The 57,671-nt window shown below is 34.6% G+C and carries 52 protein-coding genes (1 of these 52 running past the window's edge); 32 read left to right on the plus strand and 20 right to left on the minus strand.

The annotated features are described in order from the left end of the window. A partial coding sequence (locus NQ782_RS15990) for an IS5 family transposase (protein WP_404215477.1) occupies window positions 1-520 on the plus strand: 520 nt, incomplete at its 5' end. 53 nt (window positions 521-573) lie between these two features. Then, complete coding sequence (locus NQ782_RS15995; protein ID WP_000993275.1) at window positions 574-873, plus strand: hypothetical protein; 300 nt, start codon at window positions 574-576, stop codon at window positions 871-873. Between the two features lie 93 nt (window positions 874-966). Here NQ782_RS15995 and NQ782_RS16000 read toward each other — a convergent pair whose 3' ends face one another. The 3 genes from NQ782_RS16000 to NQ782_RS16010 all read right to left on the minus strand — a co-directional run bounded on the left by NQ782_RS16000 (window position 967) and on the right by NQ782_RS16010 (window position 3,892). Continuing rightward, window positions 967-1,305, minus strand: a complete 339-nt coding sequence (locus tag NQ782_RS16000) for an H-NS family nucleoid-associated regulatory protein (RefSeq protein WP_000975113.1) — start codon at window positions 1,303-1,305, stop codon at window positions 967-969. A gap of 41 nt (window positions 1,306-1,346) precedes the next feature. Next, window positions 1,347-3,071, minus strand: a complete 1,725-nt coding sequence (locus NQ782_RS16005; RefSeq protein ID WP_001102765.1) for a hypothetical protein — start codon at window positions 3,069-3,071, stop codon at window positions 1,347-1,349. A 155-nt stretch (window positions 3,072-3,226) separates the two neighbouring features. Next, complete coding sequence (locus tag NQ782_RS16010; RefSeq protein WP_000182800.1) at window positions 3,227-3,892, minus strand: hypothetical protein; 666 nt, start codon at window positions 3,890-3,892, stop codon at window positions 3,227-3,229. Window positions 3,893-4,670: 778 nt separating this feature from the next. Between NQ782_RS16010 and NQ782_RS16015 the strand changes: the two genes are divergently transcribed. From NQ782_RS16015 to NQ782_RS16080, 14 genes are all read left to right on the plus strand, one after another. Beyond that, window positions 4,671-6,047 (plus strand): hypothetical protein, encoded by a 1,377-nt coding sequence (locus tag NQ782_RS16015; RefSeq protein WP_000594605.1) that lies wholly within the window; start codon window positions 4,671-4,673, stop codon window positions 6,045-6,047. A gap of 14 nt (window positions 6,048-6,061) precedes the next feature. After that, on the plus strand, window positions 6,062-12,022 hold the full coding sequence (locus NQ782_RS16020; RefSeq protein WP_049594896.1) for a strawberry notch C-terminal domain-containing protein: 5,961 nt from the start codon (window positions 6,062-6,064) through the stop codon (window positions 12,020-12,022). 13 nt (window positions 12,023-12,035) lie between these two features. Further along, window positions 12,036-14,087, plus strand: a complete 2,052-nt coding sequence (locus NQ782_RS16025) for a hypothetical protein (protein ID WP_002025326.1) — start codon at window positions 12,036-12,038, stop codon at window positions 14,085-14,087. 30 nt (window positions 14,088-14,117) lie between these two features. Further along, window positions 14,118-14,507 carry a hypothetical protein gene (locus NQ782_RS16030; protein WP_046882706.1) on the plus strand — a complete coding sequence of 130 codons (390 nt, stop codon included), beginning with the start codon at window positions 14,118-14,120 and terminating at the stop codon, window positions 14,505-14,507. Between the two features lie 74 nt (window positions 14,508-14,581). Continuing rightward, a complete protein-coding gene (locus tag NQ782_RS16035; RefSeq protein ID WP_000445287.1) occupies window positions 14,582-15,154 on the plus strand; it encodes a hypothetical protein in 573 nt (190 codons plus the stop codon). A gap of 17 nt (window positions 15,155-15,171) precedes the next feature. Beyond that, window positions 15,172-16,218 (plus strand): hypothetical protein, encoded by a 1,047-nt coding sequence (locus NQ782_RS16040; protein WP_267581268.1) that lies wholly within the window; start codon window positions 15,172-15,174, stop codon window positions 16,216-16,218. Next, complete coding sequence (locus tag NQ782_RS16045) at window positions 16,196-16,987, plus strand: hypothetical protein (protein ID WP_001211405.1); 792 nt, start codon at window positions 16,196-16,198, stop codon at window positions 16,985-16,987. The genes NQ782_RS16040 and NQ782_RS16045 overlap by 23 nt, the downstream gene beginning before the upstream one ends. Beyond that, complete coding sequence (locus tag NQ782_RS16050; protein ID WP_000875973.1) at window positions 16,988-18,115, plus strand: hypothetical protein; 1,128 nt, start codon at window positions 16,988-16,990, stop codon at window positions 18,113-18,115. A gap of 2 nt (window positions 18,116-18,117) precedes the next feature. Further along, the gene (locus NQ782_RS16055) at window positions 18,118-19,251 is read left to right on the plus strand and encodes a hypothetical protein (RefSeq protein ID WP_000730797.1); all 1,134 of its coding nucleotides are present in this window, start codon (window positions 18,118-18,120) and stop codon (window positions 19,249-19,251) included. A 123-nt stretch (window positions 19,252-19,374) separates the two neighbouring features. After that, complete coding sequence (locus tag NQ782_RS16060; protein ID WP_000871696.1) at window positions 19,375-23,109, plus strand: LPD1 domain-containing protein; 3,735 nt, start codon at window positions 19,375-19,377, stop codon at window positions 23,107-23,109. Window positions 23,110-23,563: 454 nt separating this feature from the next. Then, the gene (locus NQ782_RS16065; RefSeq protein ID WP_000994247.1) at window positions 23,564-24,217 is read left to right on the plus strand and encodes a hypothetical protein; all 654 of its coding nucleotides are present in this window, start codon (window positions 23,564-23,566) and stop codon (window positions 24,215-24,217) included. Next, window positions 24,211-24,753: a hypothetical protein gene (locus NQ782_RS16070; protein ID WP_000236940.1), complete on the plus strand. Its 543-nt coding sequence runs from the start codon at window positions 24,211-24,213 to the stop codon at window positions 24,751-24,753. Before NQ782_RS16065 ends, NQ782_RS16070 begins: the two co-directional genes overlap by 7 nt. 106 nt (window positions 24,754-24,859) lie before the next feature. After that, window positions 24,860-25,351 carry a hypothetical protein gene (locus NQ782_RS16075; protein ID WP_000749453.1) on the plus strand — a complete coding sequence of 164 codons (492 nt, stop codon included), beginning with the start codon at window positions 24,860-24,862 and terminating at the stop codon, window positions 25,349-25,351. 30 nt (window positions 25,352-25,381) lie between these two features. Then, window positions 25,382-26,875: a hypothetical protein gene (locus NQ782_RS16080; protein WP_001217962.1), complete on the plus strand. Its 1,494-nt coding sequence runs from the start codon at window positions 25,382-25,384 to the stop codon at window positions 26,873-26,875. 3 nt (window positions 26,876-26,878) lie between these two features. Here the strand turns inward: NQ782_RS16080 and NQ782_RS16085 are convergent, their stop codons facing one another. Both NQ782_RS16085 and NQ782_RS16090 read right to left on the minus strand, forming a co-directional pair. Beyond that, complete coding sequence (locus NQ782_RS16085; RefSeq protein ID WP_000123889.1) at window positions 26,879-27,415, minus strand: hypothetical protein; 537 nt, start codon at window positions 27,413-27,415, stop codon at window positions 26,879-26,881. A 2-nt stretch (window positions 27,416-27,417) separates the two neighbouring features. After that, entirely contained in the window at window positions 27,418-27,987 is a 570-nt protein-coding gene (locus tag NQ782_RS16090) for a hypothetical protein (RefSeq protein WP_000287492.1), read from the minus strand. Window positions 27,988-28,320: 333 nt separating this feature from the next. Between NQ782_RS16090 and NQ782_RS16095 the strand changes: the two genes are divergently transcribed. Then, a complete protein-coding gene (locus NQ782_RS16095) occupies window positions 28,321-30,975 on the plus strand; it encodes a DotA/TraY family protein (protein ID WP_000021505.1) in 2,655 nt (884 codons plus the stop codon). 51 nt (window positions 30,976-31,026) lie between these two features. Here the strand turns inward: NQ782_RS16095 and NQ782_RS16100 are convergent, their stop codons facing one another. Continuing rightward, window positions 31,027-31,386 (minus strand): hypothetical protein, encoded by a 360-nt coding sequence (locus NQ782_RS16100; RefSeq protein ID WP_000069169.1) that lies wholly within the window; start codon window positions 31,384-31,386, stop codon window positions 31,027-31,029. Between the two features lie 272 nt (window positions 31,387-31,658). Here NQ782_RS16100 and NQ782_RS16105 point away from each other — a divergent pair, with 272 nt between their 5' ends. The 8 genes from NQ782_RS16105 to NQ782_RS16140 all read left to right on the plus strand — a co-directional run bounded on the left by NQ782_RS16105 (window position 31,659) and on the right by NQ782_RS16140 (window position 39,492). Next, a complete protein-coding gene (locus tag NQ782_RS16105; RefSeq protein WP_267581267.1) occupies window positions 31,659-33,494 on the plus strand; it encodes a M23 family metallopeptidase in 1,836 nt (611 codons plus the stop codon). Between the two features lie 14 nt (window positions 33,495-33,508). Continuing rightward, window positions 33,509-33,850 (plus strand): hypothetical protein, encoded by a 342-nt coding sequence (locus NQ782_RS16110; RefSeq protein WP_000956387.1) that lies wholly within the window; start codon window positions 33,509-33,511, stop codon window positions 33,848-33,850. A 13-nt stretch (window positions 33,851-33,863) separates the two neighbouring features. Next, a complete protein-coding gene (locus tag NQ782_RS16115; RefSeq protein ID WP_000734955.1) occupies window positions 33,864-34,259 on the plus strand; it encodes a hypothetical protein in 396 nt (131 codons plus the stop codon). 10 nt (window positions 34,260-34,269) lie between these two features. After that, entirely contained in the window at window positions 34,270-34,530 is a 261-nt protein-coding gene (locus NQ782_RS16120; protein ID WP_046882707.1) for a hypothetical protein, read from the plus strand. Between the two features lie 23 nt (window positions 34,531-34,553). Continuing rightward, window positions 34,554-36,212 carry an LPD1 domain-containing protein gene (locus tag NQ782_RS16125; RefSeq protein WP_031967041.1) on the plus strand — a complete coding sequence of 553 codons (1,659 nt, stop codon included), beginning with the start codon at window positions 34,554-34,556 and terminating at the stop codon, window positions 36,210-36,212. A 281-nt stretch (window positions 36,213-36,493) separates the two neighbouring features. Continuing rightward, window positions 36,494-36,997, plus strand: coding sequence for a LexA family transcriptional regulator (locus NQ782_RS16130; protein ID WP_001082459.1), 504 nt, complete (start codon window positions 36,494-36,496; stop codon window positions 36,995-36,997). Then, window positions 36,994-38,289 carry a Y-family DNA polymerase gene (locus NQ782_RS16135; protein ID WP_001076471.1) on the plus strand — a complete coding sequence of 432 codons (1,296 nt, stop codon included), beginning with the start codon at window positions 36,994-36,996 and terminating at the stop codon, window positions 38,287-38,289. The genes NQ782_RS16130 and NQ782_RS16135 overlap by 4 nt, the downstream gene beginning before the upstream one ends. 207 nt (window positions 38,290-38,496) lie before the next feature. Further along, window positions 38,497-39,492, plus strand: a complete 996-nt coding sequence (locus NQ782_RS16140) for an Abi family protein (RefSeq protein WP_001279078.1) — start codon at window positions 38,497-38,499, stop codon at window positions 39,490-39,492. A 55-nt stretch (window positions 39,493-39,547) separates the two neighbouring features. Here NQ782_RS16140 and NQ782_RS16145 read toward each other — a convergent pair whose 3' ends face one another. From NQ782_RS16145 to NQ782_RS16210, 14 genes are all read right to left on the minus strand, one after another. Beyond that, window positions 39,548-40,429, minus strand: a complete 882-nt coding sequence (locus NQ782_RS16145; protein ID WP_000096589.1) for a ParB/RepB/Spo0J family partition protein — start codon at window positions 40,427-40,429, stop codon at window positions 39,548-39,550. A gap of 3 nt (window positions 40,430-40,432) precedes the next feature. Beyond that, window positions 40,433-41,317 (minus strand): ParA family protein, encoded by an 885-nt coding sequence (locus tag NQ782_RS16150; RefSeq protein ID WP_000998563.1) that lies wholly within the window; start codon window positions 41,315-41,317, stop codon window positions 40,433-40,435. A 133-nt stretch (window positions 41,318-41,450) separates the two neighbouring features. Beyond that, window positions 41,451-42,098, minus strand: coding sequence for a hypothetical protein (locus tag NQ782_RS16155; RefSeq protein WP_001177225.1), 648 nt, complete (start codon window positions 42,096-42,098; stop codon window positions 41,451-41,453). A 16-nt stretch (window positions 42,099-42,114) separates the two neighbouring features. Further along, window positions 42,115-42,723 carry a hypothetical protein gene (locus NQ782_RS16160; RefSeq protein WP_001085265.1) on the minus strand — a complete coding sequence of 203 codons (609 nt, stop codon included), beginning with the start codon at window positions 42,721-42,723 and terminating at the stop codon, window positions 42,115-42,117. Beyond that, on the minus strand, window positions 42,716-43,684 hold the full coding sequence (locus tag NQ782_RS16165) for a hypothetical protein (protein WP_000444265.1): 969 nt from the start codon (window positions 43,682-43,684) through the stop codon (window positions 42,716-42,718). The genes NQ782_RS16160 and NQ782_RS16165 overlap by 8 nt, the downstream gene beginning before the upstream one ends. 9 nt (window positions 43,685-43,693) lie before the next feature. Further along, window positions 43,694-44,551 carry a hypothetical protein gene (locus NQ782_RS16170; RefSeq protein WP_000765384.1) on the minus strand — a complete coding sequence of 286 codons (858 nt, stop codon included), beginning with the start codon at window positions 44,549-44,551 and terminating at the stop codon, window positions 43,694-43,696. A 21-nt stretch (window positions 44,552-44,572) separates the two neighbouring features. Then, window positions 44,573-45,517 (minus strand): hypothetical protein, encoded by a 945-nt coding sequence (locus tag NQ782_RS16175; protein WP_000851072.1) that lies wholly within the window; start codon window positions 45,515-45,517, stop codon window positions 44,573-44,575. 81 nt (window positions 45,518-45,598) lie between these two features. Next, a complete protein-coding gene (locus NQ782_RS16180; RefSeq protein WP_000069415.1) occupies window positions 45,599-46,969 on the minus strand; it encodes a hypothetical protein in 1,371 nt (456 codons plus the stop codon). Window positions 46,970-46,987: 18 nt separating this feature from the next. Then, window positions 46,988-47,737 carry a hypothetical protein gene (locus tag NQ782_RS16185; RefSeq protein ID WP_001135704.1) on the minus strand — a complete coding sequence of 250 codons (750 nt, stop codon included), beginning with the start codon at window positions 47,735-47,737 and terminating at the stop codon, window positions 46,988-46,990. A gap of 13 nt (window positions 47,738-47,750) precedes the next feature. Beyond that, window positions 47,751-48,809 (minus strand): ParM/StbA family protein, encoded by a 1,059-nt coding sequence (gene parM / locus NQ782_RS16190; RefSeq protein ID WP_000679487.1) that lies wholly within the window; start codon window positions 48,807-48,809, stop codon window positions 47,751-47,753. Between the two features lie 15 nt (window positions 48,810-48,824). Beyond that, the gene (locus NQ782_RS16195) at window positions 48,825-49,079 is read right to left on the minus strand and encodes a hypothetical protein (protein ID WP_000389972.1); all 255 of its coding nucleotides are present in this window, start codon (window positions 49,077-49,079) and stop codon (window positions 48,825-48,827) included. A 14-nt stretch (window positions 49,080-49,093) separates the two neighbouring features. Next, window positions 49,094-50,383 carry an ATPase, T2SS/T4P/T4SS family gene (locus tag NQ782_RS16200; protein ID WP_001103687.1) on the minus strand — a complete coding sequence of 430 codons (1,290 nt, stop codon included), beginning with the start codon at window positions 50,381-50,383 and terminating at the stop codon, window positions 49,094-49,096. Between the two features lie 12 nt (window positions 50,384-50,395). Continuing rightward, window positions 50,396-51,214: a type IV secretory system conjugative DNA transfer family protein gene (locus tag NQ782_RS16205; protein WP_000774465.1), complete on the minus strand. Its 819-nt coding sequence runs from the start codon at window positions 51,212-51,214 to the stop codon at window positions 50,396-50,398. A 41-nt stretch (window positions 51,215-51,255) separates the two neighbouring features. Further along, window positions 51,256-51,726 (minus strand): DotD/TraH family lipoprotein, encoded by a 471-nt coding sequence (locus NQ782_RS16210; protein WP_000706892.1) that lies wholly within the window; start codon window positions 51,724-51,726, stop codon window positions 51,256-51,258. A 937-nt stretch (window positions 51,727-52,663) separates the two neighbouring features. Between NQ782_RS16210 and NQ782_RS16215 the strand changes: the two genes are divergently transcribed. The 7 genes from NQ782_RS16215 to NQ782_RS16245 form a co-directional block, all read left to right on the plus strand. Further along, window positions 52,664-54,568, plus strand: a complete 1,905-nt coding sequence (locus NQ782_RS16215; protein WP_000643578.1) for a hypothetical protein — start codon at window positions 52,664-52,666, stop codon at window positions 54,566-54,568. Window positions 54,569-54,798: 230 nt separating this feature from the next. After that, a complete protein-coding gene (locus NQ782_RS16220) occupies window positions 54,799-55,059 on the plus strand; it encodes a hypothetical protein (RefSeq protein ID WP_000651695.1) in 261 nt (86 codons plus the stop codon). A 14-nt stretch (window positions 55,060-55,073) separates the two neighbouring features. Further along, window positions 55,074-55,400 carry a hypothetical protein gene (locus NQ782_RS16225; RefSeq protein WP_000732369.1) on the plus strand — a complete coding sequence of 109 codons (327 nt, stop codon included), beginning with the start codon at window positions 55,074-55,076 and terminating at the stop codon, window positions 55,398-55,400. Between the two features lie 123 nt (window positions 55,401-55,523). Further along, on the plus strand, window positions 55,524-55,826 hold the full coding sequence (locus tag NQ782_RS16230; RefSeq protein WP_000845226.1) for a hypothetical protein: 303 nt from the start codon (window positions 55,524-55,526) through the stop codon (window positions 55,824-55,826). Further along, entirely contained in the window at window positions 55,827-56,153 is a 327-nt protein-coding gene (locus NQ782_RS16235) for a hypothetical protein (RefSeq protein ID WP_001057326.1), read from the plus strand. A 663-nt stretch (window positions 56,154-56,816) separates the two neighbouring features. Further along, window positions 56,817-57,110 (plus strand): hypothetical protein, encoded by a 294-nt coding sequence (locus NQ782_RS16240; RefSeq protein WP_000665168.1) that lies wholly within the window; start codon window positions 56,817-56,819, stop codon window positions 57,108-57,110. A 17-nt stretch (window positions 57,111-57,127) separates the two neighbouring features. Beyond that, window positions 57,128-57,671, plus strand: the 5' portion of a protein-coding gene (locus tag NQ782_RS16245) for a DotI/IcmL family type IV secretion protein (protein WP_000003236.1). 173 nt of this gene lie beyond the right edge of the window; only the first 544 of its 717 coding nucleotides appear in the window; the start codon lies at window positions 57,128-57,130; its stop codon lies beyond the right edge, outside the window.

Raw genomic sequence — 57,671 nt, forward strand, 5'->3', positions numbered from 1 at the left:
TGGACCTGAATATCGTCGCCAATGGCGTAAACTTCATATTGGTATAGATGCTAAAACCCTACAAATACGAGCAGTTCAGCTTACAACCAATAATGTCAGTGATTCACAGGTGCTTGGTGATTTACTTGATCAGATTCCACAAGATGAGAGGATTGACTCTGTTTATACCGATGGAGCTTATGACACCAAGCAATGCCGTCAGGTCATTGCAGATCGGCAAGCGCATGCGGTGATTCCACCTAGAAAAAATGCGAAACCATGGAAAGATACAAAGAGTAGCTCGCTAGAGCGAAATGAATTACTTCGAACAGTTAAGCGTTTAGGCAGGACACTATGGAAAAAATGGTCAGGCTATCATCGGCGAAGTTTGGTTGAAACTAAGATGAACTGCATTAAATTATTAGGGGATAAACTCAGTGCAAGGAGTTTTGATAGCCAAGTGAATGAGATCCATGCACGTGTAGCAGTCCTTAACAGATTTACGGAATTAGGTCGACCACTTACCCAAGTTACGCCTTAAATTTGGCTCAATTAGGGGCGCTTTGCATTTCAAATCTTTGTGCAACAAAGCCAATGAACGCTAATCATTATATTCAACTTGCTAGAGAATTTCGCAAGTCTAATTCGGAACCAATTTTAGCTAGTCAGAAAATTGAGCATTTAGCACGATATATAAAATTGCATCCTAAGATTGGTGCATACGAAGATTATATTCGTAAGCTACCGCTTGGCAGCCGCTTACCACGTGGTAAGTATTTTAAAGGTCGTAAAGCTGGTGACAATATAAGAGTTATGGATGAATACTGGAGTATGTTCAATCAACTGAGGAACGAAAGTTTAATTCCAAACCAAAACGATGCATTGAGCAACTAATGAAAAATCATAATGAATATCATCTTTAATATGAATCCATTATTTTAGATAGAAAAAAGCCTAGTATATGAACTAGGCTTTTTTTATACATCATTATTTAATCAGGAATTCACTCAGCTTTAACTTGCTTTCTTCCATTTCACTTTTCAACCATCTTGGCATCTGTCCTCGTCCTGTCCAAGTGTTCTCCGGATCAGCCTTACTTCTATAACGTGGCTCAACAGTCTTTGTTTTTTTCTTTTTATTATGGGTTTTCCCAAATTCAATGAGCTGGTCTAAAGTCAGTCCAACACTTTTGGCAATTTCCTCTAATTGGCCAAAGGCTGCCACTTTCTCTTCAATTTCCCTTTTTCCTTTTTCAAGACTTGCAGCCTTGATCAAATTCTCTAGTTCTATTGATGAATAACCATCTAAATTAAATTCTTTCATCATTAATACTCTATATGTTTTAAAGTAAATATTTTAATGGAATGTTAAATTGATAATTGAGATTTAAAATATTTAATTAAATCTCCAACTACAATATTAACCGCAAGTTCGTTATTTGCTAAGTTTGTACTATAGGCTCCAGATCGGATAGGGTCACTAATAATCTGAGTATAGTTTTGCATCGCGAAATTTACACTAAATAAATAAGGATAGAGTACTTTACTCTGATTACTTTGATTCAGTAAAGAATTTAATGCATTTTCATTTCCAACAAAGAATATTCGCTTGACCATGTCAATAACATAATCATTTTTGAATGAATCAATATTTTCGGAAAAATAATTAAAGTACTTCAAATTATTATTGGTCAATTCGTCAAAATTCTCTTTAGATATATTTTCAAAGAACGTTGTTTTAGATCCTTTGATAGCTAAAGTAGAAATCAAAGTCGCAACAGATTTAGCAATTTTATTCACTGGATTATTGTAATCAGACTCTTGTGAAGTTTTGGGAATATCGCCTTTACCCACGGCACTTTCGTAGTTTGTTCTACTAGCCTTCACAACAACATCATCGACTTCTTCGCCTAAAATTAATGATGATTGCCCTTTACCATTTTTAGAATCAATCCAGCTCTTATCTTTAAATGCTGAACGGCATGCCCCGACAAAGTTAATTGTCTGGCCCTTTTTCTTCAATCCATTTATCCATTGTTTAAGACGCGATAGAATCGTATATATAGAATCATCTGTTAAACTATCGATATCATAATTTTCCGGCACTAACTGCTTAATACGGATTCGTAAATTTGTTGTATTCTCAGGTGGACTATCTAAGAGTGATTGCCATGCATGAGCAGCTTGTTCATTATCAACAAACTTATATTTTTTGAATAGTTTTATCGACTCTATTTTTTGACGCTTACCTCTTATAAAGTCTGTTTCAACTTCATATTCAAGCAATTCGTTTGCATTAAAATTTTTTAAAGCTGGTTTAAGAGTATCACGCAAGAAATAACGATTTTCTTCTACATCACCATAGCCTAGATACTGTTTGAATGTTTCGTATGCCAAAGTAATTGGCTCATCAGTTCCTTCCAGTAATTTATAAATTAATAATTCAATTTTTCCATTTCTTCCTGTTGATGTACTTAAAGATTGTATTTGTGTCCAACTAAATAAACGTTTTACTTTTTCAATCGAAATAGAATCAGTAATAATTGAACTAAAAAAAGGAGGTAATGAATATACAATTTCAAGACTTTGGTAGTCTGGTTTGTTATCAGCTTCCACCTCTTCTCGATTAAGCATCATATTTTTATTATAAATCGCAAAATCTTGAATAAAGCTGAATTGTGAGGAAGATGACTTTAATCCTTGTGCATTGAAGATATCGATTTGTATTTCAGCATCTCTTAAATTACTTAGTGATTTATTAATCTCCTTAAGTCTGTGTTGACTATTTGTTTTGAATCTTAATAGATCAAACGGTATTTTAAAATTAACAATAGGATGAGAACCATTATCTTGAAAATTTTCAAGAATTTCACAAGCATGATTCAAGAGACACAACCAAATCTTATGTTCAACTAATGAACATTCATGAGTCACATGAATTAATGAAACTGGCAGTTTAAACTCTGTCTCATACTTAAAAGAGGCTAAATTTGGGTGCCCTTGACTAAGACTATTAGCTTGACTATAGCCCAGATCAGCAGGAGACAAGCTCTCTGCGTCAGAACTAGTCAATTCTTGTGATTGTACGTTCATTTGATCTAATAATGACGTTTGTTAGTAATGACAAAGTTATATCATAAAGAATGTGTGAGTTAAATAGAAATACCTCACATTTAGAACACTCAATGTGTGAGAAAAGTAAAAAAACCTCACATAAAAAAAAGATCCCATATTTGGGATCTTCTTATTTACACAACTTGATCTAAATAAGGTTGTGATTGATTTTTCTTATGTAGGTTTTCTTTAAACATCGTTTCAAAGAAAGGTGCATAATTAAAGCTGTAGAAAATCTGCCCATCTTTATCAAAAGAAACGTATTCACTAACGAGTTTGGTTGAAAACATATGTACAAATCTAAAAGATTCGCGGCCGGTCTTTGTATGACGAAGTAAGCGGTGTTGATGAGCACTCAAAGAACAGCTTGCTAAGCTTTTCATTCTTTTTTCAAACTCATCTAATGAAATACCAACAACTTTGGAAATTTCACTTGCATTGATAGTATGAGTCAGTTTGCTATCAAATGAAGTAAGCAAAATATTTTTTTGCTTATAAGCCATTAAAACTTCATTAATTAAACACACAAAAGCTTGATCGGCTTTATCAATTTTAGTTTCAATAGTAAATCGATCTGATCCGACCATATATTCATATGACTTAGTATCAAAATCGAAATCTAAAAATGAAAACAATTTAGAAAATCTTTTTAATGGTAAAGCAGGTAAAGAACGTTCAACTACAGAAGGCTCTTGTACATCATCCAATAATGATAATTGAACAGATGACTGTTTTTTCCATTCTGCCGGCTCATTCAAATATAATGAGTGAGCATAGGGCATAGATGCTAAATTAGTCATATCCTCACTCCTTTTAAATTGAAAATAATTTGCCATATTAATTTGAATATAAATATATCCATACCAAATTTTAGCATAGGCACATAGCGAATACTATTATGTTTACAAAAAATGCAAAGTTAACTCTTTGAATAGTTTTACAAAAACATAGTTTTTTTTAACTTAATTGAAATAAAAAAGCCGAACCAAAAATGTTTTCCAGATATTGAGCACATTGGAAATGAAACCTCACATATATATAAGACTTATCCACAGGCTTTGAAATGAAACCTCACACATTGGAAATGAAACCTCACATATATTTTTTAATAATTATATTTCAATACTTTATTGTAGATGCCTAAATTGAAATGAAACCTCACACATCGGAAATGAAACCTCACATTTGTTGAAATGAAACCTCACACAAAATTTTATAATTTAATATTTTAAGACTTAAGTTATTGAAAATAAATTAAATAAATGAAACCTCACATTAGTTGAAATGAAACCTCACATATCGGAAATGAAACCTCACATTGCAAGATAAAAATTAATAAAATCAATGAAATACAATTACCCCCTATATAAATATAAATTTAAATTTATATTTATATAAATTTATATATATAGGAAGGACTTTCTTAGGTTTTTTGAATGTTTTAATCTTTAAAATACGGATATATCTTTTTTTTAAAATCATTTCCATTTTCCTTTTTTTGTTTTAAAATCATATTTCGCTATCCACTATTCTTTTTGACACCAGCTCATACAACAGAGCAATATAGTAGGTATTAACATGATTAAAAACAATGACTTGGATAATCTAAGAAATTTGAATAGAAATATTATTCAAAATAAACCTAATTCTGCTCCAGCTACTCCTCAAAGGCTTTTCGTTTATCTTGATGGTATCGCACAAAACAACGATGGCCATGATTATGCTTATGGAACAAACGTCCTAACCAATGAAAAAGTGAAAGTTAGACTAACAACAATTGATGAAAGAATTGATGACTTAGTTGACTCTGGTAGAGCAAAGAACAGACAACAAGTTGCCTCTCAAGTAACAAATCAGTATCAAAACTCTGCCAATCCTCGTCAATCTTTAAAAGCGCGACTGAACAGCAATGTAGTTGTACTTAGTTTTGATCAATCTTTTGAAATAAAGAGTGAAGATAATTACCGGTCATATCGTAGCCATTGGGCAGAATCAGTAACAAGCAATCCTAGTTCACAACTAATTACAGCTCCCGTTCATATCCAATTTGTAAATAATCAAAGACCTTTCGGACGTGTCGAAATTTTAGAAGAGAATTTCAAAATAGATATAGGATCCTCAAAGGAAAATATAAAAGATGCATTTTTAAAATCTCTTGTACATCAAGATGAGTTCAGCGCTGAAAGATCCGGATCTTTAAATTATATACTGCGTTATAAAGATACTAATGAACCAATCTATCAAGGTTCTTTGCAAACTTTTTTACAACAAGTATCTGTAGGTCCTGACCGATCTATCCGGATACCAGCGGATATTAATACTACTCTCAATAATTTAATGAGGAAGCCTTTAACCACGCAGGATTTCACACCTGACGATAGTATGATGTTTAATCATGATTTAAATCGAATATTGGTAAATAGATTTCTTGGTGTTGAATTTTCTCAAAAATTAGAAACTTCTAATCCACAATTACAAGATAACCTACGTCTTATTTCTGGAAAGTTGAAAAAGGGTGAAATTTATCTTGATGCTTATTCAACTCAAAATATCTTTTTTGGTAGAGATACACTTAAGACATATCAAGCAAAAGCAAATAGAAATAGCAGTCCATTAAAAATCTATACTGTTACTGATATGCACAATGAACAACCAGTTTATCAAAAAGGTTATATACATTCTTTAGTTGGCATTGATAGACATTCAGACACTTTAGCTCCTTTTGTCACATTTAGTTCTACTACTGATCCAATGGCAGTATCAAAGAAAATTCAAGATTTAAATATTAATGAGGAAAATTTAAAGCGAACCATTTATCTAAAAGAAGAATTCCAAAAGCATCCATTACCTAATAGTGCTGCTCCAGTTGTGGATAAAGAAAGAGCAAATATCAATAGAATTCGGGAAGAAATGCAAAATCAATCTAATAACTCAATAAATTTTAATAATATTTAAAAGGATTAGATGATATGAGCGTTTTAGATAAAAAAGGTTTTATTTGGGTTAATTTAGAATCTTTTGGATATTTAACTAGACCATCACGACGTAAAGAAAACAACCAAATCGGTATTGAAATAGTTGATCTCAATAATCAACTAGATATCGATAAATTAAGATCCTTTAATGTTCATGTTGAAAAAGTGAATAAATCAAGTGTTCTTGATGTTTACTGGTCAAGCATTTCAATTAAGGACTTTTCTAATTTTATTGGTGTTGATAACAACAATATTCCCTTTCAATCCATTACATTGACTCAGCTTAATGCTGAGTTCAATAACTCTGTTCGTTCTCTTGCCCAACAAAGAGTTGACTATGCCATTAGACATGCGACATTAATTGGTCAAAACCTGAATAAACAATATGTTTATGCTACACAATATTCACGATTTTATTTGGATCAGCCTTTAACTGAAATTGCTAAGAATGGAACAATCTCAATTGATCCCGCGCAATTTGAAGCACGATTACCTCAAGAAGATTATTGGAAAATACTTAAAGTTGGCAATCAGCCAAAGTTTAAGCGAGCTAATATGGCACATTGTGCAAAAAGCTTTGCTAGTAGCATAGTTGAAGGAACAACAAACATTCATGATTCAGATGTTGAGTTGTTTTTAAAAAAAATATTAAACGACAACCATGATAGATCTTATTTGAATGAAATAAAGCCTACAATTAAGCAATTTTTCTATGAACAGCTTGAATGTTGTTTTAATAGTTTAAGTAATCAATTTAACGTACATAATTTCAATTCTTTTGAAAAAATTATTGAAATCCATAACAAACAACCAGTTAAACCGATCATTGGTATTTCTGAGCTGCAACTGCAACAATTTTCAACTCCTATAACAATTTCAGCAATATGTCAGAAATTATTATTCAATCCTGAAACTCTAGATACTGGAAAAACTCTACTTGAACCTACTATTGGTAATGGATCCTTAGTTGCTCATTTCATAAAAAAACCGCAACTTAAAATCGTTGGTGTTGAAATTGATTCGAATCGGGTGAAAAATACCCAGCTCTTTCTCGATGCAAACATTGAACATTCAAATCTAAGAGTAATTGAGGGAGATTATTCAAAGATTAAATTGAAGCAATTAAACAATAATGAATTATTTGATTTTACTATCGCAAATCCACCTTTTGGCAAAATCGATAAAACTACACTTACTTTGAATCAAGCGGGATCATTAGAACGTTTAAATTTTTCTACTCAAAGGTTAGATCATAAAATTTTATTAGAGACACTTTCTTTGAGAAAAGACAAAGGAAGAAGTGTTTTTATTATTGGTTCAGACAGCTTTTATGAAGCTGGCGTAGTCAAGGGTGGAAGTAAAAATTTATTAAATTATCTCTATGATAATTACAATGTTGAAGCGGCCGTAGAGCTCGACGGGAGTTTATATAAGAAACAAGGGACTCGCGTCAATGTTCGTGTTCTTGTCATTGGTGATCTTCTGGAAAATAACCGTACTTATGAAGTTCCTCATGAGTTGCCCATCATAAATAATGTTCAAGATTTATGGAGATGGTCGGAAAATGTCCTACAGAAAAGATTACAACCTGAGTTAAGTTACGATGAGCCCTCCCCTTCTATTAATCAAAGTGAATCAGTCATATCCGAAGCTAATTTAGACCAGAATTTAGATGTGGTAGACGATGCTGATTTCTTAACAAGTGCATTGGATTCATATTTAAATGATCAAATAGTTCCGGATGAGTCCGGTAATGTTGGGGACTTGAATAAACCTGATGATGACGACTTCTTTGGTAATGAGGAAGAAGATACGGCTGTTAAACCTCTTTCTACTGGAGATGAACATCAGAACAATGAGATTCTTGATCTAGAAATAGTAGAGGATGAATCTCAAGCTCAGGAAATTATTTTTGAATCTAAATCATTGCAAGTTGCATATGTGCCAGTTTCACAACTAAGCTTGCCAGAAACAATGTTGCCAGCAGATCAAGCAATACTTATTAAACAAGCGCAAGATAATCAGATTAAGAAGATCCTGCTTTTAGCTGAAGTAAATCATGAATTGCAAAAATCTATCGATTTAGCCAATAACAATCCTTTCGACGGCTTTCTACTTTACAAGCTACAGTATTCAGATCTTTCATCTCTTTCTAAAGCTTTCAGTGCTGAACAGGTTGATGCTGTTACTTCCGCAATATTAAGCATTGAAAATGACCGCTCTTATATTCTTGGTGATCAAACAGGTATTGGTAAAGGTCGCTCTTTAGCTGGCATGTTGCGTTATTCTTTAATCAATGGGTTTAGACCAGTATTTTTCACAAGGAATGCACAATTATTTAATGATTTATGGCGGGATATCGTAGATACAGGAACAGATAAATTTATTTCTAATCCTTTTATCTTTAATAGTGATGGATTCATTACGCATAAAGACAAGGTTGTTTATTCTCCTATGAAAACCAGTGATATCTATAATCTAGATAGAATTGGTAATCAGTTTGATATTATCTTTAGTACATACAGTCAATTTTCTGGTAGAAGCGGTAAGAAAGAAAATCTTTTTCTATCAAGTATTGATAAGAATACCCTATTATTTTTAGATGAATCGCATGTGGCTGCAAGTGGCGAATCGAATATTAGCCGGTTCCTTTCAGTCGTTAAAGAGCGTACAGGTCCTACTTATCATTCTTCAGCAACAGATAGAAAGAAAGCAAACAATCTACTTTTCTATTCTGATATTTTCCCTGCATCTTTTAAAGGGCAATTGAAAAGCTTAATCGAAAATAAACCATCTAATGAATTACTAGAAGCTATCTCTATGGCTTTGGTCAAAGACGGTGTTTTCTTAAGACGTGAACATGATTTTTCTAAACTTGAATTCCGGACATATCACGCATCGACTCAGTATCAAACTGCTTCACGTGAGTTATCCGATCAATTAGCTCAGGTACTTTCAAAAATGGCATACCTTTCTGGTGATGTAGAAGAGAAAGTTGCCAAAATGAATAGTGAGATTAAACATAATCTTGAGCACATGAAGGAGGGAAGTTGGCAAGAGAATCGTATGCAAGTGAATTCGATGAACTTTGCTTCAAGAATGCACAATATAAGCCGTCAAATCCTTCTCTCAGTTACTACCCCTTTGATTATTGATCAAGCACTTGAGTCTCTCAAAGAAAATCGGAAGCCGGTTATTGGTTTGGAAAATACCGGTGAATCGTTGCTTAAAATGTTGCTTCTAAAAGATTCAAAAGCATTTGAGTTGCTGGACCAGATTAATGAACTCAAGGATTCTTCAGATTATGATCGAGCACTGAGTGACCTAAACTCAGGGAAAATGAATCAAAATGAATTTGATCAAGAGCCAATTATTGTAAAACTAAAAAAATTAGAACAGGATCTAGCTCAGTTCAAACAAGAAGATACTATTCTTGCAAAACCTCCGACGATAGCTGACTTACTTGAGAATATGGTTCATAAGTTAGATATTATTCAAGTTCGTGACCGATATGGCCAAGTACGAAGTGAAACCATTGATGACGAAATCTATTCTGATTTCAAACAAGACATCTTGGATAATATTCGGAAATTACCAGACATTCCTTTATGTCCTTTAGATCTGATAAAAGCTGAGCTGGAGTCTCGTGGGTATAAAGTCGGTGAGATTTCTGGTAGAGAGTATCAGCTCAAAAAAATTGATTCTAATCAAGGTTCGGTTTTTAAAGTTGAAGTACGTCAAGAAAATAATCCGACAGCAAAGACGAAAGCTTGTAATGAATTTCAGTCTGGCATTCTTGATGCAATGATTATTACGAGAGCTGGTAGTACTGGCCTTTCATTACATGCTATTCCCGTTAATGATGGTAGTCCTAGCCAATCAGATCATTTGAGGCAACGTGAGTTCCTTACAGGCCAGTCACCTCAAGCAATTGATGAATTCCTACAAATGATTGGACGTGTTGATAGAAAAGGCCAAGTTAGTGCGCCGATTATTTCCCAATTTGATACGGGGCTTCCAATTCAACGCAAATTTCTAATGATGCATAATGCTAAACTTGCCGAATTATCAGCGAATGTCACAAGTAACCGTGAAAATGTTAATAAGCAGGTAACTGACGTCGATTTACTTAATAGTTATGGTGATGATGTTGCTCTGGAATATCTAGTCCAGAATCGTTCTGTAGCTCAAATGCTTGTCATAAATTTACCTAAAGAAAATGATAAAAATGGCGCTGAAGGTATGGTTAAGAAAATCTTTAACCGTCTTAATTTTGTTTCCATTTACCAGCAAGAGAAGATTATCGATGATTTAACTTTTGCTTATAACGAAAAGATTCAGAAACTTAATGAAATGGGAATTAATCCATTCGTAGTTCAAGTATGTGATTGGAAAGCTCAAACTATCTCTAAACAAGAGTTACAAAGTGGCTTGGGCATTATGTCGCATGTTTCTGATAGTGCATTTTTCGAACCGGCTTATTTCCAAAAAGTTAGCTATAAATCTGAAACAAAACCTTTTCATGGCGATGATGTTATCTCTTTAATTGATAAGTCGAGACAGCTTACACGCCAGCAATTGTTCAAGCATTTATGTAATTTTGATGATAATTTTGCTTCTACTATGGAAGGAAAGGATCAGGAGCTATCTTTATCTAGTTTAATTAAGTTCTACAATGATGCTCAAAAACAGATTCTCGAAAGAGAATTAAGAGAGTCAATTAAATACTCAGCTTCGCAATCTTTTTTCAAATCTAAAATTGATAAATATGAATTTACCGAGATTGAAAACTTTATTCTGAATAAACCCAATCTTGATGAAATCAAAGAATTCTTGAAAATATCTGCTGAAAATAATAATTTTCTTCATATTTATCAAGGGTTAAATAAAGCTTTAACTGTGGTGGAATTTGTAGAAAAGCTTCAGATCTTAGAAGAACATCAGAGCTTTAATATAAATTTCGCAATAAGCATGAAGGAATCACTTTGGGATCAGCATTACCATCGTGAAACAAATGAAAATGCTTTGATACGAGTTATGTTCCCGAAATTAGGCGCTTCTAGTCTTTTAGCGAGTAATTATGAAATTCGTTACGTTTATCCAAGTTCAGATTTTGTACACAGTAGTAAGCTCAAATATTTAATAGAAGATGCTGCTTTAACTCCTACTCTATTACGGAATGTTGGTACTCATTTATTTATTGATGGAAATAAAAAGGAAGAAGAGTTTTCATTTATGAAAACTTTAAATGAAATAGAGTACTTAAAAACTAATAGTCCCCTTTTGCTTTCTTTCGATAAGTACGAACCAACCGCTATTGAGCGAACTGCAACCCTTTTAACTGGCAATATTATCAATGCCCTTAATGCTGCCTCAGTAGCTAAATTATCTTCTCAAATGATTAATTACACCGATGCTAGTGGAAATAGACAACGAGCAGTCATGCTATATGACGACTGTGAGTTGGAAGAAGTTTTAGACAAAGTTAAAGGTCTTTCAACAATACAAGAGGCGATTACTTATTTTGAACGTGTACATGATGCTATAGAGATGAATGAAAAACCTACTCTTCCGGATTTCTATATTGTTCGTTCAAATTCAAATGGGAACCCAACTATTGAACTCAATCTAAAACCTCTAAATGAAGAAACATATAACTTTGTTATTACTGGTAGCAGAAAACATATAAAACAAGTTGCTGAGATGGATTCAATATTTGTACAAGCTGGCTCAGGAAATAGATCAGATAGTTTGAATTTAGTCCTTAAGGGAGATCTTTCACAAGGAACTCGTTCTAGCCAGACAGTTCAGGTCCCTATTGAAAAAGTAACTAAACTGCTAACCAACCTTTCCACTGAATTTTCTACTGTGAAAATTAATAATCTTGATCCAGACGTCTTAGATCAACTTAAACCGAATACGTCGAATAAACTTACTCAGAATCTCATGTATTAGAGAGGAAAATATCATGGACAATAAAGAAGAAATGAAAGCAGCTCCACAAGCTTTAAACGAAATAGACTGGAAAGATGAAATCGTCTTTGATGAGCTACTATCTAAAGTAGGTCCCATAACACCACCAGACACCACTTTAAAATCGAGTGATTTGGAAGCTTACGGTTATCAAAGCCAAGTGATGCTACCAGTTAGCGAAGCAAGAGCCAAAGAGCTATATGAAAAAATTGAATTATATCGATTATATGAAGATGGAACAGAAGCGTTAGTAGAAGATCTTGCAGACCTTAATAGTCATGCACAAAAAGATGGACTATTTGGTGTTCAGGAAAACGATTGGAGAAATTATCAATTAAAAATAGAAAAAAGCAATGATTCCGAAAATAGTAATGATCTTGAAAACTTTCAGTATTTTTCGTATCCAGCTTTAGCTCAATCTATAATTAAGCGTGAAGGTGACCAATTTTTTGCAAATTATGAACTATCTCGAAGCTTGGGTTCTGATGAAGATATAACGATTTTGAATAAAGAGTTTTACAAAGAACACAAAGCAGACTTAGACATTTTGTTAAACGAATTAACTATATCTGAGCAATATGAACATCAAGGCTATGCTGTTTTATATGCAACCAAGAGTAATTTATCTGCCCTAAATAGTGATGAAGAAATAGAAGCAGAAGCAAATGAGATTAAATTATTTTTAGAAGGAAATAATGATGATCCAAAATATGCTTATGTATACGATACTCTTTATGAATTGAGCGCAGAAAACGTGTTCAATGAATTTAAGGCACTTGAAACTAGAATTGAAAGAGACATGGATTTAGAAGAAGGCAATTTTGATTTACCATTCCAGCATGCTGTAGAAGAGACTATGGAAACTTTTGATAATAACGCCCCTATTTCTAACCTTCCCTTTGATAGTTTAAAAGAGCCCGAAGGATTTATGGAAGATATAGAGCAGTACTCTTATGCAGAGGATCAAAATTTTGGTTCTTCATTACCTATCAATAACGAAGAAATGATCCAAAAATCTGAAGTAAAGGAAGAAAAAGAAAAAATTGATGTTAACGATGTGGGGGTGCCAGAACAACTCATAATCAATGGTAAAGAGTTCAACTTTGAACAAATAGATCCTAATGATATAGAAAAGCATGAGCAATTAAGAGCAGCTTTGTCGCAGTTATTGGGTAATACCAATGCTTCAACTTTTCAAAGTCCAAGCCAAATAAATCCAGTTACTTCCACTCCTTTGATTCCTCCATCAATGCCAGATTTTAACGAAAATTCGGCACAGCCTTCTACTGTTAAAAATTATTCGCTTTTTCCTAGTTTTGCGAATCTTAAAAAGGCGACTCCGGATAATGCATTATCGTTATTACAAGCTGAACAACTTCTACAAACATCACAAAATATACAAGCACCAGCTTCAGAAAATTCTGGTGCTCATATGAATACACAAAATGTTCAACATATGCTTTCAAGTCATTTAGCAAGCTCAAAATATAATGATTTGGTAAATTCACATAAAAATTATTCAGACTCAATAAATGAGTTCTGGAAATTTGACAAATTTGAGGATTTTCGTGGAACCCTAATTGAACGTGGACAAAAAGAAAATAAGGATTTGAAAACATTGATTAATGAAATGAATACAGATCCTAATTCACCATATCGCAAAGAGTTTCAAGATCTTATTGTTAATGTTGGTAGTACTGAGAAAGGCAAAGCTTTATTGAGTAAATTGAATAATTCACATCAAGACTTTTTGTCGCGCTCAGATTCAATGTTTGAAGTTATTCAAAAATCAGAGCTTTCACCTGATGACAAGACAAAATTTGAAAATAAGCTAAGTGAGGTTGTTGAAAACCAAGCTGAATTATCCTCTACCCTACCTAATTATATTAATGATGACGGTGTACGTATTAGTCTTGCGGATGAAATGAAGAAGTATGCAGAAAGTCTCAAGAAGGCTCTACAAGTTGTTGTGGACTTTGTTAAATCTAAAGTGGGTTTATCTGTAGATGGCCCTACAGAACAGCCTTCTAGCTCACCGTCACCTTAACAATGTATTGATATAGAGGTTTTTATGAACATGAGCACTCTCCCCTACCCTAACATATATGAAGATGGTTGTTTTGCTGGGGCAGCAGAAATGAACTGGCTAAAACCAATTTTTGAAAAACAGATATATGTTAAATTTAAAAAAAATTCCTTTTCTCCTTTTTTTCTTGATAAGGTTAAAAGTGATTATTACTGTGAAGCAGACATTTCTGAAATTGAGAAAGATGAAGTTTATATTGTCTATATAAATTATGGAGAAACAAAGCTTTATGAGAAGGAGAATCAATATAGCCTTATATTAAAAGTAAAAATCATTAATGGACAGTATAGGGAATATGTAGAAGGTTGCTCACTCAGGGGTGAACAGACGCCGCTTGAATCTATAAATTATAGCTTGAGGGCAATTTTCGACTTTAATTGAATATAGTCGAAAAACACTCTAAAATTAAGCCTACTGATAATGCAAATACCCCTGCGGGGATTTGGGATAATAAAATGGAAAGTTTAGTTGAAAGAAGTGCCAAACAAGATTTGGATACTTTCTTACGTTTTATATGCACATATGCCTTAAATGATACATATGTGTCTAAAGATCTTATAACGGAAAGTCTTAAAGACTTACCGCAATCCGTTGTGACGTTTGTATACTTACTTGAGTTTTCTCCAAACGATCAGATCAGTTCTATCACTTCTATCTCAGATAGTGTTTTAAAAACATTGTCAGAGCTTATTCATAATTTTAGAAATGAAAGAATTAATTCAAACGGCTACTCAATAATTTTTGATTTTTTTTCCGCAAATCCTTTCAGTTATTTCATTTATTTTTTACGTAATGTGATTACAGCAAATATTGATGAGTTACCACTTGTTGTTAATTTGAATATCACAGATTTCTTCCAGTTTTTACTAGATCGTAAAAGTTCAGTCTTTCACTCAAGAATTTTTTATTTTATACGGGCTTGGCAAACTGTTTCTGTATATAACGAAGCAAATATCAGCGAGCTAAAAGAAACAATGCTGTATGCCAGTCAAAATAAAGTCTTTCCAAACATTTCAGTTTCATCTTGATCAGGTGGTGGTGGGTTATGCATAAACGTACATCAGCTTTAAATAAAAATCCGCAGAAATTAAACTCTGTAGAAAAGAAACATTCGTTTAAACCAAAATTAGGTTTTACAACGGGTATTGTTCTTGGTGTGTCCTCAGCAATTGCATTGTCGACCACTGCAAGTGTCGGAGATGGTTTATCAACTATTCAATCCTCATTGAACCAAACTTCTATTACCTCTACAAACATTACGAATAGTTATACGAATACAACAACTTCTACTATTCCGACCTTATCAGCTTCTCCATTTGCTGCTAGTAGTAATGCTACTGCTGCCCAATCTGCAATTGAAGCTTCTAGCGTGGGTTGTGGTGATGCTTCACAACAAGGTTCAATTGCTTGGACTCAACAAGAAGTAATTAAAAATCGTCAGATTTTAAATACGGCACCAGTTGACATCGATGCATTGTTCAACGGATCTAAGGGTTCTTCTTCTGGAAGCTGTTTTTCAGATATCACGAAGATTATTGACTTGAGTGTAGCAATTCCCGATTGGGGTGGTATGCGAGCTGCTGCTATTGCTGCTTTACGTCAATATGCTCAACGTAAAGTATGTACTATGGTTAATGAAGCAACCAACAAAGCGTTGGAGCCACTCAATAATGCTATTGATATTATTAATAAGAATGGAACCATTGATTTGAATGGAGCTGTACAAGGGGCTATAACTGGTGGTTTGGGTAAGTTAGATCCAGATTTAGCAAATATATATCAAACACAAGCACCTCAAGGCGAAACTGTTAACATTTTTGATTCTAATCAGACTACTTTTAATACTGATGTTGCTAAAGTTCAAGATCAAGTTAATGGTGCTATTAATCAAATTGGCACAATCGGAACGAATACCGGTAGTACTGGTTCAACGAATCCTACTGGAACTTCGGGTACTACATGGTCTAATAATACATCTACGCAATCTATACCAAATTTGAGCGCAAACACTTCTAATCAAACACAACAGAAGGCTCAACCACAAGAAGCTTCTCGTTCTTCAATTTTTGATGCGCTTTTTGGCGGTAGTTGAGGTGGCAATGAGTAAGCTTGTTAAAGTTGCCTTGAGTACTGCGATAACAATGAGTTTAATTGGTTCTAGTTATGCTCAGATTGCTCATACAACGTACAACCAAAATACGAGAGATTTAACATCTGCCATAGGTGTTTTGACTAAGCAAGAAGGTCTGAGCGCCCAGCAACAGGCAGAATCCGCAATGATCTCTTCTAAAGCACTAGCTACTGCAATTGGTGCGATAAATATGTCTGATCGTGTATTACGCTTTATTGTTGACGATGCTGGAAGACTCGGTAGTACGCAAACCACTACTTGTACTGTTTTTGCTGAACAGCAAGCGGAAAAAATAAAGATTCTTCAGTCATCTATTAATGCGGCCAATATGGTTAGTAATTATATGAAAGTTATGATGTCTAATTCAGTTGAGTCTGAAAAGGACAAAATACTTCGTCATGAAAATTACTGTTCTATTGCCGAAGCAGCAATGGGTACATGCACACTTCTACCAAATGGTTTACAAGCGGCTGACTCAAATTATGCATTAGTTTTCTCAAAATCTAAGCTTCAAGATGACACTTTTAATGCGGCTACAGATTATATAGCGAATATTACTGATTCGCGTTTTTCTGCTCAAGATATCTGTTCAAACACTCAGTGTATGACTAAACAAATCGATTTTTTAAACAAGACTTCAGGTAATAGTCTTGCAGCGTTTGTATTGAGTAATCAAGTTAGTGATCGACTTTCTTATTCATTGAATGCTAATTCATCTGGAGCTAACTAAATGAAATATAAATATTTATGTGTGGTTGCTGCCCTCCCCTTCTTGGGTCTTAGTTTTAAGGCATGGGCTGCGGCAGATGTATTGTATGGAAGTGTTGCACCTACCTTCCATCAAAACGTTCAAACACTTAATAGTAAGATGGTTTCAGAATTCGCTTCTACTCAAGCAAATTTGTTGAATGCAATTCAAGAAAATACTCGTCAATTGCAGAGTGCACTTAGTGTTTCTATTGCTCAATCAAGTGCTGGAACAACACAAGTAATTGATGCACGTAAACGAGCTGGACAAGCTCTAGCAACGGCTTATCAAGCAATTGAAATGCAAGATAAAGTGATTGATACGGTATTGAACTATGGATCTACTGGACAAGGTTACAATACATGTAAAGTACTAGTTAGTAACGCAACACTGAGTAAAGGTAAAGAAGTTTCGAGACAAACTGCTGCCAAAATGGTGAATGAAACTAGTACTGGTACTGGTCGTGTAGTACATGATTTAAACCAAGTTCAAAAAGAAACGGTTCAAAAGCACCGTGAGTTATTTTGTACCCAAGCTGAGGCAAGTCTAGGATTATGTACGGTAAGTAAGCTGGCTGGTGGAGATACTAATGCGGCTTTACTTTTCCAACCTGCTAAGCCTAATTCATTAGAGGCTGAAGCGAGACGTACATTAAGAGGAAATATCTTAGGTTCACCAGATGTCGCTTTAAATGCTGTTAATGGTATGACACCTAGAGGTCAACAATATTTATTTGCTTTAAACCGTAAAACAGCTTTACAAGCCTTCCCTGCTTATTCATTGGCTGCTATTGACGCAGCAAACTTACAAACAATCAAGAATGAAGCTGGTGAACTGCGATCACCTAATCAGATGATTGATGAGACTATTGGCCGTTATTACGGTACTGACGAAGCCAAAAAGTTTCAGGCAACAATGATGAACCAGTCAGCTCGTGGATTGCTAGTTGAGTTGGCAAGACAGCGTGGTGCGGCTATTTGGTTACTTAATGAGGACTATGAACGTGGTTTACGTCTAGAAGGTAATTTAGCCTCACTTCTCTTAATTAGTGCTGAAGAATCAAAGTCGAAAATGCGTGATTCTTATCGCACAATGGCTGGCCGGAGCTAATTATGAAAAAGAAAACGACGTTTTTACTATTATCAGTTTTTAGTACTTCAGTAATTGCTGCTTACTGTCCTCCTTTTTCAAATCCATTGATACTCAGAGATTTTATAAGCGGTTTTCAGCAATTAAATGCGACATTCACGACTGGACTTAATACTTTGGATCAAAGTGTTAGTGCAGCTTTAACTACAGAACGCCAATTACTTTTAAATGCAATTGCTTTGAAGACAACACAAGAAGCAATGAATGCTTCCTCAATTGCTCATGCGGACCAAGAAATTGCAAAGGCGACTGCTAATGCTATTGGCGCTGTTAAACAATCAGAGCGTTTAAAAGAAACAGCTATTGATTTTGGAGCTGCTGGACAAGGCTATAACCCATGTAAGGTTCTAAATGAACGTAGAACAATTACTGAAACTCAAGAAAGGGATAAAGAAAATAGACCAGATTTAATTTTTAAGGAAATTTCAGCGGGAACGGGAAAATATGCAAATCCTGTAGTTGCTCAAGAACAAACACTTAAGCTTCATCACGATTATTTTTGTACATCAGAACAAGTATCAGCCGGCTTATGTATGAGCGTAGGTGAAATGTCTGGTGCAAATTTGCAAGCCTCTACTTTATTTGAGTATTCATCAGCGAATGATAAGTATGCTATTGCAAAAACTAGCTTCATTAACAATATGGTTGGTTTGCCGGATGCACCCTTATCTGCAAATGCAGCCAAAACGCCTCGTGGTAAAGAATACATGAGACAGAAAGTTGAAAATGATGCAGTTATTTCACCAGCTATTAATAGTTTAATGGCAATCAAATCTGAATTTACTGAAAACCCTAATGGTGGTGAGTTTGGTCAACCTGTTAAACCATTGCGACAACAATATCGGGAACAAGTAGACCGTTATCTTGGTCATGGTGAAGAATATAAGAATTGGAATAGAACATTAGTTGCTGCACCTGAGCGTGGGGTACTTGTAGAGATTCTTAAAGAAGGTGCATTAGAGCTTGCAATCATGGGAAATAAACATGCTCAAAACGAACGTATTGAAGCAAATTTAGCTTCTTTAGTTGCATTAGAAAATAAAAAGGCAAACTCGCTTAATAAATCTAATATAGCTGGTTCTGCTAAAGCTAAATAATACATAGTTTTCATAAATGAAAACTTTTAGTTTGAACTATTCTTGCTAGAAGTTTTCATAAATGAAAACTTTTTTATTGGGTAAGTTTTCATAAATGAAAACTAATCTAAAAGTGGTGATGATATGAAATGGTTGAATTTATCAGAATTCGGACTGCATCTAGGGTTTCGAAAAGCAACAAGCTTTAGAGATAAAGTTGCCGTACTGACTGTCAATGATTTAAATACTTTATCACGGTTCATTCATTTAAATGATTTTAGTGAAAAACTACAAGCGGTAGGATTTAACCGTGTCAATTCAGATGACGGGAATGCAAAATTTGTAAAAGCTGATAATTCAATCAATCCAAAACAATTGGCTTCAATATTGCCAATCACAAATAAACATTTACAAGATATGCCGGAGAATGATGCTAGAGCGAAATTTCATGTAGATAAGCAAGCATGGATAGATTTGACTGCAAAACTAGCTCAACAAGGTTCAGTTTGGAAACTAGATGAAAATTATTACAATGAAGCAGGTATACATTGGAAAAATAAAATTAGTGAAAACTACCTAGATCTATCTACAAAGCAAGATGATAGATACATAAATTTAGCTTTTGAAAGCCCTTTACCAGTAAATATGTTAGAAACTTATAAATATGATTCAAGAGCATTGGGTGTACTAACTACTAATAAGGAAATACTGATAAGAAAAGGCTTGCCAGAAGAGGCTTTTACAGAAGTACAATTAAACTTTATGCTGCCATTATTATCATTGGAAGATGAAGTACATATAGTTCTAAATGATATCCGTGAAGTACCAGAAATATTAGAGTTGCATCCAGATATATGGCGTCAATCGATCAATAGTTTTGAATCCTTTTTAACAAGATCAAAATTACTAGAAAAAATAAATAACCTTTTGATAAATGATGAACTCTTGGAAAAATCTAATGAAATTGTAAATGATATAAAAGTGTTTTACGAAACGTATAACAATTGCTTACTAAGTAAAGAAGAATTTTCAAATGATGATGATTTAACAAATCACCGTATTCAGTTGTTGAAAAACCAAATTATAAAGCTCGATAAATTTGGTGTGATTAATGAAAATTTATTACCAAAGCTTGATAACATCTATGACTCTTCAATTGAAGATACTGTACTAGAACCTGAAAAGGAAAATAAGTCCCTTAATGAAAGAATTGAGGACTATGGAGAATATGTTTTCGGAGCTAGAAAACATTTTTATCAGAAATCTAAAAATGCACTTTTCGAAGAATTGAATAATTCAAAAGACCTATCTTTAGATGTTCTCATAGATAAATTCCAAAAACGAAATTTATGGTCATTCAAAAATGAAACCATGAGCCAGATTGAAGACAACAATGTGATCTTTTTCTTAGCTCAATCAGTCTACAACATGATTCCTTCTAAAATCTCTTTCTCCAAAGATGAGAGAAAAGACTCTGAAGAATGCATTGATAAGTTAAAAAGCTATATGTATTCAGTTAACCATTTTAAAGAAATGGTCCATACGGCTATAGAATTAGACAAAAATGAAAGAATGCCTATAGCTAATTTTGTCAATCAAATGGTTAACTATAGAAACGTCTTAAGAGGTTATGCTCAGGATCCTCAGCAATTCTTATTTGATGAATTAGATGAGGACCGTTTATTAGCAGATAGGATATATAAGGTTGTAAAAGGTACGACTCTTAGAGGAAGTCCTTTATTTCAAATTATGAATAATTTGGATACTGTCAAAACACAGTATTGCAAAATGATGTTTAATGAAGTCTATCCAGAAACTAAAGAAGTCTCATATGATCAATTTCAAGACTATGTTGAGTCCGGCGGTCACATATATGATGGTAGCGCAATAAAACAATTTATAGACGCAGCTAATGGTAAGTTAGATTACACATATCTTTCGCGCCAATTTGAGCGTTTAGAAGATAGCTTGGGTCAGGAATTATTCCTAAACATGATTGTTACAGGAAATAAGCCATTTTCAGATGCTTTATTTAAAAATGTTGAAAAGATTTTAGAAAGCGATAAAAGCATTAAAACACCTTTAGATTTCGAAAAAGATGATTCTAAACTTAATTATCTACTTTCTTTATATCGTTTTAAATTCGATTCAAAGTATTCAATTCCTGATATCTATATCAAAGATGAAAACCAACATACTCAAGTTATCACTGACTTGAGTTCAACTGATAAATTTGATGGCTTAGTTAGAAAGATATTAAAAGACCAAGAGCCTAATCGACTTGATTTACGCTATCCATCAATTGTATCTGGTCTTGCACATGAGACATCAAAAAATTTTCGGCATGGTGAAAATGTAAATCCAGAACAATTTAGTAATGTATTTGGTTTTCGAGCAATACAGTTTGGAAACTGGGTGACACAACAAGAAAGACAGCATTTATTGAATATCACATTTGATGGTCTAAGTGAGCTAAGAGACGCTCTCGGATTTGATTCAAAGAATATTTCTTTAAATGGAACTTTAGCTATCGCTTTCGGTGCGCGGGGGCAAGCTGGACGAAATGCAGCATCAGCTCACTATGAATATGCTAGCAAAATTTTTAACCTAACCAAACAAAATGGAGCAGGTTGTTTAGCACATGAGTGGTTCCACGGGCTTGATGCATATATGGCACAACTAGTAAGAAAAGATGTAGAGAAATTGATTTATAAAAGTGGAAATTTTGAATCTGTAGAAAACAACTATTTTTTAACACATTTAATGTCAGACGTTGACTATAAAACATGTAAAACAGTTATAGATAACAATCCATTATTGAAAAGTGTTTATGAGCTTCAATTAAAACTGAATGGAAAGATGCATAGAGATGAAATTTTTAGTGAAAATGGAAAAGAGTTAATAGTAAATCGTATACATGAGCTAGTTGATAGCAATTTAATAAAAGTAAATGTATTAAAAGATGCAATTTCAAAGTCTTTGGAAAAGCAAGGTCTTAGTAGAATAGCATCATTGTTAGATGGAGTGACAACAAACCATGTTGACAATGTAAAAAAATTAAAAAATCACGAATTAACAAAGAATATTAAGAATTACTTGGTAGATAATGATCTGCATATAAAAAGAGACCAAATGTATAGTGCGGTGAAAACAATCTTTAAAGAATTGCAAAATAACAATGCGCCAGTTGGAAAATATACAATTGCGAATCCAATTACCCGTGAATTCAATTCATTGGTTCGTGGTTCACAAGTCAATGATGATCTTGCGAAATCAGAGAAGGAAATATTGAAACATCTAAGATCACATAAGATTATTAAAGAAATGGAAAAGTTACTGCATGAATCAGTATTCTATTTAGTACAAAGACAAACATTACCTTTGTTTATAGATCAAGTGAATTCTATAGGTGGAAATAAAATAAGCATTCTAAAAGGGGTTGCGCTAGATCACTACCAGTCTTATATGGAAAAATCATTTCAGACAGGGAAGGGGATAGCAAATAAACTTGATTTAGACCTTGTCTTTAATAATAACAATTTTGCAAGCCAGTCAAAATTACTGGATAAAGACAAGAAGCAATATTTTTCATTAGTTGCAGAAAGGTTCGCACGATGTGGAGAAGCGCTGGTAACAGATTTACTTGCTGAAAAAAGCGTACAAGTAGATTACTTAGTAACTTGCATGGAGGATCCACAAACAGTAGGGCAACGAGCTGGTATCACTCCATCTGGTAATGACCGAACTGAAATTTTAAAAGCTTTTAAATCAGTGATTGAAGCTTGCCGTAGTTATGCTTTTAATCTGGATAAAGATATCAAAGAGGAAAATGAAGTTAATCAAAAATTGTCTACTACACTGTCATTTGGAGCTAATTGATGAAACTTAACAATACCTTTGTACAATTAAAAATATGCTTATATTCATTTTGCAAAAAAAACGATTTGGATTTTAAGTATATGAACACGAGTCTAGATCACCAGACTGCTGCTGAGTATATCTATCCGTTAATTTGTCACTTGTGTGAGTCTGAGTTTATTTATTATTTCCATAGAGAAAAGCTGGAGGATTTAGAAGCCCTTTTTATGTATAGTAAGAATACTACAGGGTCAATTTTTCAACCTTATAAGGTAGAACCTACAAGTTTACTTTCAACCATTTCATTTAGCCTTATTTCTCCTTTTTTCTTCTTTTGGATGAAGAACTTAATTGAAAATTATGCGTCACAACTTGAGCTAATGTATATACATTTTCCAGACTCATTTATTTTTAAAAATTGACAGTTTAAAATTTTTAAAATACGATGAATTATAGCTTTTGCGAGAGTTGTACCATGAATGCATCACAAACTATCCAGACTGTACAATTTGGTTTGGATCAATACTCTAAATTAGTAAAAGATCTCAAAGTCTTATCCGGCATTGATGCATTCTATACAGCTAAATGCTTGATAGAATCATTTCCCAATGTAGTTAATGATGAATTTTATGGCTATGATTTTTATGCTGATGAAAAGATCTTAGATATTTCAAGCTACATACATATTGATGAAAATAAGTGGTTTAATTTAAATTGTCTAATTGATTTAGAAGAAAAGATTGTCTCAATAAATTTAGCTTCAGAAATGGAAAATGGTGAGATTTTTCTCTTTCGAACAGATAAAAATTATCAGGTGGCTGTAAATTATAATTATTCATTCGAAAATTTCTTCTCACTCCAAAGTAACTTCGAATATAGTCTATTTGATTTAGTTCTTTCATCGATGGGTTTATCTTTATTACCGAAAAAAATATTTAACAACTTTGAGCTGAAGGATATATTCTTATTCTCAATGTCGATAGTTACTGGCAGATATAAAAACTATATTCCAGATCAGCTATTTTTTAACTCAATACACAAAAATATTGTTCTAGATTTAAAAAGTGATGAATTAGAATTACCATCACGATTAATTAATTACAGAGATGAGATAGATCTTAAATGGTAATCAGTGATGAAAAAACTTTTTTAAATTATCTAAATTTAAATCAAAGTTCGGGTTTGTCATCAAATGAATATAAACAGCTTCTTGAAATTAAATCAGTAATTGATAAGAAAAATGATAAAATAAACTATGTTTATACTTCCATTTTGAAAGACAATTTCGTTAAAATTTTAACCCCTTTAAATGATAATATATTTCAGGATGTAAAAAAGCAGAAAAGTGTGAAAAAACATATTAGTCTCTTTTTTAATTCTGAGGTGATGAACACATTATTTATCAATAACCTTATAGATGAGTTGTTAAAATTTAAATTTGTAGATCTGTTATCAATGACTAATACATTTATGAGTAAAGTATTAGATTCTACAAATACGTCCGGAATAAGATTAAAGATCGAATTTAGTTATGAGGGGGAAGAGTATAATTTTTACCTTATAACAATATTACAAACACTTAATTACCTCATCGAAGACCAGAAAGATGTTTCTTCTCTTAAGAAAATGATTCTTCTACCTGAATTCAAGCTCATAACATATTAATATTTAGATTAATTACAAATTTTCTCTAATTTTTTTTTGCTCCTATATTATCTTCTATAGGCTATATTGTAGAATTAGCAGATAAGCTAAAGATTTGGAATTTATGATGAAAAAATCAATGAGTAAGGCTGATTTTGAAAGAATTAGAGCTCATGACTTTGTAGTTCTAAAGGGAGTCAACAATAAGCTTATTGTTGGTCAAGTTTCGGTTGATAAAAGTTGTATATTCTTATCTCTAACAAATAACGAACTTAGTCGTTTAGCTATGATTCCTGAATTAATTTTAGAGAATTTAGGTAGTATCGTTGAACTCATGAAGAAATACAAAGAAGTTTTTTCTCGGTTAAATGATGTTATTGAAAAGTCCAATTTGCCTGAATTAAATGAGTATAAGAATGATTCACTATTTAAAATTAAAGCTTTATATGCTTTGAGAGAATTATTGGATTCTGCTGAAGTGAACGAAGATGTAACAACTGATACATTAGAAATAGCGGTCAAAAAGGCATTAGAAGAATGTGTTTATATTCAAGATGTTCAGTTTACACTGTCTTACTATATTTTAAATCGACCTAAGCAAAATACACAAATGATGTAGTTTTCAATATAAGCGAGTAGGGTGGCAAGAATGCGTATATTCAAATATGAGCTCGAAGATGCTCTACAATCGCTTGATAATAGTGTTAGTTATGCAGGTTTTATTAATAAATTATTTCCAAAGTTTATATCTAAAGATGTTGATAACATCAATACCATTACCATAAACATTATTCTGAAGAAAATTCAAGATTTATTATCTTCTGGTTATTACTCCGTATTTATTAATTATAAAAACTATATGACCAATGGCGAGAGGGTATGGGGTTTACATCATTTTTGTATGTGTATTTACTTACATGAAAATTTTGAACCATTTGGTACTTATTCATGGGATGCATCTTCACATCCTCAAATGATATTAGATTTTTGGTCCTTAACATCTTCAAATAGATACGAATTACATGAGGTGGGTTTAACTTATAATCAAGTTAACAATTCAGATCATACAGAAAGGATGAACATCGATATTGAAATGGCTTGGGAAGAATTAGTTATATTAAATCCAACTTTTAATTTTCCTTTCTTTAGGAACTTTTTTTACTTAAGTTGTTTATCAATTTTTAATATTTCGGATTACCAAAAGTTTGGCAAGTTGCTTTCATTAAATTATAGCATTGATCATTTACTTGACCAGTTGAGACATAATTTATTTAATTTTTTAGACTTACTTGATGACTATATGCTTAATATAGATTTAAGTGAGTCAACATACTCTTTTGCTGATGGCACTAGTTTTACAATGTTTGCTGAAGTAAGTGAACAGGACTTACTCAATTATGACTTCTCATTTGTTTCTGACAGTTCAAGTTCTGAAGATTCTACAGCTCAACAGAGCCAAACGTTTTCCACATCCGATCAACATTCGGTTCCTTCACGTGTAGACAACTCTTATCTATCTTTTCTTTCAAAGCAGGATATCCACGAAGAAATCACTTCTAACTATGTTCGTGAACTTATAAAACAGTTCTTTTATAATTATTCTAAAGTCAGCTTTTCTATTCATAATACATCGATTCCGTGTGGATTCGTGGCTGATTTTCTTGATTACTTAAACCGATCACTAGAGCAAATATTTATTAAAGTTGAAAGTTTAAAAGTCAATTATTTGAAGCTACAATTTATTTACCAGACTTCTCATACTTTATCGAGTATGTATTTTTATAAATATATAGTTGATAACTATACTTCTATTTTTATCAATATTTCTGTACCGGAAAGCCTAAAAAAAGAAGTTTTAGTTAAGGTGAGATCTTTATCAATTTTTATTAAAAATAAGATTAATAAATTAAATGATGTTCTCGTTCATGATCCACTTTTCATAAATGTTTACTCTTTAATCTTTTTTTACCTAGATAGTTTTTCACAATCTTTAAACTATATTCGATGTTCTGGAGGGGAGCTAGACAAAGATAGATTAGATTTAATATATAATAATGAATTGGAGTATATCGATGCTTTGGATTTTAACTTTTTTCAATACTTGGCGCGAAGATTACCACGCCAAGTATATAGATTGCCTTAATATTTAAAAGAAATTATTTAAATCAATTTCATTCGTTTTGTTGTTACTTTCATTTTTCTGCTGGTTAAACTCCTGCATAGATTCTGCCGATCTTTGTTTGATTTCCTCAATGATCTGCTTTTGAATGTCACTCTGAGGTTGGGTAACTGTATTCATGGCCAGTGTAGAAGGGGAAGGTTGTTTTGGATCTGTAAATCCATACTCAGGCATAGACATCTTGCGAATAAGTTCTTCAGCTTTTTGAGGAAAACTGCTAGTAAAGAAGTTATTTGCTAGTTCACTAAGTACTTCTTTATTTAATTTCGGTTCACTGATAATTACTTGCTGAATATTATCTATTCCAAGTCTATTAAAAATATTGCTTAAAGCTCTTCGTTGGTTATTAATTTCAGGAATTTCAAGCTTTACACTTTTGTGTAATGTATTTAATAAAGGACTTTGATTTAATATTCCCGTTAAGGGAATGATCTTTGAACACTCAATTGAATTTTCACTTTTCATGGCGATCCTCATTTTTTTATCATGCTGTCCAGCAGTCATGATTATCTTGGATTGAAGCTGTTAGGAATCTTTGATTCTAATACTACTTTATTTGATTGAGTAGCTGTACGTTCAATTTCACGTTGCTTACTAATTATTACTCGTTCAATATCATTTCTTTGTTCTTCTGGAACAAACGTAAGTACACCTTCTTTCATGTTCCGGATTAGATCAATTTTTAGCGAACGTTCGCAATGCAGATTTTTGATTGTATTTAGAGAGCTCTTTAATTTTTCTTCATTCAATTCGATTTGATCCGGATTGCGCGAAAATTGTAATGCTGTATCAATGATGATGCTGTTAATGTCTTGGAGAGTGGCACGTTCTCTTTTAAGATTCATTAGAACTTTGTCATTAAAAATTTCGTGCTTCATTCCCATATTTTCAATATTGAACCCTTTAACACCATTAAGTATTTGGTCTTCTAGAAGACGATTCAGTTTGTGATCAGGACCATTCTTCATTGCATGGTTAATGATTTGATTCGCTTGTAATTCTTCAAGAGATTGGTGCTCTTGCATATGAACAATAGAAGCATACAAATTGCTAAACGATTTTGTGCTACTATACATACATACCTCGAAAACAGCGATATATCTATCAAAATCAAAGGAAAAAGTTAACGTTAACTTTTTACATTAAACACCATAATTAATGTGCTAACAATGCATTCTACCTTTATTTTTTTTGCGAATCTTAATTTATTGTTATATGTGTCCGAATGATAGTCAATTGCATTTTGTTTTTTAAAAATTGTCTATTTCCATTTTTTAAATTAAAATTAATTGTGCTTTGAAAACTAATATTTTGACAGCATTCCGAATAATTTAAGACAAGATAGTTGAGCTACTTGTTTAAAAACCTAACAGACCTGTGGTCCTTGTTAGAAATAAAGGATAAGAGTAATGAGCATATTTTGCCCTTCGCAGACTGACAGTACATGTCAAAACGATGCAGCAATAGACCTGCTGGGAAAAATTTTTGGTGATGGGTTTATTCAAGCATTCGTGCTGGGTAAGTCCGCTGCTGCAACTGCACCTGCTACGGGTGAATTAACGCCTGTACTCTTTGGTGCATTAGGTCATTTAGCCTTAGTGTTTGCCGCTTTTCTTTTTCTCTTTCTAGTTTTTACTTCCGTATTACACACTGCACGAGATGGTGAAGTCTTTGGTGCTGGAAAGAAAAAACATTGGGTAATACTTCGTATCTTGATGTCTGGTGTCATGATTCTACCCACCACATCATTATATTCAGTTTCCAGTGTGGTACTTATGATGGTTGTATTAGCCTCGAATGGTGAAACTAACAAGGCATACAGAGAATTTTTAAATACTGTTGTTATGAACCCATCGCCATCCTTTGCTTCAGTAGACGGTTTAGATCCGTATGGCTTTCGCGCATACGCAATCCAAAAGCTTCGGCAATACACATGTGTACGTGTTTTGAATCAGAATTTTGCGGCTGAAGGTGTTTCTGTCGGTGAAAAAAAATATTCGGATGGCCAAACTTATTATGTTTCTAATATTGGAGGAGAAAGACAATTTAACAGCTCTCTAGTTGACAGAAATAATGTCTTAGATCAGGGATATTTCGGAGCAATATGTGGTACATCCTCTTACATTGTAGCTAATGCTGACTCTGTTGATTCGAATTTTAAATATTTAACATCTGAAAATCCGGATTTAGAATCATATAAAGATTTCAAAAAACGTTTATTACTCAATATACAAAATCTTAAATTTCAGGGTATTGTTCGATTAAATGAAGCAGTACTTGCATATGTAAATAGATTGCCATCTGAAGCGATTAGTCCTGAAGAGTATGCACGTAATTTTAATCAAGCTTTTAATAATGAAGAATTTGATAAAATTATTACTGATGAAATTAGACGAACTGATGCGTCTATTAACTCCCACTTACAGTCAAATCAAAATAGTTATATTAATAAAACAATTCAATATTTTGCTGAACGTGGTTGGACACAAGTAGCTCTCACTAAGAAGAAACTTGGTGAATTCCAGCGTGATATTTATGAGGCTCGCGCAAAAACCATTTATGAAGGTACGAATCCAGACTTACAACGTCTTAACAGAGAAGGCGTTGCCAGTGAAAAAGAACGTATGATTTATAACGTTCTAGTCACACAGATGGACTCTACTGTAAACAATTACCTCAAGACACCTCAAGTAGTAACAACCCTATCAACTAACGATATTCAGAATTTAATTCCTGAAGATATAACTAATTCAGATGTTTCATTTAAGCAGATCTCTAAAGATGTTGAAGCTGCAAATACCACACTAGTTTCAAATACCATGAGAATCTTTATTGAGACTTTTACTGGCACTGGACAAGACGATGGCGTAGACGCTGTAACTCGTATGCAGAACACGGGTAACGTACTTCACATTGCTTTAACGGCTGTAGATACTACTCTAACTGGCGTGAGAACTGGTCTATCTGCTGCTGGTGCAACTGGTGCTGTTTTCTCAGATAATATCGGAACTGCTGCTGAAATTGTCATTGGTCTTGTTGACTATTATTCTGAAAAGCTAGGCAAAATTATGGTGATGGGTAAACTCGTTGCCTATTATCTTGCTGTAATTATCCCGACTTTACCGTTTGTATTCTTCTTCTTCGCTGTTATTGGCTGGATTATTCATATCCTGCAAACTATGGTTGGCTTAATCCTTTGGTCAGTAATGCATATGATCCCTGAACAAAGTTTTGTTGGTAGCCAGACACAAGGTTACTTAACTGTAGTTGCCTTATTCTTTAGGCCGATGCTATCGCTAGTCGGATTCTTCTTGGCGTTTATTATTTCCGATCCTTTATTAACATTTACTACTGATGGTTTCTTCGCAATCATGGGAGCTGTACAGTTCACTAATAATGGGTTTATTGCTGCTTTAGCTCAGTTCTTCTGGCTAATGGGGTGGGTAATTTTATATTGCTTAATCCTTTTACCAATTATTTATTTAATTTTTGGATTACCTAGTTCGCTTGCGGATAGTGTATTAGCTTGGTTGGGTACTAATTTATCTCGTTCACTTGGCGAGACAAATTTAGGTCAGAATGTTGGTCGTGCTGCAAATCCGGCTGCTGGTTACTATAATACCTCTGGTGGTGGACGTGGTGGCTCTGGCGGTGGTTCCGGTGGTAACGGTGGGGGTGGTAGTCCTGCTGGTGGCGGTGGAGCCGGTACACGTGGTGATGGATCAGTATTGATGAATAAAGGGCAGCCTAATGAACAATCATCGGGAGCTCAAACTCACTTACCTAATGCTACCCCAAGCTCAAGTAATTCTAATTGGCAGTCTGCGGCGGCTGCTGGAGCTAGAGAGGGTGGTATAGGTGGTGCTATTGCTTCGAGTGTTAGCTTCGCGGGTAGACGGGGTCTTCAGAATGAAGCTTCGGCCGGAACGAGCGTCCTTTCAGATGTAAATGCTGGAGCTAATCAAACGGGTTATATTCCAACTGAATATCGTATTGTCCCATCTTCTGCTTCTGGAGCCAACAGTGTTGCTCCTGATCCAGTGGATAAGAAGCCAAAAAACTGATAGTAAAAAGGCCGGTACATAACCGGCCTTCTTTTTTTGGTTTATTTAAAATTAGACATTTTCATATTTAGATAACCGTTTTTTCAAATCAGTTACCAAATCGTCTAGTCTGTCTATAGTCGCGTTTGCATTGTTGATGCTTTTGAATGCATTACCTAATCGAGTCTCATAATTAGAATTTGAGTTTTCTAATTGACTTATGTAATTCAAAAGACGATTTACATATTCTTGAGAATAAGCATTTTGATGAACAGGTGTATTAATATTTCTTGTGAAATTACGAATACGTGCAACGGCAGCCGGAGTATGATCTTTCATATATTGATCAAAATCACGGGCATTTCTGTCTAAAACATGTGGAGCAAATAAGCCATTATCAATGCCGTCATTTGAATAGCGCATATTTGACATACTCAAACTCCTTTAACATTCTTATATATATCTTGATTAAATTATAAATTAGCATTCACAAGGATCAAGCTATTTTATGTAAGGAATTTTTAAAAAACTGATATATTCAAAAAATAAAAATCAGAATCAACAAACTTGCATAATTTTAAGGATTAGAAGAAAATTAGAGGTAGAAAATTCAGATGGTTTACCACTGAAAAAAATAACCTACCTTTAGGGCAAACGGTAAAATGATAACACTTGGTTCAACAAAACTAAGGCTTCTTGTCTTGATGATGTCTGCTGCTGTTATTGCAGATTTACATGCTTCGGCCACCAACTTTGAATATGCCAAACCGTCTGGTCAAACTGGTAAACCATCAAATTTAGATGCTGGTGATTTTCCTTTAACTGGTAATCTTCTCGTTACATCACGTTTTGGTATTACTCGATTTCGATCGGATGGATCACCGCGGTCACATTCCGGTTTAGATATCATCAACTCAAATGGTAATCATAGTCTGTACGCAATTGCGGATGGTGTCGTTATTGCGAATGGATGGATGACCGGTGGTGGTAATTATATTCGCGTTAAAAGGAAAGAAAATAATGACGTATATCAGTATCTTCATTTAGCTACGCGCTCCCCTTTAAATATCGGTACTGAAGTAAAGAAGGGGCAATATTTAGGGACAATGGGTAATACCGGTATATCGTTCGGTACACATTTACATTTTGATTATGCAATTCCACAAAAAGAAGGATCCCGTGCCAGAAATGCATGGCTTGGTAGTCCAAAGGGAAGCGCTAATACGAATCCATATCAGAATATTCAGACAATAGGTCTAAGTAAGAATGGAATCGAAGGATACTACGTAACTGATCCGACACCATATTTAAAAGATGATATAAAAATAACGGATAGTACCTATAAAAACTATCTCGGTTCTACTATTAGACAACAGTTTAATATCCTCTATGGAGCTAATTTGCCAGTAGGAGCTGGTGCAACACAGCCAAAATTTGCTGGGGTTCAGTTTAAGTTACCTCAAGGATATGGAGCTACTGATGAGCAACTAGCAAAAGTAAATATTTCTGTCATTGAGGCTAGACAAAAAGCTCTTGAAAATGGTGAGATCACTGAAGCACAAGCTTACGATCCAAACATTACTTATCGAGAAGTAGAAGATATTTTTAAAGATTCAGGGCAGGTGGGGAGTTCTGAAGAAACTAAACTTGATATTGGTGATGATGGATCAGTAAAAGGCCACATTGAAAATTTAGCTTTCAAACGTTTCGCTTCTGCTGGCTGGGCTCAAGATCTGGTAAAAGCTTCAAATCGATCTTTATGGGTCGAATTTTTAAATATTGAAATTGCTAAAAACCATCTTAAAACACAACTTTTAAAGCAAAATGAACGCATTGAAGCACTTTTTGCAGCTTACGCAATTGCAAAGGCACGAGTCCTACAAGGTAAGATTGAAGAGTTAAGACAGGCTATTGAAAATGGCCGTAATATTGCTTTAATCAGTCGCTTAGAGCTTGAAGATCTTCCACCGATTGCTTCAGATACAGAAGTAATGAATGCAACAGTTACAAAACGTAATGGAAGTTATGGTTTAACTGCTGATAAGAAAGCTGCAATTATTGCAGTCGCTCAGGCAATTGGTGCAAACCCTAATGACTTAGCTGCTGTTATTAGTTTTGAAACGGCTGGTTCATTTAGTCCAAGCATACGCAATCCAAAAGGGTCTGCAACCGGTTTGATTCAATTTATGCAGTATACGGACGGAACTGGAAATGATAAGACGCCGCGAGATCAATGGGATTATTGGGGCATGACACGTTCACAATTTGGATCATTATCATTTACAGAACAAATGAAGTATGTTGAAAAGTACTTTAAAGATCGTGGATTACGTGAATCTAAACCAGTTAGTTTAGCGACACTTTATGGTTTAGTTATGGGCGTGCCGAAGGGAGGATATACGATTGCAAGACATTCGGCTGTCTTCAGAGATAACCCAGCATGGGATGTGAATGGAGACGGTGTTATCACGGCTGCTGAAGCTGTAAATGGATCGAAATTTAAAGCTCATATTCGAGTTTATTTCCCTGATTTCCCATAATAAGGAGTAAGAAAGTGTTAACAAAAAATATTTTATTAGCCATTACTTTGGCCGGTTCAATTGGTACAAGTTACGCAGCCGATTTGAATGATCAATTCTATCAAGTAATGGATGAAGCAGATGCAAATCCTATCACGTTAAACACTAAGGAAGACGATAAAAACTTTATTTCGCGTTATACAAAATTGAATCAAAAGCTGGCTTCAATTAACCAGCAAAAGAACGCAAAAGTTTATAGCCAATATAAGGCTAGAATTGAGCAAAATTGTTCAAAGCTTAAAACTAATGGGACTGAGTCATCGAGTTCAGCCTATTGTAAATATATTTTGAACTATTCGATTTTTAACATGCTGTGATTGGGAGCCAGAAATGAAAAAATTACTCTTGATATCTTTAATTCTAGGTGCTTCTGTAACTGCTAGTGCGAACTCCAAGTTTCAAAACCAGTTCAAGCAAGTCGAGCAAATGACAGATAGTTGCGGTGAAGCAAACTATGGGGATTCGCTTACTTGTTATAACGAAGTTATAGCTAAGCATGCCCAACTTGCTGAAACAATTAAGGGTCATTCACCGGAAAAATCCAAAATTCCTGCATGGAATAAAGCCGTTTCGGATCTATCATCGATTAACAATTTATGCAATCAGATTGGCCAAATTCAGACCGGTATGCAAGGTGCAGCAAGTTTAGGCACCGGTGATTACTGTAGAGCTAAAATAATGGGCTTAACTTCATATAAGGCAGCTCAAATTTTTGGCAGTAAATAAGGCGCATATATTGAATAACCTGAATCCAATAGAGCGAAGTGCGCTGACGTCTGTATCTGAAAGTTTAATCGCGATCAGGGTAATTATAAGAAGAGCTCAAGGCAATGGTGGGTTATCAGTTAAAGATATTCAAAATATTGAATCATTAGCTGATGCTTGCCATAACATACCTTCAGTTATTGCCAATAATGAGTCGGAACAGCTCAAGTTTTTGCTTGAGTCGGGTACAAGAGAGGCGAAGATGATTCTTGCTCAAGGAGCTGTATTTTAATCTGATCTGAATGGCGGGCTTAAATGGATGAATTAAGTAATACAAGAATTGAAGATGCTGGAGAAAAATTCGAAGGTGCGCGTAAAGATGCGGCTTCTCCGATCTTCAATCAACCATTTAAGCTAGAAAAAAATGACAGCAAAATAACAAAAAAAAAGATATGGCCTTCACCGAATTTTAGAGAAGACGTTCATAACGGAATTAAAACTAAAGAGCATGCATTACTTTTTATGCTTGTGTATGAAGGTTTATGCAATAAGCCTTTAAACGGGGGGTGGTTCAATATTAGTGGCCAATCATTTGAAAAAGCGTATGAAGATACATTGAATTTTTTGAAAGAAGCTTATGAAAAAAAATCTTATGAAAATAGAGATGTATTAGTTCAAGACTTCAACGATTTTATGAAAGCGAAATATTCTGGTAATGAGTTGTATGCTGCTGGTAGAAGAAAGGGGCGGGTTGTCCAGCATCCATTATATTTCAATTTACATTCTAGAATTCGTTTTAAAAATCTACTTAATATTGGCTGGCCACATAAGTTAATTCTGGATTCAGATTGTTTTGGAGCTTATGAGTTTTCGGATAATGATTCAAAAAACCTATTTTGGTATGCAATAGAAGGCATCAAGGAGCGGAGGATCCGGAGCTTAGATAATTGGGCCAAGCATGATCATTATGAGGCTGCATTACAAGTGGCCAAATCTGCATTCAGAAGTATTATTCAAAAAAGGAAAGAAGAGCAGCCAGAAAATAACTCAAAAGTGCGTTCTAAGCCTCCAAAACGCCCTACATTTAATCGACCATTTGTACGGGTAGGGGAAACATATCGTCAATCAAATATTTCAACTGAGGAGTTTTTGAGTACCTTTAAATTTAGAGGGATTGAATGGGGAAATTATGTAACTCAATCTGAAAGACAAGGTTTCCTAGACGCTACTTATGATTCCTTTATAGATCTTACAAGGCTTTGTGGTTTACCACCTTCTTTTGCCTCACTAGGTGGTAAATTGGGTATTGCTTTTGGCAGCAGAGGGCGAGGGTATGATGGGGCAGCAGCACATTTTGAGCTTGATCAATGGCTAATTCATTTGACAAAGACAAAAGGTGTGGGAGCACTTGCTCATGAATTTGGCCATGCGTTAGATGCTTATTTAGCTTTAAAGAGTAAAACAAAAAGAGATTTTCTAACTGAATCTTTTATTACTAAATACAATAATCACTCGCTTAGCCTTAATACAAATAGTTTAAAGGTGAGTGAATCCGAAAGCCTGAGATGTTTTAAAGTTCTTCTTGAAAATATGATTTTTACTTCAGATAAGAACATAATTGATGAAGATCAAGTAAGGATTAATTCTACATTTGCAAAGAATGCGTGTTTATTAGATCAAGGGAGAAAAGAAGCATATTGGACTGATCCAACTGAGCTTTTTGCTAGAGTCTTTGAAGTGTGGGTTAGTGATAAGCTAAAAGCTTCAGGATATATCAATGAGTTTCTTGTTTATGGTCCAGATGAACCACCTTCAAGCTGGCACACCAAAGTTAATACATACCCTGAAGATCAGGAAAGAATAAGAATAGTCCATTATCTAGATCGATGGTTATCTGAACTTGTAACTACATGGAAGTTTGAAAAAAAGAGAAAACTCACTATATCTAGAATTATGTCTAAAAACTCCCAATGATAGCTACAACCACGTTTTAATTTTTGTCAGCAAAAAATGACTTTTACAAACAATGTTTGTTTGAAGACATCGAGTACGGTCTTTACTGAATGAAGCTATAAGTAAAATTGTTTAAAAACTGTTCTATAAGCGGTAGAGGCCCGCATAAAAAAATTAAATATTCCTTTATCCGTTGATCATTTTTTCTAGATCAATTTGTTTATCCACAACTTTTAAATTTGAAATTAAGCTGTGCTCTACTTTATTATTTTGATTACGTTACGTTTTCAAGAGGTTTTAATATGAATAGAGTAATTAATTCAGAATTGGAGCATGCCAAGTTGTTGCTCGGTCTCGGTCAGGTTTGTACGGATGTCCTTTCCATGCATGAGGTAGTTGGATCTTCAATAAAAGAAATACCTTTCGTAAGTGAAAGGATATCAGCAGGATTTCCATCACCGGCACAAGATTATGTTGATAAATTGATGGATATGAATGAGCATTTAATCCGGAACGAAGCTGCGACATTTATTGTGAAAGTGTGCTCATTATCAATGATAAATGCTGGAATCGATATCAACGATGAATTGGTTGTTGATCGAAGTTTAGAAGCGAAGAATAACGATATTGTTGTAGCGCTTATAGAGAATGAATTCACTGTTAAACGTTTAAAGATTGAAGGTTCGAAGATTTGGTTAAAGGCTGAAAATCCAGATTACCAAGATATATATTTTAATGAAGGTCAAAAACTAATCGTATGGGGAGTCGTCACGTTCATACTAAAAAATGTTAGAAAAAGATCATGAATCAAAGCAAGAAAATTTTTTTCCTTGTTGATGTAAACAACATGTATACCTCGGTAGAAACAGCTTTCGATCCCTCTCTAACGGGCCGCAGTGTTATCGTTTTATCCTCGAATGATGGCAATGTCGTAGCCCGTAGTCCTGCTGCAAAAAAACTTGGTATTAAGATGGGGGAGCCCTTATTTCAAATCCTAGATTTAGTGATGAGGAATGATGTAATTGTACTTTCAAGTAACTATATTATTTATGGAGAAATGAGCCGACGTTTTCATAAAATACTAGCGGAATACGTATCTCCAGAAAACCATGAAATATACTCTGTTGATGAAGCATTTTTGGAGCTTACTTCATACAGAGGTATATATAATCTGAATCAATGCGCTCAAGACATTAAAGAAAAATTATTGAAACTTTTGTCTTTGCCTGTCTGTGTTGGTATAGGTCGTTCCAAGACTGAAGCTAAGATAATGAATTATATAGCAAAAACCTATCCGCACTTGAATGGTATTTGTAATGTATTTGATTTAGCTGAAGTAAAAGATTCTATTTTTCGTAACACTGATGTAGGAGAAGTTTGGGGGGTAGGCAGTCAACAAAAGAAGAAGCTTCGACTCATGAATATTAATACTGTCTACGACCTAATGACGGCCTCACCTTCTCATATACAAAGTGTTTTTTCAGTTGTACTAAAACGAACTGTCTTAGAGTTAAATGGCATATCATGTATTGATATCGAACATACGCCTCCGACAAAAAAGCAAATTGTATCGTCACGAACTTTTGGTCAGAGAATAACAGATATTCATGACTTGAAAGAAGCAGTAATTAAAAGAACACAAGAGGCGTTTACAAGAGCGAGAAATGAACAAGTTCTTGTGGGGTGCATTATTGTGTTTGCTTATTCAAATCCTTTTGATAAAACTAAACCATTTTATAAAAAGGAACAAAGTTCATCTTTTGCAGTACCGACTGATGATTTAAGGTTACTGGTTCAAACAGCAACAAGATTAATGGATCAAGTTTATAAGTCCGGAATCGAATTTAAAAAAGCCGGAGTGATTTTGACTTGTCTCGAACCAAAACATACGTACACCTATGATCTGTTAACTGACCATCAAGATCTGGAGAAAACAGAGCAACTTATGAAGGCTATTGAGGAAGTGCAACAGATCTTTGGCAAAAACAAAATTGGATTTGGGGGAAGTATGTTTAAAAACCGGATTTGGAACCTTACAGCAAATTATCAAACTAGAAATTATTTTAGTTTTGATGGAATGATAAAAATTAAGAATTAAAAAAATGATAAGAAACAAAACTATAGATAGAGAAAAACCACCTTTCGGTGGTTTTTCCAAATTGCGTACATTATGTTTATAGAATTGGGTTTTTGCAATTCTAGGGAACGCATAACGTGTCTATGGTTGTTATAATACACTCATTTTTCGGGTAGTACAACTAACCCATACTTTAGATCTTAAAAACAAGGATTACTTCTTCAAAAAATGAGCGATTTTATTTCTACCCCCAGACTAAGCACATATCAAAATATTTTGAAGCTAACAGATCCGAATCAGATACTAAGGGCATATTATTGGAACATTGCTTTAGCTGGAGCAATTTATCCGTTAATGCAGACTTTGGAAATTACTTTAAGAAATGCTATAGATGTCTCAGTAAAAAACAATCATCAACCTAAAAGTGCAAATGGATCTAACTTTGTTTCTTATAAAAATAATGATCTATGGTTTGAACAACTGGTTACAGCAGTACAAGATAGAAAGATAACTAAAATGCGACCGCACCAAGCTTTGAAATGGGTGAGAGGTGGAAAACGTATAAAATTCAGTACCACGGAAAGTCATGTGAAAAAAGCACGTGATGATGCATCAACTGTAAAAAGCTGGGTTAAAGGGGAGGATATACTAAGCCGGTTACCTTTTGGATTCTGGACAACTTTGCTTAGCAAGGATTATGAAGATGTTACGAACAAACATTTACTATGGCCAAATCTTTTGCATCACGTTTTTCCAAACGCACCTTCACATATTAAGAGGAAAGACATTGAAGACCATTTTAACTTAATTAGAGAATTCAGGAACCGATTATCCCACCATGAACCTATCTGGAAGTTCTATTATAGAAATCCTGCGAATAATGCATTAGATTATACAACACCAATATTCGGCTTGAACGCTTCTTTAAATCTATTAAATAATCAATATGATGATATGTTGATGCTTCTTCAGTGGATGTCAGCAAGTGCTTACGATAATTTTAATTATTCACGTATAGGCAATGAGTTCAAGAAATTATGTTCTATTGATGGCTTCTACGCTTATGTGGATAGGGAAAAAGTTGCCAATTGTTATCCAGCTTCAAGAGCCAAGAGAGAGTTCTTTAAACTCGCAGAAACATTACAGAATGTGAATGTTGTTTATATGAAAACTAACGGAAAACGTGGGTATATTCTAGGATTAAATGAACCATCTTTACCCTAACAAATCTAATAAAAAAGAGATCTATAAAGATCTCTTTTTTATTACTGATGAACGCTTATTTATATTGCTTCAGAATTAAAGTTAGATCCTTAATCAGTTCACCTAAAGAATTTACAACTTCTTCACGTTCTTCCGGATCTTTGATTTCGCCCTTATGTAGTTTCGATACTAAAGGCAAGCTTTCTTTAGCTTTCGATAGAATATCCTCAATTACAGTTTCATTGAGTGAAACTTCTTTTGATTTAGGTTTATCTTTTTCTAGATCTGTTTCAAATGTTTTTTTGAATTTCTGTACTTCCGCAATACCAATTTTTTTAGCTGTGGCAGATTGTTTCTCAACCCAAGCACGTACATCTACTTTATGATCACGATATAAAACTGCAATCTCATACATTGCTGAGAAGTCATTTAATAGATTGCGATTACACATATCTTCCAGAGTTTCGAGAATTTCCTCATCCAACCCATCGGTGATAGCTACAATCTTTGAAACTTTTGCATCACCGTAAGCCAGCGTTTTACCGATTTGACGTTGGCTGTATCCTTTAGCCTTTAAGCGAACAATAGCACGACTAATATCATAAATAGTCATGTCTTCATTCATGGTATTAGCTGTTAATTGGTCAAGTTCTGAAAAACTCTCGACCACTACAGCAGGGATCTTTTGAAGGCCAGCTCGCAGACTGTTCTTAACCCGTCTATTGCCGTCTTTGACAATAAACCGGTTATCATCATGAGGATGCTTAATTAGGATTACTGGAATGCGGACACCGCTTTCACGAATACTTTCTTCTAAATCCTTTTCTTTAGCTTCAATGAATGTTTTACGTGGGTTTTCTGGATCAAGATCAATAAGATGTAGTTCGATTTCTGTTTGTTTAGCACTATTAGCTTTTGATTCATCACCGTCAAGAACTAAATCTAATAAACTGCTCATGGATTATTCTCCTTTGCTCGATGAATTGAATGCAGCTAATTTAAGTTGTACACCCACTTGTTTGAAGATATTGAAAAAGGTACGTTTTACATCACGCGAAGAAGTTTTATTAATATGCCAGCATGCACATCCGTAATTAACGGCCTCTTCAATGACGTTCTTATCTGTAATATAAGCAATGTTGTTTTTGTCTTTATAGAAAATGCTGTTACTTTCACCTTCAGCTAAAAGCTTCGCTAACTCTTCCTTTTGAATTGAAGATTTCATATTCACACGATTTGGAACAATACCACCAAGAAGTAATTTAGTATTTAATGCTTTCTTAATATTGTTAGTAAAAGAAATGTAGTCACGTATACCGTCTAAAGCATATTGGCTAAGCATTGTTGGGATAATAACTACATTTGATACTGATAAAGGTAAAAGCATCAAATTACTTAGAGTAGGGGGAGTGTCAAAAATAATAACTGTTTTATATTTCAATAACTTATTAATATTTTCTTGGAATATAGCAACCAATTCTTTGTCACTACTTGTATTAATGCTTGCAAGTGCTTTAGTTGGGCGAAATACGCCTATTGAACCATTTTGTAAATCACACTTAAGGTTTTGATTATCCTTGTGAAAAAGTGAAACGGCATCACCTAGATTGTGAACAGGAGTAGAAGGACGGGTTACATATTCAGGCAATACGGTATTTGAATTAAGTTTTAATAAATGTCCGGAGCTATTACCTTGATTATCAAGGTCAACTACGATCACTTTGTAGCCGTGTTGAGAAAAGAAATATGCAGAATGTACGGTAAATGTACTTTTACCAATACCACCTTTTCCATTACCAATAGTTAAGATACCGGCATCTTTAATTTGTGAAGTCTTGTCGTTCATGTGCTTATCCTATTTATAAAAATCAGGGCGAACTCTTGTAGAAATCACTACCCGTCCACCGCATGATTAATAGAATAGCAGAATATTAAATTTATGAAAGTATTTTTCCAAAAAAATTTTCATTTATGAAAACTTAATTAGACATTTGATCCGAACTAACAAACATATCCATAATATCTAGATCAATGTTTTTTATATTTATTGAATACATTTTTAATGTTTCTATCGCATCAGGAAAAAAATCCAATGGGTTACTTAACTGATCTTCAATAGAAGAGAGGGCAATATTTGGCATTGCTCTTGAGGTTAAGTTGTTGATATAAAACACATTACACCAAGATGGGAAAATAAATTCTTGCTTGAGGTGAAGCTCAAAAATATTTAGTAAAACACCTTTTAGTTTTAAGGCAGACTCAGGACCAAAAACATTTGGTGCATTTAGCGTACCTAAGCAGTAGGAGAACTTTACAGTAAGAGAGTTTTCAGGAATTAAGTGGAAAACGTATACATAAAATTTATTTGGATCGTCATCAGATCTTAAAGTGAAGATTTGATCCTTACTCTCATATTCCTTTTTTTCTTTAAAAATATGTGATTGCTTTTGACCATTCGACATTAAATCATGTATCAGCAAGTTAGCTTTCTGCAACATTTCTGAGGCTGCCACAACATCTAAAACATGTTTCGGATTAGGTGATTGCTTGAGTCTACTCATAAATTTATTAGGATCATTCTGATTTGAACGGAATACTCGTTCAAGTAATTCTAGAGAAAGCTGCATTCGGCACCTTTTTATCTTAAAGGAATGAAGTTTTGTTGGATAAAGCGTGTTGACGATTAATTGGAGTCAATTGTGGTCGAACAGGTATAGGAAGATTACTGAACTCAGAAATATTCCATTTATTAATACCAGCCGGAGAAGGTCCAATCTTACCGATATATGCATTTTTGAATGCTGGAATATATTGCTGAAGATGATCATAGTACATGTCGCTTAACGGAATACTAATAGTTAAGCTAGGAATCCGGATCTTATTCTCACTGGATAAATTTAAATTGACATAATTTAGAGGTAAAAACTTGATAATCAAGAATTTTTCAATAAACGTAAAATACTCAATACCAATTTCACTTAACCACCAAAAGTCATTTTCTTGAGCGAATAACAAGAAATTTTCAGGATTCTTGTCATCTATTCCAAATGCAAACAAACTTGCTTGGTGATGTGTAAATTGAATACTAGAGTAAGGGTTTTTAGTTTCATAGTTTGTTTGAAAAGAACTTAAGAATCGGATGAAATACAACCATGCTCTTAATCGAAGTGCATTTAAAGATGCACTTTCAATTTCATTCTCTTCTAACGCTTCAAGAGCGTCAACGATATGTGGGGGTAGCTTTTTAGCCATTTACTTCACCAGTGTTTTCAATCTCATCTTCATCTGAAGAATCTAGATTCGATTTCAAAGTGAACTTTTTATGTTCTTTAATAATCTTCTTAAGAGCTTGGTGTTCACTGATCCCGTGCGTCTGTGATTGCTCTAAAACCCAACTATATGATGGAGTATCAAGGATCTTCTCAATATCAGTTTTAAGTGCACGACTTCTTGCTGAACGATTATCTGTATTCAATAGCCCTTCAATATTAGACATCTTTCGGATGCGCTTTACATCACATTTACGGATATCAAGAGTTTTACCGATCGAAAAATCACTATTGCCGTCTTGAACCATGTTCGCATACGGCTTTACTTTGCTGTAAAGCTGAAGACTATTAATAATGTGGTCATGGCCAGTTACAACCATTCGTTCAATATATGGCGCAGTATCCAAGTCATCGATACGCTTATTACATTGAGCAACGATATCCTGAAGAACTTTTGGATCATTGATATCGCAAATCAACCGTGAAAGTTGGCGCGTTTTATCAATAAGATGAGAAGTACCATCAATATGGAACTGACTTTGAATTTTAGAGAATTCGAGATTGTTTAGGATTGATAAAGCAATCACAAATTCAGCTTTTAGGTCAACAATAAGGTCAAAGTTCTGTGAAATCGCTCGACAATAACTCTGTACTGGTAAACGACGTTCAACAGTCCAAATAGCAGTATCAAAGAAATTAATGAGATCGGCTAATTGATTGTCATTGAAAAGGGGATATTGCTTATTTGAAGATGAAAGAGGGTTATGCAAGTTCGACTTTTCACCACGAGTTATTTTTAAACTCAGTTCTTTGTCATCAGTAAAAAAACCGTTTTCTAAGATGGAAAAGTCCGAAGCCTCTTTTTTAGGTTTAGAGGCGATCAGATGTGTAATAGCCGAATAGTACTCATCTAGTGAGAAATTTAAACGTTGTTTACTTTCCATAATAACCTTTTAATTTAAACTATCTTGTAAGCAACCTAGATCATTGCTTTTGGCGGTAGCTGGAACCCCTAGCTTGCCCTGAACACGCGAAACCACATCTTCTGCAATTTGAACTTGTTGATCAATTGAAGATGAAGAATACGGGTTTTGTGAAGAATTTGCATAGCCATTTTTTGAATTAACATAATGGCCCCATAAAGATAGTGAGATAAATGCAAGTAGAAGTAAAACAATAGCGGCTAGGAAGAGCTGTAAAAGTGAAAACTCATAGCCAAATATTGAAAAGGTTCTTGGCTGTCTTACAGTTGATACAGATGCATGACCTGAAGGTGTGATAGGGGTATATCCACCACCGTTATTCTGGTTGCCAAAAGTTCTATTATTTAAGTTATAAGTTGAGATGATACTATTAAATGCATCCTCCCACTGGCCATTTAAATACTCTTTAATTTCATCAGGGGTGTTAAAGAAATATTTATCTGCTTTAGAATCATAATCGTTTGGATAGACTTTGAAGTCGATATCAGCAATTTCATATGTCTTAGTTTCATCAGTTTCATTCTTAAAGGAAGGTGATATTTCTAGAACTGCTTTGAATTTGACAATTTTATAAGGTACTTCCTCTGAAGTATGCACCGGATCTGCATTCAATGTACTTTGGTCAAAGTCTAAAGCGTAATTAAATGATGGTAGTTCTGGAAGTTGAATTGATACTAATTTGGGAGCACGATTGTGAATTGTGCAATTATCATCAGTATGTACCTGAATTGTCAGAAAACTTTTATCTTCCTTTTCGTGAACATTGCTAGTCACTGAAGGTAAATGAGTCGTATCAGGTAATGACACTTTTTTATTAAACAGTTTCATAGGTTATGCCTTCGCCAATTCTTAGATTTTTCCGAAAATCATTTCTAAAATGCTTTCATCTGATAAGCCAGTAGTCATTTTTGGCTCACCTGTTTTTTTGTTTAAGTAAAATGCTGTAGGAACAGCAATTGTTTGACTACCTGTACTTTGTACGGTTGCTTCAGTAAGGAATTGCACGTTTTCTTCAAGGGCCTTCTTCTCTTCAGGAGTAGGATTGACCACTATATTTGGATCTTTTGAGAACGCTCTTTCGAGTTGCTTTGGATCACGAAGAACAGCAGCCGCCAATTTAGCGCCTTCTTCATGTTTACCAAGTAGCGTGGTTGGAATCCATTTGATCGAAAAGCCTTTTTCTACATATTTACGTGTTGCGCGGTAGGCATCATGACAATTTGAACAACGAGGATCAAAAACGATATACAGTGTATCAACTGCTGAAGCATTACCTTCTTTTGCACCTTTTAATTTATCTAGTAAAGAGATAGAAGGAGGAACTTCTTTATCCCATTTCCCTACGATTTCGGCAAAATCAACAGCTACGTTACCGCCAGTCGGTGCAGCAACTCCGGTTGAATTTGCTGGAGCACCACCTTGTTGTGCTTTTTGCAAAATAGGAAGGCTTACACTATCCATTGTTGCTGTATCAAAAGCATTTCCAGTAATGACCACTTTTTCATCTTTAGTTGTAAAAACAACTTGTGGCTGGCCATTAATTAGCATGGTCCAAGCAAGTAGTTCGCCAGCCATAGGTTGAACGTTAGAAACTTGGCCCAGCTTACTCATTTGAGCAAAAAGATTTTCACTATAAAGGTTTGTGCTGTTTGAAGTTACCCCTGTAGGAACATTATGTGATTCGTAATAAAACCATCCTCCAGCCGCACCAAAGCCAAGTAGAGCTGCCAAAGCAACATGGGGAAATTTAAAGCTTGATTTTTTATTGCTGTTACCAAGTGATTTGGTTTTCATAAAATTCACCTTGAAGGAATTATTTTATAGAATAATACCTGATTTTAAAAAAAACATATATGCAAAAAATAAATATTTTTGCTAGTTGACGGTGATCTCATTAGCTTTCGGAGGCGCTGGTAAATAAACATGAGGATCGGCGTAGCGATATTGTTTAAGGCTTTCTAAAAGCCCATTCCATCCATAGCTGAAATCTGGAGAAATCTTTCTCCGGTGGTAATAAGCTTCTGAGGTGTAGTGTGAAAATGCCGCTAGTTGTTCTACATAAACACTAGGTCTACCAACATTCTGAACAAGAGCCCAAAGCGTGCGGTCATAATTTCTCAACCAGCGAAGCTCACATGGAGCAAGTACCCCTAACGTTCTGGTTTTATAGATCAGTGCAATAAGGGCAGTACGTACATATGCATGCTTTGAAAAGACTTCTTTAGCTACAGGGTGATTCCAGTATCTCTCGACAATTTTCTGTAATCTTTTTCTTTCAAAATACTTAAATTCACGTGGCTCATAATTTTTAGGATTAATAAAAGCTTTTTCTGAAGTTAAGTGCTCAATGGCTTTGTCCCAAAAGTAGTGAAGTAACATATCTTTTTGAGCTTTAATTTTTTTGAACTCTTTATCAGACATGCGTTCATCTGTAGCACAAGCCATTGGTAAAAAAAGTGCATAAAGAATAATTTCGCCATCGCTTAGATTGGATGGTTTATCTAGCATTTGACCAAGTTGATGCATCATCAATTTTTCAAATTTGCTTTGGTCTAGCAGTGGATAAGCATCATCTTTTGGAGAATTTGAGCCTTTGAAATCATCAAAATCTTCGGCATTTTCAATTTCGTATTTTCTGAATCCATAAACAAGATTATGTATTTTGATAAATTCTCTTGGCGATAAAAGAAGTCTATAAAACCCTTTGTCGGTCGCATAGTTGGATTGAATAAAACGTTGTATATAGCGTAAATGTGGCTGATAAGATCCCAGCTCTCCAATTAATGATTCAAGATCATGTTCTTGAACATAGCGTGTGTCCGGTAAGTATTTCAAATTAATTGCATGTTTATACCAGATCCAGCCGACTAAGAGAGCTCCAATAAGAATCGTTGGAAAAATGCAGTTTTCAGAATAAAAGGAAAAAGGAACTACTTTTAAATTCGCTGTACAATGCATTAACGGATTCATTGCGTGATTTGGATCCGGATAACATAGCTTTGTAATAGCATTAGTTGTGAAATCCAGATAACCAGCGTTAGAACCAGTTATCTTTTGAATAAATAATTGAAGGTAATAAAATGGAAGTTCAATTAACCCGTACACGTTTCGAGTAATTGTGATAATTGCCACTTTACCAATTTTCCATCCCCCAAAAACTAATAGAGGGATGCCTACACATAAAACACCAATCAAAATGAGTGTGTCATCAGTAGATCCATGACTTGCATTATGATTATTTGACATATACGGCCTATATTAAGCTTATCCGACCTGAATCTGACTCCAGTCTTCAATAGTTGAACTTGATTGTTCATCGAAGGACTCTTGATCAACGGGATTTTGGATTTGATCAATCGTTTCTTGTTTTGGTGAAGCTAAAGTGTATTCAGGGGTGGGTGAAAGAGCATTGGTAGTTAGATCGTCTAAGATAGGTTTCTGTAGAGGATCTGGATGACTAGTTGCTGTAATCATAGTTTCGCTATGAACATAACTTTCTAAAAGTGCAAAGGCTCTGGTGCTTTCAGTATTGAAGCTGGATGCCATGATTTGAATATTCTGGAAAAACTTCGTTTCATTCGTAAGCTCAATAAAATCATCAAGGAATGCAGAGATTCCCAATTCAAAAAATTGATTCTCAAGAGCTGCCAGTTCGTTGAAATTCCTATTAGTAACATACGTGTAATACATAAAAAGTTTGTATGCCAACATATTGGACATTTCATATAAAGCGGTTAGGCAATAAAGCTCTCTTTGATATTGAGTTTTACCAGTAAGTGTTTTAACAAGCGCCTCATGATGAAAGTTAAGGGCAATTTTGCTCTCATTTTTTCCAACGGCTCCAATTAACTGAAGTGATTTAGTAGGATGAAAAAAGAAATATGAAATGAGATGTGCATAGAAGCTATGCACATCAATCTCTTTTATATTCTTAAACTTGTCCAAAAAATCACGTTGGCGCTTAGGTAGCTTGGCTAAACTAACAGAGATTCTTAACCGGTGTTTTTGAGGCATAAGTCACCTCAAATCAAAGCTTCGAAATATACTTTGCACATTTATACATGCCACGTGCATTCGCAAATTCAGGCTGTTTTACAAGGTGCCAGTTATCATAGTTGAATCGTTTAAGTAGCTCGTCACCAAGCGTGATTGAACCTCCACCAACGAGCAACACTGCTCCTAGATCTTGACCGTCTTGCACATTCACTTTGATAGAGTTTTCAATCTGATCAGTGATTTCAACCTTTGCAGCATTTAAGATTTTTGAAATATCGTGATCTTTCCCGCCATGATTATAAATGCCGGTCTTCAAGGCTTTAGAGAGTCGCCAATCTGTAATATTTGAAGAAAGCCCGAAAAACTCCTTAAGATTTTGACTTACCTTATTTTTTAAAGTAATTATCCCTACATCTAGAGTGTCGCAGCGAGAAGCTTGCATGGTGCCGCCACGGGGATTGATCATTGCAATATCGGTAGTGCGACCACCAATATCGATAATTGCACAACCACCTTCCCATAAATCTTCATACATACTTGAGCGTTTGCCATTATCATCCATGAGAGCATCAAAATAAGCACATTGACCTTCAGAAAGAACGATATGGTTTAAAATTTGCAAAGGATCATTTTTTTTGTCGTGCTCATAAAGATTGTAAACAGTAGGGTTGTTAAAATCCTTATTAATCAATAGATTTTGAGTTTTGTCAGCAATCAACTTCTCATTTTTAGCTTTGTCTTTACCACCGTAGTACCGATTTAATGGTAAGCCAGTTGCAATTTTAAATTTACGGTATTGGCCATCAAAAGCTTGGTGAAGAGCATGGTGCACAAGTGCGACATTCGCATCACTTAGCGGATAATCTTCAGTACGTGTATCAATATGCTCTTTTGTAAATTCATCGACAGTAAAATACTTGCCATTAACGTGAATGATTTGTTTGTTTACTTCATCGGTATCACCAATAATGGTGCGTCCATTGGCTACTCGACTTGGTAGACGAAATGATTTACCCACTTCACCACAATAAATCTTGATTCCGTCATGGCCATCATCGACGCCAACTGTCAAAGTTTTATAACCTTTCATATCTATTTCCTTTAATTATTTGGGAGATTTAATTTTTCCGAAGAAAAAGCCGATAATGAGCTGGAAAAAATACTTGTATGGCATTTTTAAATAGTTCTCGATTAGCCAGCATATCGGGACAGCAAAGATACCGACGATTATCGGAATTTTTGAAATATTCCAAAACAAACATCCGAAAGCGATAAGAAATAGGGCTATAGGGTTAATGCCTTTTAAACTAGGGTTATTTGAAGCTTTACCCCAATCTATGAAATTATTGTTGTCTTCCATATTTAACTCCAAAACTAGGCTATAAGGGCATCAAAGCCTTTTTTGCTGATGAGTCCCTTATTCAATAAATCTTTAGCCTGATTTTCAAAATTTGGTGATGAGTTTTCTGTACCTTGTGGATTGTCATTCATCATCTTTCGAATGTATTGGATAACAAGTCCATACCCACCGGCCTGAATAGCCAGATCCAAAAGGTCATTACGAATGGATTTAGAGAAAAAGAGGTGTTCTCGTACACCTATTAATTTCCCCTCTGGCGTCTCAACGAGGCGCTGAGCAATAAATGCATGTGCTGTAGAGATAGTTTCGGTTAATTTACGATGTTGTTGGTCTGGTGGAACCAAATCCATGATACGAGGTAGTACGTTTGCAACATCGTTACTATGGATTGTTGACATAACGGGGTGTCCCGTCTTTGAGAGCTCAATTGCAGCAGAGAAAGATTCTTGGTCACGTAATTCAGCAACTAGTAGTAGTGCTGGTTTACGTCTCATTGCTTCTCTTACAGCTAGGCCAAAAGTCATGAAATGTTCAGGTATCTGACTTTGAACAATGATTGAATGCTTACTTTTAATGCCGTCGTATCTGAATTCGATAGGTTCTTCAAGAGTAATAATATTGCCCTGAATATGTGTATCTTCTTCATATACGTAACGAACCATTGAAGCTAATGTTGTTGATTTTCCGTGACCAGTTTCACCAACAACATAAGTGATGCCTAGTCTCGGAATGGCTTTTAGAACGAACTCTTCAGTTAGGCCGATTTGATCATAGGTAGGTGGATCAGATGGAATAATACGTTGAACAATTTGAAAGGAAGAGTTGCCAGTTCTATCATTACAGGCACTCACATTACAGCGGAAAATGATTTTCTCTTTTTCCACTGCATTCACATGTAACCAGCTTTCATCATTCTGTGTAGTTATATACCCTTTACCACTTTTCGAATTGCGATCTTGAAATGCGCTACAGTTATACGCGAAATTTAAACCTTTCCCTTTTTTAATTGAGCTTAGTGCTTCATTACCATTAATAATGGTTAAAAACATATTAAGCTCAACATCTTTAAGGTTCTTCAGAGTTAATGCATAAAGCTTATTGTAACGACGAATGAGTATTGGTCTACCGGAGTTGATCAATACGTCACTCGCGTTAAAAGCATTAGCAACAGTTAAGATTTTACGCACATCTTCTTCAGAATTTATGCTGATGTTATCCAAATCAATTGTTTCATGTCGCAACATTTGATAGGGGTGTTCAGCTTTGGGCTCTTCAGCGACGGTATCTCTAGCATAAACATTCATAAGCTGTTTCTTTTATTGTTGAGTTTCAATCGCAACAGGTGTTTCAACCGGATCCTTAACGACTGAACGTTCTTTGATGCTTAAAATTCGGCTATTCCACAATTTAGTGTTGTTCACAAATTGAGGTAAAGAAGTAATCTCAAAGTTGGTCTGGTTCAACATAAGTGTATTGCCGTTACCAGTAAGGGCGATATCCCGACGAGCAATTGCTGGCATCGTAATTTTCCCGTCCATGACAAAACGATGGAATGCAATCATTCCTTTATATGTTTGGTTGAGACGGTTTAATTGATGCTTGAAAATAGCGTCTGCTTCACGAACACCATCTTCAATTCCTTTATTCATTGCTTCTTTAAAAGCACGTTCTTCGGCACTATTTTTAGGTTTTAACTCGTTAGGTAAGGCGTCCACACCGATTTCATAGCTCTTCACATTAAACTGTAAAAAGTCACGCCAGTTTGGTGGGGTATGTGAGAAACGAGCATTTTCTTTAATTTCATAACGGACACCAAGCACTGAAAGTGTACGAGGGTTTTGAACATCACTAATATTGTTTGCCTGAACAATGACAGGGGGAACAACAACAGTATTAATCATTAAACGCTGAAAGTCGTAAATAGAATCAAGCTTGCGTACATTGTTTGGGTTGTAAACGACTTTATCAATTTCAGTCAGTCGAGCACGTAATGCATTTCGTGTAGCTGCTTCATGTACTAGTGTTTTGATTGATTCAAGTCGGGCTGAGCTTTCAGCTTGTTTTGCAGAGTCATCTTGAGAAATGATGATTGGTGATTGCTGCAAGTAATATTGGTAATTAGGTAAATCTGCCATAGTCTTAATCCTTATCTTTATTTAAATGACGGTTCATTTGATTAACGATGGATCAATGTGATTGTTTTATCATTTTCATCTACATCAACAGTTGCAGAGTTACCAAGTTGCAAGCCAACATCTTTAATGAGATCAAATCCAGTTAATTTGCGTTTGCTGAAGTTTACGATTGGGAGCTGATGAATGTTACCAGCTTCAATAAAGCGATATCCGAAGTGATAAGCTGCACTTTGAAGGAGGGTCTGAGGTTCCCCGACATAGTCAACACGAATAACGTCAGTTCTAAAGCTACGTTGGCGTAAAGCTAAATCTTCGTTAAAGGCTTTTTTATCTAGGGCATAAGTTTGTTGTTCGGCTACAGCATCTTGAGCAGCTTGACTCAAAATACCTAAAGGCGATTCAACATCAAATTTAGGGCTTGGAACGTAGTAGTAGCTTTGGCATCCAGTCAAAGTGGCAACAGAGATACAAAGAACAGTGAGTGAACGACGAATTGAAGGTACTATTTTCATAATTACACCTAGTGTTTGCTATTGTTAGTAGAAGTGCTCAAGGCAGCTTCGGCTTGTAGCAACAAGTATAAATTCTAAATTTTAAAAAATATATAGTATTAAAAAATAAAAAAGAAGAATAAGCGGTCTTAAGTTCATATAAGTTGCGAACCAAAAACGTCAAATCAAAAGTTATTGCTAGTTGAGCTGGTAAGGTTAATTTGTGAACAGTTTCTAAGACGAGAAAAGACGAAAATTCTTTAAAAAATTAAATAACTAGTTAATTTCATCTAAAAAATATGAAATGTAATGAAATAAAAGAATTTAATTCCAAATAAATTTGGAAACTTGTAATTAAATTTAAAGAAATTCACAAATTAGTAAAACAGTTAAAATATTTGGACAAAGGTGGACAAGGCTAGTCTCTAATTAAAATCAAAATTGAAAGTTATATAATGTAAAGCGTGGTATATAACATGGTGAATTTTATAAAATTATTTGAATTATATAATATTATTTTATTTTTATAATGCAAATTAATTATGTATATGAGACAATTTTTATCGAATAATATAAGAATGAATAATTTTCTATATAATTATTAAAAATGTATAGTTTTAAAAAATAAAATTTCAAAGATTAATTATTTAAAATTTAAAGATCAATAAATCTTTTTTATACGTTTCGATAAATTTAAAAAAAATAAATTACATGTTGCATCACGTGTTAGGTTGCGAGTGATATCTGCTTACAGGATAATGAACGTACTTAGTGATAGCTCAAAAGTGGAATTTAATAAAGTTAAGGATGGGTAACGAGCAAGGAGTGTTGCAAACGGTAAGTTTTTAAGCAAAACTGCAATCTGATGAGACATGGTCTAGAACGAAGTGAAAGCAGTTGAGCAACACTCCGTATCTGATAGATGTAATAAATTAAAAGTTATCGTGGTGTTTGAATTATGAAAGCTGGCTCGGAATTAGAATTCAATGCAAAAAAATATCCAAAAAGTATTAAAGGCTTGGAGACACGTGTATTTGATTATTCTGAGAAAACAATAATCAGATATACCAATGTTTGGAAAAAACTATTAAAACAATATGGGTTAGAAGATCAAGTTTTGGTTAATCCCGAATATACGTTGGAAACAGTAGTAAATAATCTTATTTCTGAATATGGAAATAATGAATTGCGAAACTCTACTTTTAGACACTATCGATCTGCACTTATTCATCGTATGGGAGTGATCTTGAGTGAACAAAAGAGGGATGGTGAGAAGCTTGTAGCTTTGCCTAAGCTGGCAAGGCTTTTTGAAAGTTTGAAAGCTGTTGAGGCGACAGATGATAAGAAACAGCCGAACCGTTCTAGTAGTTCGAAGCTCAAGTACTTTCCAAAAGATCTTTATGAATTTGTGTTAGGCAGCAGTTTTAATTTGAACAGGTCTAATTTGGGATTGATGTTAAAGCTGTTTATAGAAGCAAATACTATGATTGGATTGAGGCCAGTGGAGTGGCAAAGCTTAAGGTTGGCATGTGATGTTGAAGAGAGATGCTTATCTCTTGTGGTCGATAATGCAAAAAATACTCAGGGTAGAGCGAACGGCGACATAAGGATTCTTAATATGATTGAGCCTGATTCAATCAAGCTTAAGAATCAATTAAGGGCAATACTTGGGTTTAAGAGATTGCTCGATTTAGAACTGGAGGCAAGAGCTAGAAAGTTCTTAACTGAAAGAAGTAGAGAGACTAATGAAACTTATAAAATCTACATCGCAAGTAAAGAGCCAGACAGTTTTGAATTTGAGTTCATTCATTGGAAAGGTTCCCAAACCGTTAACTGTATAGAAGCCGTAAACTGTATAAAACCTGTGAATGGAACTGGAGAAACCGTAAACTGGATTTCTACTGAAAACGAACTTGAGCAAAATATTGAAGATAGAACAAACGGCGCATTACCTTCCATAAACGGACCAGATACCGTAAACAGAATATCGTCCGGACATGGCCAGGATACGACTGACGACAATAAAGCTGGAGGTGGTGAATTTAATTATGAGCGAGTGATTGAAGACGGCGCTCATTCTTCCGTAAACGGGATAAATACCGTAGACAGAATAAAGACCGTAGACGGAATAAATAAAGTTGATGGAAGTGATCACGGCGCATTACCTTCCGCGAACGGACCAGATACCGTAAACGGAATAAAGGCCATAGACGGAAATAATACAGTTGATGGAATTAACGCCGTTGCCGGAATAAAGGGGGGTGGGACAAATCAAGCCATTTCTACTGCTTCTACTGCGCCAGCTCCAGAGTTGACCGACTTCGGATTTAATTCAGTTGCCGGTGAAATACAGCAAACGGGTAGAAATACCGATCACGGAAAAATGGCTGCCTTATTGGGTGCTTATAACGCCGTGGTAATTGAGAGTTATGTTGATCGTTATGGCACGATTCAATATGCACTATGTCAAAGTGTGATGGATTCATTGCAACGTAAATTAAAAGATATGAGCAATGAATTTTATGAAAAGAAAAAGTTTGGTTTACCTGAAGAGTTAGCTTCAAATAAAGCAAATGCTACGATTTACAGTACACGCCATCAAGCGGTAGCCAATCGGAAAAAATATAAGTGGAAAGAAGAAGAGGTCGCAGGTTGGTTTGGGCATGCAAGTGTTCAAACGGCGTCAAGACACTATGGTGTGGCTGGTAAGGGTTGGGGTGATAAACCTATGTTTAGAACTTCAAAATTTAGTCTGGAAAAAGTCAGAATGAGAGAGCAACAACTTAATCAAACCAAACAGCTCACTGAAGAAGATGTATTAAATTCGGTTTTATCAGATAAAGATTTAGATGATCTGTTGTAATTAAAAATGTATTCCGGTAATTTTTAAAAAATAGATATATCTTTTTTTAAAAAATCGGTGGTAATATGAAAGCGAGACTTTTGCTGGCGGCTATCATAATTATTGTGATTGGTGGGCCACTCTCATTTTTTTATTATTTATACGGCGGTTGAGCAGCAATGAAGATACCCCTAATCATAATTGTGGTTTTATGTACTTTGTATTTTTTAAATCTTTCATTGAAATCAAATATGAAAGACATTCACAAAAAAGAGATCAGCGATAAAGCTTATTTTCGTCTGAGTAGCGAATATGGCTTTGTTAAGGCAAGTCATGCTGGAGATGAGATGCGGTCAAAAATCATCAAAGCATTATCTGATGGCATAATAGATGGCAATGAATATGTATCTATAACCGGAGAAGAGCCTGACTATGATCTTAGTACTGATGCTGAAAAAGCAACATACAAAGAGGCAAAACAAAAATTTATTGATGAATTTAAACCTTCATAAATAGAGGCCAATTAATGAAAAAACTATTTATAGGGCTCGTAATAATAGTAATTGCACTGATCATCGTTACTCAGTACTTCAAAGCTAGGAGTTACAAAGTTGAGGTTGATGATAAGGGTTACTACATACTCAATGAAATGTATGAGCATGTTAAAAATAGTAAGGCTGGAGATGAGCTTGAAATACGGCTTCACACGGCGTTGGATGATGGGATTATCACTCAGGCTGAATATACATACCTCACGGACTCTGAATTGCCATCGATGACAGTTCAAGCCAGTGATAAAGAATATAAAGAAGCCAAGCTAAAAATTTTAAAAGAGTTTAAAAAAGTTTCATAAATGAAAGTTTGTATTTATAGCGCGGTTTAGTTCCGTTCTCGGACTAACATACAGTAAACGGTATTACCGCCGTGGACGGATAAAGGCTCTCCCCAATAGCCCTAATTTATATAGGTGGCTTAAATGAAAACAGATGATGTTATTGAACACATCGAAAAACAAAATGTGACAGCAGTAGAATTACTCGATGAGTTTGATCCGAACTTGCAATTCAAATTCGCTAAAGCAATGACGGCGTTAAAACAGGTTATTGATGATGTTCGGATTCTTTATCCAGATGCCTCTTACTACATTCAAGATGATGCTTTTTATCTAATGCTAGGAGATAGCCATTCTGGTGATCATAAACAGAATGCAAATACAAATTTAATTGCATTGACTGATAATCATAAATTGGCAGGGTGTATCTCTGGTGGAGGATTCTAAATGAATATGTCAAACGAATATAAACCAATGCTTATCAAGCACAATAAGTCACAGCCACGTATTAAAAGTATCGAGGACAGGGTATTTCAAGTCTTTGGCATTTTTGCGCTAATTGCTTTTGGGTTAACAACGTGGGACCTCTTTGCCTCTGGGGAGCTCTCAGTTCTAAGTTTTAATATGACTTCTGAGGAAATACATCAGTTATCTGAAGCTTTTATGGAAGCGCTCTTTTCCCGTGTATTTATGTTGGTCATTTTTATTTTCTTCGGTGGTTTTGCCCTACTTAATTTAATCAAACTTATTCAATTGTTTGATTCTGGCAAATAAATTACATAAATAACTTAATAGGACTTTATTATGAAATCAGTAATGCAATTAGGCAAACCGAAAGCTGAAAAAAGTATTTTTCTATCCCAGCTACTTTGTGAATATGAAAATGATCCCACCAAATTTAAGATTATATCAGCTCCAGTAGATACCTCTCAGCTAAACCAAGTTTATAGAAGTACATGCAACGTCGAGGTTAAGTGTATTAAGAAATCAAAGTAGGATAAGCCGTTCTCATTAGGAACATTACATAGACACGGCGTACCAATTCCGGCTACGGAAAAATACAGTAAACGGGCTTGGGTCCGGACACGGCGAATATTAAGTTTTCAGTTATGAAAGATGAAAGGACTAATTCCGGAAGCGGAGGAATACAGGAAACGGAAATAGGTCCGTACACGGAAACACAGCTTCATACGCCGTGATAATTTAAAAATAGACCAGCTTTAAAGCTGGTTTTTTTGTGCAAGCTATTTATAATTAGAAACTATAAATTTTTTAAAACTAAAAAGTTTTCTGAAATATTTTTATTTTCTTGGGTAATTTTAAAAAAAAGATATTGCAGATTTTTAAAAATACTAAGACAATAGCCACTATAAGCAACTGACACTAGATGTGCAGTTTAATTCAAGCTCGTGCCTTAATAATGACGAGATGAGAACTATGAAAGAGTCACAACAACAAGACATTGAACTGTCTTCTTCTTCAGATGAATACAGTACGTGGGGGAATCCTCGCAATTCTCTGAATGTAGATGTTAGAACTAAAGAGTTCTATTCAAATCTGCTTACGCGCATTATCAACTTCAAGATTATTGTTCTTGTTGCTTTGACATTAGTTGTACTTGCACAAGTTGCCTATATCGCTGTTAAAAGAAATTTTGAACAGCTTGTTTTTGATGATGGTTCAAGTACTCCTTGTATTTATAACCCTCTAACTAAAACCTTTCGGCAATAATAAGCAAGGAATAGGTAATGTCTGAACAAAAGCAGAATCAGAACCCGAAAACTAAACCTCGTTTTCCAACTACACCAGAACAGGTTAATAGTGGGTTGGTCGAAATGGCCAAAAAGAATGATGAACTTGAAGACAAGATTAAAAGTCAACGTCGTCAATTATTAGGCTGCATTATCGGTATTGGTGTGTTGGGTACAGCGGTTGCAGTACTTGGTGGCATTATTGGATTGATGCCAAAAGTCGAATACTTTCAGACCGTCAATAATGAAGTAATTTGTAAAATCAATCCGAATGACAATCCTGCATTTACTGACGTAAATGTTGCTGAATTTGCTTCGGAAGGTTTGCTAAATGCCTATTCACTTGATTATCAGAATGCCGACGCTGATATCAATAACACTTTACGCCGTTACTTCACAGATCGTGGGCGTGAAAGCTTCATTACTACGCTACGTCAATCAGGTTTGATTGACCAGATCCGTAACAATTTCTTAGTCCTTAGAACTTCTAAGCTGCAAACACCTGAAGTCGCTAAAAATAATGGCATTGATAGTCGTGGCA

It is taken from the genome of Acinetobacter sp. BD54, assembly GCF_044778325.1.
GTDB classification, from domain to species: Bacteria; Pseudomonadota; Gammaproteobacteria; order Pseudomonadales; family Moraxellaceae; genus Acinetobacter; species Acinetobacter baumannii.

Excerpts from the sequence above, each read along its gene's own strand:
- NQ782_RS16155 (WP_001177225.1), bottom strand. The coding sequence starts at position 42,098 with ATGCAGCTTTCTCTAGAATTACTTGAACGAGTATTCCGTTCAAATCAG.
- NQ782_RS16210 (WP_000706892.1), bottom strand. The coding sequence starts at position 51,726 with ATGAAAATAGTACCTTCAATTCGTCGTTCACTCACTGTTCTTTGTATC.
- NQ782_RS16220 (WP_000651695.1), top strand. The coding sequence starts at position 54,799 with ATGAAAGACATTCACAAAAAAGAGATCAGCGATAAAGCTTATTTTCGT.
- NQ782_RS16105 (WP_267581267.1), top strand. The coding sequence starts at position 31,659 with ATGATGTCTGCTGCTGTTATTGCAGATTTACATGCTTCGGCCACCAAC.
- NQ782_RS16115 (WP_000734955.1), top strand. The coding sequence starts at position 33,864 with ATGAAAAAATTACTCTTGATATCTTTAATTCTAGGTGCTTCTGTAACT.
- NQ782_RS15995 (WP_000993275.1), top strand. The coding sequence starts at position 574 with ATGAACGCTAATCATTATATTCAACTTGCTAGAGAATTTCGCAAGTCT.
- NQ782_RS16135 (WP_001076471.1), top strand. The coding sequence starts at position 36,994 with ATGAATCAAAGCAAGAAAATTTTTTTCCTTGTTGATGTAAACAACATG.
- NQ782_RS16100 (WP_000069169.1), bottom strand. The coding sequence starts at position 31,386 with ATGTCAAATATGCGCTATTCAAATGACGGCATTGATAATGGCTTATTT.
- NQ782_RS16125 (WP_031967041.1), top strand. The coding sequence starts at position 34,554 with ATGGATGAATTAAGTAATACAAGAATTGAAGATGCTGGAGAAAAATTC.
- NQ782_RS16170 (WP_000765384.1), bottom strand. The coding sequence starts at position 44,551 with ATGAAACTGTTTAATAAAAAAGTGTCATTACCTGATACGACTCATTTA.
- NQ782_RS16050 (WP_000875973.1), top strand. The coding sequence starts at position 16,988 with ATGAAATATAAATATTTATGTGTGGTTGCTGCCCTCCCCTTCTTGGGT.
- NQ782_RS16200 (WP_001103687.1), bottom strand. The coding sequence starts at position 50,383 with ATGAATGTTTATGCTAGAGATACCGTCGCTGAAGAGCCCAAAGCTGAA.
- NQ782_RS16130 (WP_001082459.1), top strand. The coding sequence starts at position 36,494 with ATGAATAGAGTAATTAATTCAGAATTGGAGCATGCCAAGTTGTTGCTC.
- NQ782_RS16030 (WP_046882706.1), top strand. The coding sequence starts at position 14,118 with ATGAGCACTCTCCCCTACCCTAACATATATGAAGATGGTTGTTTTGCT.
- NQ782_RS16070 (WP_000236940.1), top strand. The coding sequence starts at position 24,211 with ATGGTAATCAGTGATGAAAAAACTTTTTTAAATTATCTAAATTTAAAT.
- NQ782_RS16080 (WP_001217962.1), top strand. The coding sequence starts at position 25,382 with ATGCGTATATTCAAATATGAGCTCGAAGATGCTCTACAATCGCTTGAT.
- NQ782_RS16240 (WP_000665168.1), top strand. The coding sequence starts at position 56,817 with ATGAAAGAGTCACAACAACAAGACATTGAACTGTCTTCTTCTTCAGAT.
- NQ782_RS16015 (WP_000594605.1), top strand. The coding sequence starts at position 4,671 with ATGATTAAAAACAATGACTTGGATAATCTAAGAAATTTGAATAGAAAT.
- NQ782_RS16165 (WP_000444265.1), bottom strand. The coding sequence starts at position 43,684 with ATGGAAAGTAAACAACGTTTAAATTTCTCACTAGATGAGTACTATTCG.
- NQ782_RS16150 (WP_000998563.1), bottom strand. The coding sequence starts at position 41,317 with ATGAACGACAAGACTTCACAAATTAAAGATGCCGGTATCTTAACTATT.
- NQ782_RS16035 (WP_000445287.1), top strand. The coding sequence starts at position 14,582 with ATGGAAAGTTTAGTTGAAAGAAGTGCCAAACAAGATTTGGATACTTTC.
- NQ782_RS16010 (WP_000182800.1), bottom strand. The coding sequence starts at position 3,892 with ATGACTAATTTAGCATCTATGCCCTATGCTCACTCATTATATTTGAAT.
- NQ782_RS16060 (WP_000871696.1), top strand. The coding sequence starts at position 19,375 with ATGAAATGGTTGAATTTATCAGAATTCGGACTGCATCTAGGGTTTCGA.
- parM (WP_000679487.1), bottom strand. The coding sequence starts at position 48,809 with ATGAAAGGTTATAAAACTTTGACAGTTGGCGTCGATGATGGCCATGAC.
- NQ782_RS16235 (WP_001057326.1), top strand. The coding sequence starts at position 55,827 with ATGAATATGTCAAACGAATATAAACCAATGCTTATCAAGCACAATAAG.
- NQ782_RS16055 (WP_000730797.1), top strand. The coding sequence starts at position 18,118 with ATGAAAAAGAAAACGACGTTTTTACTATTATCAGTTTTTAGTACTTCA.
- NQ782_RS16180 (WP_000069415.1), bottom strand. The coding sequence starts at position 46,969 with ATGTCAAATAATCATAATGCAAGTCATGGATCTACTGATGACACACTC.
- NQ782_RS16045 (WP_001211405.1), top strand. The coding sequence starts at position 16,196 with ATGCGCTTTTTGGCGGTAGTTGAGGTGGCAATGAGTAAGCTTGTTAAA.
- NQ782_RS16095 (WP_000021505.1), top strand. The coding sequence starts at position 28,321 with ATGAGCATATTTTGCCCTTCGCAGACTGACAGTACATGTCAAAACGAT.
- NQ782_RS16175 (WP_000851072.1), bottom strand. The coding sequence starts at position 45,517 with ATGAAAACCAAATCACTTGGTAACAGCAATAAAAAATCAAGCTTTAAA.
- NQ782_RS16075 (WP_000749453.1), top strand. The coding sequence starts at position 24,860 with ATGAAAAAATCAATGAGTAAGGCTGATTTTGAAAGAATTAGAGCTCAT.
- NQ782_RS16005 (WP_001102765.1), bottom strand. The coding sequence starts at position 3,071 with ATGAACGTACAATCACAAGAATTGACTAGTTCTGACGCAGAGAGCTTG.
- NQ782_RS16000 (WP_000975113.1), bottom strand. The coding sequence starts at position 1,305 with ATGATGAAAGAATTTAATTTAGATGGTTATTCATCAATAGAACTAGAG.
- NQ782_RS16205 (WP_000774465.1), bottom strand. The coding sequence starts at position 51,214 with ATGGCAGATTTACCTAATTACCAATATTACTTGCAGCAATCACCAATC.
- NQ782_RS16085 (WP_000123889.1), bottom strand. The coding sequence starts at position 27,415 with ATGACTGCTGGACAGCATGATAAAAAAATGAGGATCGCCATGAAAAGT.
- NQ782_RS16140 (WP_001279078.1), top strand. The coding sequence starts at position 38,497 with ATGAGCGATTTTATTTCTACCCCCAGACTAAGCACATATCAAAATATT.
- NQ782_RS16230 (WP_000845226.1), top strand. The coding sequence starts at position 55,524 with ATGAAAACAGATGATGTTATTGAACACATCGAAAAACAAAATGTGACA.
- NQ782_RS16195 (WP_000389972.1), bottom strand. The coding sequence starts at position 49,079 with ATGGAAGACAACAATAATTTCATAGATTGGGGTAAAGCTTCAAATAAC.
- NQ782_RS16040 (WP_267581268.1), top strand. The coding sequence starts at position 15,172 with ATGCATAAACGTACATCAGCTTTAAATAAAAATCCGCAGAAATTAAAC.
- NQ782_RS16185 (WP_001135704.1), bottom strand. The coding sequence starts at position 47,737 with ATGCCTCAAAAACACCGGTTAAGAATCTCTGTTAGTTTAGCCAAGCTA.
- NQ782_RS16025 (WP_002025326.1), top strand. The coding sequence starts at position 12,036 with ATGGACAATAAAGAAGAAATGAAAGCAGCTCCACAAGCTTTAAACGAA.
- NQ782_RS16215 (WP_000643578.1), top strand. The coding sequence starts at position 52,664 with ATGAAAGCTGGCTCGGAATTAGAATTCAATGCAAAAAAATATCCAAAA.
- NQ782_RS16160 (WP_001085265.1), bottom strand. The coding sequence starts at position 42,723 with ATGGCTAAAAAGCTACCCCCACATATCGTTGACGCTCTTGAAGCGTTA.
- NQ782_RS16065 (WP_000994247.1), top strand. The coding sequence starts at position 23,564 with ATGAATGCATCACAAACTATCCAGACTGTACAATTTGGTTTGGATCAA.
- NQ782_RS16145 (WP_000096589.1), bottom strand. The coding sequence starts at position 40,429 with ATGAGCAGTTTATTAGATTTAGTTCTTGACGGTGATGAATCAAAAGCT.
- NQ782_RS16090 (WP_000287492.1), bottom strand. The coding sequence starts at position 27,987 with ATGTATAGTAGCACAAAATCGTTTAGCAATTTGTATGCTTCTATTGTT.
- NQ782_RS16225 (WP_000732369.1), top strand. The coding sequence starts at position 55,074 with ATGAAAAAACTATTTATAGGGCTCGTAATAATAGTAATTGCACTGATC.
- NQ782_RS16020 (WP_049594896.1), top strand. The coding sequence starts at position 6,062 with ATGAGCGTTTTAGATAAAAAAGGTTTTATTTGGGTTAATTTAGAATCT.